The sequence below is a fragment of the Pseudomonas sp. MIACH genome (assembly GCF_001269925.1).
In the GTDB taxonomy this organism is placed as follows: domain Bacteria; phylum Pseudomonadota; class Gammaproteobacteria; order Pseudomonadales; family Pseudomonadaceae; genus Aquipseudomonas.
In genome coordinates, this window is the sequence record NZ_LHVO01000030.1 from 1 (window position 1) to 56,053 (window position 56,053).

Genomic DNA, 56,053 nt, shown 5'->3' on the forward strand with positions numbered 1-56,053 from the left:
TCGACACCTATTTCGAGGACGACATAATTGACAAAAGGCACTTTATGACGGTGTTACTAAAATGTCTCAAGACTTATAAAAGCGAAGCAGCGTTCAGAAATTGAAAAGATTAGCCGGTCGTTAAGGCGTTATCTAAAAACAAATCAACGCCCCCCAGATAAACCACACTCCCCTGTGGCGAGCATGCTCACCACAGGGTTTGCACTGGCCCTTAGATCCCAGCCAACGCCAAGTCCATAGCGAAGTAGGTGAAGATCAAGTCCGCCCCCGCACGCTTGATCGACCCCAACGTCTCACGCACGACCCGATCCTCATCGATCGCGCCCGCCTGGGCGCCGAACTTGATCATCGCGTATTCGCCGCTGACCTGGTACGCCGCCACCGGCAGGCGCGAGGCTTCGCGGATGTCGCGGATGATGTCGAGGTAGGCACCGGCCGGTTTGACCATCAGTGCGTCCGCGCCTTCCTGTTCGTCCAGCAGCGATTCGCGCACGGCTTCGCGGCGGTTCATCGGGTTCATCTGGTAGCTTTTGCGGTCGCCCTTGAGCGCGCTGCCGCCGGCTTCGCGGAATGGGCCGTAGAGGGCCGAGGCGAATTTGGTCGAGTAGGCCATGATCGGGATATGGGTGAAGCCGGCTTCATCCAACGCGCGGCGGATGGCCTGGACCTGGCCGTCCATGGCGGCCGAGGGGGCGATCACGTCGGCACCGGCGCGGGCGGCGGCAACAGCCTGCTTGCCGAGGTTGACCAGGGTCGCATCGTTGTCGACATGGGCACCGTGCATTACGCCGCAATGGCCGTGGTCGGTGTATTCGCAGAAGCACGTGTCGGACATCACGATCATGTCCGGCACCGCGTCCTTGATGATCGAGGACATCCGCGAAACCAGGCCGTGTTCTTTCCAGGTGTCGCTGCCGTTGGCGTCCAGGTGGTGGGACACGCCGAAAGTCATCACCGACTTGATACCGGCACGGGCATAGCGCTCGATCTCAGCAGCCAGCTTCTTTTCCGGGATGCGTTGCACGCCGGGCATGCTGGTGATCGGCACGAAGTCATCGATTTCTTCTTCGACGAAAATCGGCAGCACCAGGTCGTTGAGGGTGAACTCGGTTTCCTGGAACAAGCCACGCAGCTCCGGGGAGCGGCGCAGGCGACGGGGGCGGGCTTGGGGGAACTGGCTGGTCATGGCTGTCCTGAAAAAATGGCTGAAAATCTTTGGGGCGAAAGCTTATGCCCCAAGGCCCCGGCAGTACAAACGCCAAGGGGCCAACAGTGTATTGCGGGGGCCGTAATAATGTATTGATCTAGAGCTGTAGACGCCCTTCGATGCACACCGCGACGGCGCCGCCGACCCAGATTTCATCGCCCTGGCGCTCGACGCGAATACGCCCCGCACGCCCCATGGCCGTGCCCTGGCTGACCACGTAGCAATCAGGCGCGAGCCCTTCGCTGAGCAGCCATTGCGCGACGCCGGCATTCAGGCTGCCGGTGGCCGGGTCTTCCTGGGCCCCGTCGCCTGCGACAAAGGCACGCACCTCAAATTGCGCGTCCACGTCGTCGCGAGCAGGGTTGCAAGGTGCAATTACGCCGACGGCCAGTCCCAGCAGTTGCGAATAGTCCGGCTGCAAAGCCAGGACTTGATCACGCTCAGCCAGCATCACCGCAAGCCAGCCCGCACCATTGTCGACCCACTGGCTGCGCACAATGCTGTCGGGCGCCAACCCCAACCCCAGTCGTACGCGCTCCAGCAAGGGCGCATCCACGGCACCTGAGCGCAGCAACGGCGGTGCAATAAATGCCAGCTCAGCGTCTTGGCGCCGGATACGCACCAGGCCGATTTCACACTCCTGGATGATCTCCTCGCCTTTGGGCACCCCACCCGCTTGCAGCCATGCATGGCAACTGCCCAGCGTCGGGTGCCCGGCGAACGGCAACTCCCGCAAGGTGGTAAAAATTCTCACCCGGTAGTCAGCCCGAGCATCCCGCGGTGTCAGCAAAAACGTGGTTTCACTGAGGTTTGTCCACTTGGCAAGGTCGGCCATCTGCTGGTCGCTGAGGCTATCAGCCCCCAGGACGACGGCCAGCGGATTGCCCTTGAGCGCCACGCTGCTGAATACATCCAGTTGTTTGAAATCGAAAGTCGGCATGCGTCAGCTCGGAATACTCAGGCCACGGATCACCGCCGGCCGGGCGACAAAGCCATCCAGCGCGCGCAGTACATTAGGGAAGTCGGCAATGCCGACCAGATCGCCCGATTCATAGAAACCGATCAGGTTGCGAATCCATGGGAAGGTGGCAATGTCTGCGATGCTGTAGTCATCCCCCATGATCCAGGTGCGACCAAGCAGGCGCTTTTCCAGCACCTCCAGCAAGCGCCGGGATTCGGCGGCGTAACGGTCACGGGGACGTTTATCTTCGTAGGCCTTGCCGGCAAATTTGTTGAAGAACCCCAGCTGGCCAAACATAGGGCCGATGCCGCCCATCTGGAACATCAGCCATTGAATCGTTTCATAACGTGTCGCCGGATCCTCAGAGAGCAACTGGCTGGTTTTTTCTGCCAGGTAGATCAGGATCGCGCCCGACTCGAACAAGGCCAGCGGCTGGCCGGCCGGGCCGTCGGGGTCGATGATCGCGGGGATTTTGTTGTTGGGGTTCAGGGACAGGAACTCGGGGGAAAACTGGTCCTGGGTCTCGAAACTGACCTTGTGCGCCTCATAAGGCAGGCCCAGTTCTTCGAGCATGATCGAGACTTTTACCCCGTTGGGCGTGGGCAGCGAGTACAGTTGCAGGCGCTCAGGGTGCTGGGCGGGCCATTTACTGTTGATCGGGAAGGCGGCGATTGAGTTCATCGAGATGATCCCTGAGGCAGAAAGCCCCCATGATAGTCATCTGAGCGGTGTCCTGCATGGGTCATCAATGCGCAACATCAGCCGGCTATTATCCCGCGTGGGCGAACCAATACGCCCGAGGGCACTCTTAAGTGCGCTTGAACGGTGAATGGAGGCACCTCGCTATACCGACACGGAACACCGCAGGACGCCCCTGGCGTCACTGGGGCCAGGCTTGTCCGCCTTAACGTGACGCACGAAGACTCGAACCTATAATGAAGATCAAGCCTCTGCGCCTTGTGCAACGCTTCAAACGCTATTCGTACACCCTGCTGCCACTGCTGCTGGTGAGTGGCGCCTTGGTCGCCGCCCTCGACGCCCGTGAAAGCCGCGCCCAGCCGGTGGACGGCGTGCAAACCCTGGTGTTCCTGCGCCACGCCGAAAAACCTGCCGGCGGCCTCGGGCAGCTCAATTGCCAGGGGTTGAACCGTGCGATGAACCTGGCCACCCTGCTGCCGGAAAAATTCGGCAAGGCCAACTTCGTCTTCGCCGCCAACCCGACCCGCAATGTCGAGGAAGGTGAGCTGGACAACTCCTACAGCTATATTCGCCCATTGATGACCATCAGCCCCAGCGCCATCAAGTTGGGCCTGCCGGTGAACATCAAGTTCTCGGCGAATGACACCAGCGACCTGGCCGACGAACTGGTGGAAGACAAGTACCACAATGCCACCATCTACACCGCCTGGTCCCACGGCTACCTGCCGGAGCTGATCAACAAGGTCGCGAGCGAAGCCTCCGGCGAAAAACACACGATTACCGACGACTGGTCCGGCAGTGACTACGACACGCTGTACGTACTGACCCTGACCTGGCACAACGGCAAAGCCTCCCTGCTCAGCCGCAACTACAAGCAGGGCCTGAACGACGGTGAGGAAACCTGCCCGCAACCCACACAGGTGAGTGCCGAAAGCTGAGGGCGTATGATGCTGCGCTATTGACTCATCTGCGGACTCGCCCTCATGCCCAACCTCGCCTCCACCCAGCCCAACCGGGGCTGGTCGTTCTGGTGGAAACCAGCACTCTTCCTATTGGTGGCCTGCGTCGGCCTCTACTACGTGAAGTGGTCGCCCTACTACCTCAAGGCGTTTGTTGCGGCTGACAACCACAGCATCGGCGCCTCGATCCTCAACGATCAACAAAGCTCACCGCTGGCAGCGGCACTGGCCTACGCCCAGGTGTATTTCCTGGCGATCTGGAAGGCTGCCGTACTGGCGGTGATTCTCGGCTCGCTGCTGCAAGTGCTGATCCCCCGCGACTGGTTGCTGCGCCTGTTTGGCCGTGCCGGCCTGGGCTCGACCTTGCGCGGCGGGCTGCTCGCCTTGCCTGGGATGATGTGCAGTTGCTGCGCGGCCCCCGTCGCGGCGGGCATGCGTCGCCAGCAGGTATCGGTGGGCGCGGCGCTGGCCTTCTGGATTGCCAACCCGGTGCTGAACCCGGCGACGCTGGTGTTCATGGGCTTTGTACTCGGCTGGGGCTTTACCGCGTTGAGGCTGGTGGCGGGCATTGTGCTGGTGGTGGGTGTGTCACTGGTGGCGCAGCGCATCGCGCGGCCTGACCAGGTGCCGGAAGTCGCGCTGGACGCGGTGACCGAGGCCAGCCAGGTCGAAGCGCAACCGTTCCTCAGTCGGTGGCTGCGGACCCTGTGGCAGCTGTTCTGGAGCACCATACCGATCTATATCCTGGCGGTACTGGTACTCGGCGCCGCGCGGGTCTGGCTGTTCCCCCATGTGGACGGCGCCATGGCCAACAGCCTGGTATGGCTGGTGCCCCTGGCGATTGTCGGCACGCTGTTTGTGATTCCTACAGCGGCGGAGATCCCTATCGTACAAACCATGATGGCCCTGGGCATGGGCACCGGCCCGGCCGTGGCCTTGCTGATGACCCTGCCCAGCGTGAGCCTGCCGTCGCTGTTGATGCTGCGTAAGGACTTCGATGCGCGGGTCCTGGTGACGGTGGCCGGGCTGACCATGCTGGTGGGCGTGGTGTGCGGGTTGATCGGCGCGCTTATCCTCTAAGGGCGCGCTCGCGCAGATAGGCCGTGACGGCGCCCTGCTCTCCCGCAAACTCGATCCGTGCGCCTTTGCTTTCACGCTGAAAGGCGTACATCGGGTCGTAATATTCGCGCAACAACCCTTCAATCCAGGCGCGATGCAGGTCCACGGCGCCGCTGCGCAACTGTTCCGCCAGGGCATCCTGCATGATCGCCTGCAACCGCTGGAAGCGCTCGCCGCCCAGGCGCTTGTGGATATTGGCCAGGCTCTGGGTCAGGCGCTCGGCAAACAACGCCTGGCCTTGTTCGCCAAACACCGAGATAAATTCTGCGCACAGGTCCACCACGTAATCACGCAGGATGCGCTCGACGCGGCCTTCGACGCTGTCTTCCAGCCACACCATCGGAAAGGCCTGCATGCCCTTGTGCAATGGCAGCGGCAGTGCGCAGCTGCCGATCATGCGGCTTTCATCCTCGACCACAAACTGCTCGATACCGCCCGCGCGTTTTTTCAGCAGGTCCACCGCCAGGCGGTTTTCGAAGTCGATGTTGGAAGGTTGCACGGTGGCGCGCTTGCCGAAGCTGGAACCGCGATGGTTGGCATGGCCTTCCAGGTCCAGGGCGTTGCGCAACTGGCCCAGCACTTCGGTCTTGCCGGTGCCGGTCATGCCACCCAGCAGCACGAAATCACACTGGGCTGCCGCCTGATCAAGGGTCTCCAGCAGGAAGGTCCGCATGGCCTTGTAGCCACCGCCGACCCGGGGGTACTCGATTCCGGCTTCGGTTTTCAACCATTGCTGCACGATCTGCGAGCGCAGCCCGCCACGGAAGCAATACAAGAAACCGTCAGGATTGGCCTGGGCAAACCGCGCCCATTGTTCGATACGTTCAGCCTTGATCGCCCCCGACACCAGTTCATGCCCCAGCACAATGGCGGCTTGCTGGCCCTGCTGCTTGTAGCAGGTGCCGACACGTTGACGCTCGTCATCGGTCATCAACGGCAGGTTGATCACGCCGGGGAACGCGCCCTTGGCGAATTCGACCGGCGCGCGGGTGTCCATCATCGGCCGGTCGTTGAGGAAAATGTCGCGGTAGTCGGTGATGTCAGTTGCCATCAAAACACCTCTACCGCGTGGGTCTGTCGCTCAACCAGCTCGCCGATTGGCTCAAGGTCCAGGCCCAACTCGGCGGCCACCGCGTGGAATTCGGCGTCGCCTTCCGGGGTCACGGCGATCAGCAGGCCGCCGCTGGTCTGCGGATCGCACAGTACACGCTTGTGCAATTCCTGCAGGCGCCCGAGTTTGCGCGAATAACTGTCGAAGTTGCGCAAGGTGCCACCCGGCATGCAGCCCTGGTCCAGGTAGTCTTCGATCCCCGGCAGGCGTGGGACTTTGTCGTATTCGATGCGTGCGGTCACCCCGCTGCCGTCCGCCATTTCCACCAGGTGGCCCAACAGACCGAAACCGGTGACATCCGTCATTGCCGTCACACCGGCCAACTTGCCGAAACGGCTGCCGGGCTTGTTGAGGGTGCACATCCAGTCACGGGCCAGGCCGATATCCGCCTCGCGAAGCTTGCCCTTCTTTTCCGCAGTGGTGAGGATGCCGATGCCCAACGGTTTGGTCAGGTACAGCCGGCAGCCCACGGTGGCGGTATCGTTGCGCTTCATATGGCGTTTTTGCACGATGCCGGTCACGGCCAGGCCGAAGATCGGCTCGGGGGCGTCGATGGAGTGCCCGCCCGCCAGGGGAATGCCGGCTTCGTCGCACACCGAGCGGCCGCCACGGATCACTTCGCGGGCGATCTCCGGCGCCAGCACGTTCACCGGCCAGCCAAGAATGGCGATGGCCATCAGCGGATCGCCGCCCATGGCGTAGATGTCGCTGATGGCATTGGTGGCGGCAATACGGCCGAAGTCGAAGGGATCATCGACAATCGGCATGAAAAAGTCGGTGGTGGAGACCACGCCGCGCTCGTCGTCGATGGCGTACACCGCCGCGTCGTCCCGCGAGGCGTTGCCCACCCACAGGTTGGGGTCGAGGTTCTGTGCGCCGCTGCCGGCAAGGATCACTTCCAGCACCTGGGGCGAGATCTTGCAGCCACACCCCGCGCCATGGCTGTACTGGGTAAGGCGAATCGGCTCGTTCATGGTGGACCTCAAGCTATCAAGTGGGCGGATTCTAGCAGACAGCAAAAGGCCGGCTGGGCTCTTGTGAGCACAGCCGGCCTTTGGGGTTGCAGCGTTACTGCCGGGCAGCGAGCAGACGCTTGTGACGGTTGCGCCGAGCGATGTTCAGGCACTCGATGGCCGCCGAGAAGGCCATGGCCGCGTACACATAGCCTTTAGGCACATGGGCGCCGAAGCCTTCGGCGATCAGCGTCATGCCGATCATGATCAGGAAGCCCAGGGCCAGCATTACCACGGTCGGGTTGTCGTTGATGAACTTGGCCAACGGCTCGGCCGCCACCAGCATCACGATCACCGAGGTCACCACGGCGATGATCATGATCGGCAAGTGCTCGGTCATGCCCACGGCGGTAATGATGCTGTCGATGGAGAACACCAGGTCGAGCAACAGGATCTGCCCAATGGCGGCAGCAAAGCCGATCGCCACGACATTGCCGGCGCTGGTTTTCTCTTCAGGCTCCGGGTCCATGCTGTGATGGATCTCGGTGGTGGCCTTCCAGACCAGGAACAGGCCACCGGCGATCAGGATCATGTCCTTCCACGAGAACGCCTGGCCGAGCACTTCGAACACCGGCGTGGTCAATTGCACGATAAACGCGATGGTGCTCAACAGGCCCAGACGCAACACCAACGCCATGCTGATACCGATGCGTCGCGCCTTGGCCCGATGTTTCTCCGGCAATTTGTTGGTGAGGATCGAGATAAAGATCAGGTTATCGATGCCCAGCACGATTTCCATCACGATCAAGGTGGCCAGAGCGATCCAGGCGGTGGGGCTGGCGGCCAGTTGTAAAAGGTAATCCATAGGTCAGTCCTGACGTTGTGCTGGGGAGATTAGGTTTCTTTGGTGTTCGATTCAGACTCGTTTTCTTCCTGATCGTCCTTTTTTTGTGGACTGATCAGGCCGTTTGTCGCTTCACTCAATGCCTGCTCGGCAGCCTTCTGGGTGTCATCGATGGCTTGCTTGGCCGACTCGGTGGCCTTGCCCATGACCTGTTGCGCGCTTTTTTCGACCTGATCGCAACCGCTGATCATCACCAATGAAAGCGCAAGCAACGATGCCGCGCCCAGGGAATTGAGCTTCATGATGTCTTCCTCGTTAGAACCATTGGGTCCAAATAGTGGCCCCGCGATAGCGAGGCATTCTATGCAGGCAAACAGTTCAGGAAAATTCGTATTTTTCTCGCGTATACTTCGGTTTTTACGAAGTGACGATCATCATGCTCAATTACCGACAGTTGCATTACTTCTGGGTAGTGGCCAAGACCGGCAGCATCGTGCGCGCCTGCGAGCAACTGAACCTCACGCCCCAGACCATCAGCGGGCAGATCAGCCTGCTGGAGCAAACCTACGGGATTGCGCTGTTTCAGCGGGTAGGCCGCCAGCTTGAACTCACCGAAGCCGGGCGCCAGGCCCTGCCCTATGCCGAACAGATGTTCCAGACCGGCAATGAACTGGAGGCGATGCTGCGCGCGCAGCCCGATGAGCAACAGATCCTGTTTCGGGTCGGGGTGGCGGATGTGGTGCCCAAGTCCATCGTGTACCGGCTGATCGCGCCGACGATGGAGTTGAGCGAGCCCCTGCGCATTACCTGTCGCGAAGACAAACTGGAGCGTTTATTGGCCGACCTGGCGATTCAGCGCCTGGACCTGGTGATCTCCGACAGCCCCATGCCCTCGCACCTGGACATCAAGGGCTACAGCCAGAAACTGGGGGAATGTGGCATCAGTTTTTTCGCCACCCAGGCATTGGCTGACAGGTACGCCGGTGATTTCCCACAGTGCCTGCACGGCGCGCCGCTGTTGATCCCCGGCGCGGAAACCGTGGTGCGTAGCCGCCTGCAACGTTGGTTTGCCGAGCAGCAGATCCAACCGAAGATCATCGGCGAGTTCGATGACAGCGCCTTGATGCAGGCATTTGGCCAATCCGGCAGCGGGATTTTCATCGCGCCCAGCGTGATCGCCGACGAGGTGGTGCGCCAGTACGGCGTGGCGTTGATTGGCCAGACCGATGCCGTCACCGAGTCGTTCTACGCGATCTCGGTGGAGCGCAAGGTCAAGCACCCCGGCATCGTGGCGATTACCGAAGGTGCACGGCGAGAATTGTTTACCGCCCTGCCCTGACGGCTCAGGCGTTGGAAGCGACCGCTGGCTTGGCGGTCATCAGCCACAGCGCCAGCAGGATCGACACCAGGATAAACCCGGACGCGGCGAAGCCCAGGCTGCCCAGGCCGAGGGTGTCGATCACATGCCCGCCGACCATCGCCCCCAGGCCGATCCCCAGGTTGGCCCCGGCGATATTCAACGACGCCGCAAACGCCGGCGCATGGGGCGCGGCCTTCATCAACCGCACATGGCTGACCAGGAACATCGCCGCCTGGGTCACGCCCCACACCGCCATCGCCGCCGCCAGGCCGACCGTGGAGTGAATCGCCGGCACCAGCGCGACCATGCCGGCGATCATGAAACCGCAAAACACCATCGAGGCGATCAGCGGGTGACGGTCCACCGCCCGCCCGCCCAGGGAGTTGCCGATCAGCCCGACCGCGCCGAAGCCCATCAAACACCAGCCCACCAGTGTGCCGTCGAAACCCGCCAGGCGCTCAAGGATGTCCGCCAGGTAGGTGTACGCCGTGAACATGCCGCTGAACACCAGGATCGACAGCAGGATATGGCCCTGCATCAGCGGGTTGCGCAGGATCTTGAACTGCGAACGCAACGACACCTGGTCGTTCTTCGGCTGGGTCACCGGCAGGTAGATGAACAGCAGCAAGGCCTTGGCCAGCGCGACCACGGCGAGGATCGCAAACGCGGAGCGCCAGCCGAACATATCGGAAATCAGCGTGCCCACTGGAATACCGAACACCGTGGCGCAGACGATGCCGAAGCCGATCTTCTCGATGGCGCGCCCGGCGTATTCGGGACCGACGATATCCACCGCCGTTTCACTGGCCAGGGCCCAGAACACCGGCAGGCCCAGGGCCGGGATCAAACGCGCCAACGCCATCACCCAGATATTCGGCGCCAATGCGGCCACGGTATTGGCCACGCCGAACAGGATCAGGATGCTGATAAACAGACGCTTGCGTGGGAAACGGGCGCAGTACGCGGTCAGAAACGGGCCAAAGGCCGCTACGGTAAACGCAAACAAAGTTACCAGCAGGCCGGCCTGGGACACGCTGACGTTGAGGTCCCGGGCGATGGACGGCAACAGGCCGACGATAACGAATTCTGTGGTCAGCACGGTAAAGCCGGCGGCCGACAGCAGCAGGATGGGAAACAGCATGAAAACTCCAGAAACGACGACATCAACGACAGCCCGAAGGGCCCGCTGACGGATAGGAAAGGTGAGAGGGATGAATCTTAACAGAGTATGTCCGGATTTTGCGAAGCCCCGGTGACCCAATGCCGCAGCGGCCGGGACGGGCCCAGCAGCATGCTAGACTTCGCGACCTGCTTCCTACAGCCCTTTCCGCCTGCATTGCTGCGCCCTTAAAAAAACTAGAGACATCCTTTATATGACTGCTGCCCCTTCTCTTTTCCAACGACTGGCTCGCATCAGCCTGGTCACGCAAATCGTCATCGGCTTGATCGCCGGCATCCTGCTGGCCTTGCTGTTACCCGAGGCGGCCAAGGCCACCGGGTTTATCGGCAAGGTATTTGTTGCCGCACTCAAGGCCGTGGCGCCGATCCTGGTGTTTGTGCTGGTGATGGCGTCGATCGCCAACCATAAACACGGCCAGGAAACCCATATCAAGCCGATCCTGTTCCTGTACCTGCTGGGCACTTTTGCAGCTGCCGTGGTGGCGGTGATTGCCAGCATGTGGTTTCCCTCATCGCTGGTGCTCGCCACCCATGACGCCACCGTGAGCGCCCCCGGCGGCATCGGCGAAGTCTTGCAAAGCCTGCTGTTGAGCGTGGTGGACAATCCCGTCAGCGCACTGATGAACGCCAACTTCATCGGCATCCTGGCCTGGGCAATCGGCATGGGCATTGCCATTCGCCATGCCGGTGAAACCACCCGCACGGTGCTCGACGACCTGTCCAACGGTGTGACCCTGATCGTGCGCGTGGTCATCCGCTTCGCCCCGCTGGGTATCTTCGGCCTGGTGGCTTCGACACTCGCCACCTCAGGCTTCGGCGCCCTCCTCGGCTACGCCCACCTGCTGGTGGTGCTGATCGGCTGCATGCTGTTCGTGGCACTGGTGGTCAACCCGGCCATCGTGTTCTGGAAACTGCGCCGCAACCCCTACCCGCTGGTGCTGATGTGCCTGCGCGAGAGCGGCATCACCGCGTTTTTCACCCGCAGCTCCGCAGCGAATATCCCGGTGAACCTGGCCTTGAGCAAACGCCTGGGCCTGCATGAAGACACCTACTCAGTGTCGATTCCACTGGGTGCCACGATCAACATGGCCGGTGCCGCGATCACCATCACCGTGTTGACCCTGGCGGCCGTGCACACCCTCGGCATCGCCGTGGACCTGCCGACCGCCGTGCTGCTCAGCGTGGTCGCGGCGATCTGTGCCTGTGGCGCCTCGGGTGTGGCCGGCGGCTCACTGCTGCTGATTCCGCTGGCGTGCAGCCTGTTCGGCATTCCCAGCGAAATCGCCATGCAGGTGGTGGCCGTAGGCTTCATCATCGGCGTGTTGCAGGATTCGGCGGAAACCGCGCTCAACTCGTCCACCGACGTGCTGTTTACAGCGGCCGCGTGCCTGGGCAAGGAAGAACAGACGGCTTAAACGCCAGGCGTAAAAAAGCCCGGGGCGGTTCATTCCTGAACCACCCCGGGCTTTTTTTGGCTGCTTAGAAAGCGCCCATGTAGTCACGCTTGCCCACTTCCACGCCGTTGTGACGCAGCAAAGCGTATGCAGTGGTGACGTGGAAGAAGAACTGCGGCAGGCCGTAGGTCAGCAGGTAGGACTGGCCGCTGAAGCGTTTTTCTTTCGGCGTGCCTGGGCGGGTGATGATCTCGATGCCTTCCTTGCCGTCGACTTGCTCGGGCTTGATGGTGTCGACAAACGCCAGGACCTTGGCAATCAGTGCTTGCAGGTCGGCAAAGGTGACTTCGGTGTCGTCGTATTTCGGCACTTCGATCTCGGCCAGGCGTGCGGAAACGCCCTTGGCGAAGTCGACGGCGATCTGCACCTGGCGCACCAGCTGGAACATGTCCGGGAACAGACGCGCTTGCAGCAAGGCGTTGGGGTCGATGTTCTTGGCGGTGGCGTGGGCTTCGGCTTTGTTCAGCACATCGCTCAGGGCGGTGAGCATTTGCTTGAAGACCGGGATGGAGGCGGCGTACAGGGAAATAGTCATGGCAGTCTCATGGGTAATGGCAGGGTTGGAACCAGCGGCGATTATAGACACGCCAGGCGCTTGTCTTTTATTTTTTCCGGCTTAGGCTAGTGCGTTCACTGCATAGGGAAAGCGCGATGACCGCCGAGCACGACACCGACACCCCTGAGCCGCGCCTGAACAGCACGGAAATTCGCGTCCTGGGTTGCCTGATCGAAAAACAGGCCACCAACCCGGAAACCTACCCCCTGACCCTCAACGCCCTGGTCCTGGCCTGCAACCAGAAGACCAGCCGCGAGCCGGTGATGAACCTGAGCCAGGGCCAGGTTGGCCAGAGTCTGCGTGCACTGGAAGGCCAAGGCTTCACGCGCCTGGTGATGGGCAGCCGCGCCGACCGCTGGGAGCATCGCGTGGACAAGGCACTGGAGCTGGTGCCGGCCCAGGTGATCCTGACCGGGCTGCTGTTTTTGCGTGGCCCGCAGACGGTCAACGAACTGCTGACCCGCAGCGGGCGCATGCATGACTTCGAAGATGCCGAGCAGGTGGTGCACCAGTTGGAACGCCTGATCGCCCGCGGGCTGGCGCTGCTGGTGCCGCGCCAGGCGGGACAGCGGGAAGATCGCTATACCCATGCGCTGGGGGATCCGGCGGATATCGAGGCGATTATCGCCGCGCGGGGAAGCCCGGTGGAGCGCTCTGCCGGCGCAGTCTCGCTGGATCGTATCGAAGAGCTTGAAGCACGAATTGCAGTTCTGGAAGAGCGATTGGCGCAGCTGGAACAGGCCTGACACGGTCAACCATGTGGGAGGGGGCTTGCTCCCGATAGCGCTGGGTCAGTCAACACTTTCATTGCCTGATACACCGCTATCGGGAGCAAGTCGAATCGTCGCACCGCCCCTCCCACATTTAGAGCTGCAGTGGCCTTCAGTTGCGGGCGAAGGCTACTGCCGCCTGGAACTGCTCATCAGTAGGCCGCACGCCGGTGTACAGAACGAATTGCTCCAACGCCTGGATCGCAATCACCTCCAGCCCGGTAATCACCCGCTTGCCTTTAGCCCGACCGCGCACGATCAACGGTGTTTCGGCGGGGATCGCTACCACATCGAAGACAGTGTCCGCTGCATCCACGGCGTCCGCCTCGAACGCCAGGGCATCCGCCTCGGCCCCGCCGGTCATGCCGATGGGCGTCACGTTGATCAGCATCTGTGGGCGCAAATCACCCAGTTCAGCCTGCCATTCGTACCCAAGGTTCTGCGCCAATGCCCGGCCCGCCGCCTCGTTACGCGCCACGATCACGCCATTGGCATAGCCGCCATCACGCAAGGCGCTGGCCACCGCCTTGGCCATGCCGCCGCTGCCAAGCAGGGCGAAGGTCGAATCCTGCGGCACGGCGTGCTTCTTGAGCAGTTGTTCGATAGCGATGTAGTCGGTGTTGTAGGCCTTCAGACGTCCGTTGGTGTTGACGATGGTGTTCAAGGAATCGATGGCTTGAACCGATTCGTCGAGCTCGTCCACTAAGGCGATAGCAGCCTCCTTGAAGGGCATGGACACCCCGCAACCACGCACACCCAATGCGCGGATACCGCCGATCGCGCCGGGCAAATCCTGACTGCTGAACGCCTTATAGTAGAAGTTCAGCCCCAACTGTTCGTACAGGTGGTTATGAAAACGCAAGCCAAAATTCCCAGGGCGGGCCGACAGAGACATGCACAGTTGGGTGTCCTTGTTGGGGTGCATCTGCATGGATAACTCCTTTGAGTAAGCAAATCGGTACAGACCTTACACAACCTTTACCTAGCGGCTGTGCTGTTTTTCAGAAATACGTTGTCTTAAAAGTATCCCCGCGACATTACTTGAGTCTATTGATTGCAGACCACAAGCGCAGGGGCTAATCGAGGAATGACCATGATTCGTACAATCCCCAAGATCGCCTTGCTGGTAGGTGCACTCGCTATGGCAGGCCAAGCCTCCGCCCACGGTGGTGGATGGGGTGGCCCAGCCGTCTTGGGTGCCTTGGTCGGCGCCGCCGTAGTGGGCTCCGTGGTTGCCAGCCAACCCCGTGAGGTCTATGTGCAGCAGCCGGTCTACGTGCAACCGCAGCCGGTGTATGCCGCGCCACCGCCTGTGTACTACGCACCACCGCCACCGGTGTATGTGCAACAGGAGGTTTATTACCGCCCGGCGCCGGTCTATTACGGTCCACCGCGCGGCTACTATGGCCCTCCCCACGGCTACTACCGCCGCGGCTGGTAAGTCTCAACCGTCACACATGAAACAGGCCTCGCCCACTCGCGGGGCCTTTTTTTGTGGGTAACGTCCGAATTTATCCTGCCAACGTCGCTCTGAGGATAATGGCCAAGCCGCAATCCGACACTATCAGGGTCGAAAGTCTACTTGCCCGAACGGGGCTCACGCTGTCATGTTTGTGTGACGACACCCTGCCACTATCCATCCTGTCCAGCCAATAACAACAAGGACGACTGACCATGCCCACACAAAACCCTCACCGCACCGCTGGCCTCTGTACGTCCAGCAAGGTCTACAGCGCCCTCACCGAGCTCAAGCACCTGGAAGGCCACCGCACCGCCAAATTCCTCGCGCTGCTGGCGGAAAACCTGGTGCGCAAAGGCCTGCTTAACGAGCAGGAAGTCGTGAGCATGCTCGATCAGGTAGTCGACTGACGTCTTTTGTTGATGTCGACTATCGAGCCAGGTGATTTTTCCTGAGCGCCTGCGCCCCGTAAGGTGACTTCCATAGCGATTGGAGGTTCTTATGCCCACTGTTCAAATCATGTCCGTCATCGGCAGCGCAGTCCCCGCCCCGCTTCGCGAACTGGGTTTGCTGGCCTGCTGGTACCTGGTCCGCGACGGCGAAGCCATCAGCGGCCCGCTCACGTCCCTGTCAGCCGCCGAAAAACAACTCCAGCAAGCCTCGAACTTCCGCCTGCACGCCTGAGACTCAGGGCAATGGCAGCTTGACCCGCGGCTTGCTTTCAACAAACAGCGCCCAACTGGACATGAACAACGCTGCCACCAGCGGTCCGATCACAAACCCGTTGAGGCCAAACACCGACAGGCCGCCCAGCGTCGAGATCAGAATCAGGTAGTCCGGCATCTTGGTGTCCTTGCCCACCAGGATCGGGCGCAGCACGTTGTCCACCAGGCCGATCACAAACACGCCGAACAAGCCCAGCACCACGCCCTGCCAGATTGATCCGCTCAACAGGAAGTACGCGGCCACCGGGCCCCACACAATGCCCGCGCCCACGGCTGGCAACAGTGACAGGAACGCCATCAGCACCGCCCAGAGCAACGCACTGGGAATGTCCAGGAACCAGAAGATCAGACCACCCAGCGCCCCCTGGGTCACGGCCACCAGCACGTTGCCCTTGACCGTGGCGCGCACCACCCGATTGAACTTGAGCTGCAAGCGACGCTTCTGCGGCTCGGCCAAGGGCACCGCCGTGCGTACCTTGCGCACCAGTTCCGGACCGTCGCGCAGCAGGAAGAACAGCAGGTACAACATGATGAAAAAACTCACCAGGAAATCAAACGTGCCCTGCCCGAAGCTGAACGCCTGGGTGGCGAAGAACTGGCTGCCCTGCATCGCGCTCTTGACGATATTCTCGCGCAGCCCTTCCAGGTTGCCCATGCCGAAACGGTCCAGCAGGTGCTGGAAGTACGGCGGCAGGAAGTTCTTGAACTGCTCGATATAGCCCGCCACATCCAACTGGCCGCTCTCGACATTTTTATAGAGGGTGGCGCCCTCTTGCACCAATAACGCGCTGGTGATGATCACCGGCAGAATCGCGATCACCAGGCACACCATCAGGGTGGTCAGGGACGTCAGGTTGCGATTCCAACCGAAGCGCTGCTGCAGGCGGCGCTGCATCGGCGCAAAGATAATACCGAGGATCACCGCCCAGAACACCGCGCCGTAAAACGGCAGCAATATCCAGATGAAGGCGACGGTCACCAGGGCCAGCAGTAGCAGCAGGGTTTTGAATTGCAGGTTGGTTTGATTCATGTCCGATCCATGTCAAAAAAGCAGGCCGCGCGTGTGCGTCCAGCTGCTTAGTCCACCGCAACACCTGGGAGTGCCATCTTTGTTGCAGTAAGCGTAGACCCAGATCAATAAAGCCCCGCACACGTTCGGCTACGCTCGCGGCCTTTTGCGACCTGATCCCCATGCCCCTCGTCCTTGCCCCCGAACTGCTCGCCCCCGCCGGCACCCTGAAAAACATGCGCTACGCCTTCGCCTACGGCGCCGATGCGGTCTACGCCGGCCAACCGCGCTACAGCCTGCGCGTGCGCAACAACGAGTTCGACCACGCCAACCTGGCACTCGGCATCCAGGAAGCCCACGCGCTGGGCAAGCGGTTCTACGTGGTGGTGAACATCGCGCCACACAACGCCAAGCTCAAGACCTTCCTCAAGGACCTCGGCCCGGTGATCGCCATGGGCCCGGATGCGCTGATCATGTCCGATCCTGGGTTGATCATGCTGGTGCGCCGGAATTTCCCATGGATGCCGATCCACTTGTCGGTTCAAGCCAACACGGTGAATTGGGCCAGCGCCGAGTTCTGGCAGCAGCAAGGCATCACCCGGATCATTTTGTCGCGGGAGCTTTCCCTGGAAGAGATTGAAGAAATCCGCCAGCAGGTGCCCGCCATGGAACTGGAAGTGTTTGTCCACGGCGCCTTGTGCATGGCGTATTCCGGGCGCTGCCTGCTCTCGGGCTACATGAACAAGCGCGACGCCAACCAGGGCACCTGCACCAACGCCTGTCGCTGGAAATACCAGGCCACCCCGGCAGAGGAAAACGCCACGGGCGATATCGTCCAGGTGTATCAACCGCAACCCACACTGGGGATCGGCGCGCCCACCGACCAGGTGTTCCTGCTGCAGGAAGCCAACCGCCCCGATGAGCAGATGCCCGCCTTCGAGGACGAGCACGGCACCTACATCATGAACGCCAAGGACCTGCGCGCCGTGCAGCATGTGGAGCGTCTGAGCCACATGGGTGTGCATTCGCTGAAGATCGAAGGCCGCACCAAATCGCATTTCTACTGCGCGCGCACCACCCAGGTGTACCGCCAGGCAATCGATGATGCCGTAGCCGGCCGTGCGTTTGACCGCACCCTGATGACCAACCTGGAATCCCTGGCCCAACGCGGCTACACCGAAGGTTTCCTGCGCCGCCATGTTCACGACGAATACCAGAACTACCAGAACGGCAGCTCAGTGTCCGAGCGTCAGCAGTTTGTCGGCGAGTTGACCGGCGAGCGCCGTGGCGAGCTGGCCGAGGTCAAGGTGAAGAACCGCTTTACCGTCGGCAATCATCTGGAATTGATGACCCCCGCCGGCAACTTTCACTTTGACCTGTCCAGCCTGCACAACGCCAAGGGTGGAGCCATCGAAGTAGCGCCGGGGGATGGGCACACGGTGTATGTGCCCCTGCCAGCGCAGGTGGATCTGCGCTTTGGGTTGTTGATGCGCGATCTCTAGATCCTGAACTGCCCCACCAACTGCCCCAACCGCTGGCCCAGGTCCGCCAGACTGCGCGAGGTCTGGGCGCCCAACTGGGTTTCATCGGCCACGCTGTCCACTGCCACGGCAATCTGATGCACGCTGCGGTTGATCTCTTCGGCCACGGCGGTCTGTTCTTCGGCGGCGCTGGCAATCTGCGCGTTCATCGAGTTGATGGTGCCGATCAACTGGGCCATGGTGTCCAGGGACGCCCCCGCTTCGTTGGCCTTGGCCGAGGTGCCATCGCCAGCATCGCTGGAGCGGCGCATCGCATCCACGGCCGCTTCAGTGCCTTTTTGCAGGCGGTCGATCATGCCCTGGATTTCCTGGGTGCTGGTTTGCGTGCGGCTGGCCAGGGCGCGCACCTCGTCGGCAACAACCGCAAAGCCACGACCGGCCTCCCCTGCCCGCGCCGCCTCGATCGCCGCGTTGAGCGCCAGCAGGTTGGTCTGTTCGGCGATGGAACGGATCACGCTCAGCACACTGACAATCGACGACACGTCCTGCTGCAGGCTGTCGAGGGATACGCCGCTGCTGCGGATGTCATTCACCAGTGCGTGGATCTGCGCGATGCTGCCGTCCACCACGCGTTTGGCGGCCTGGCCTTCGGCGTCGGTCTGTTGCGCGGCCACCGAGGCGCCCTGGGCACTGCGCGCCACTTCTTGAGCGGCCGAGGACATCTGGTTGATCGCGGTGGCCACTTGGTCGGTCTCGTGACGCTGGCGTTCCATGGCCTGCTCCGAGCGCTGGGCCTGGTCGGACACCTGGCTCACCAGGCCGGTGAGTTGGGTGGTCATTTCGGTGATCTGGCGCACCAGGCCATGGATCTTGTCGACAAAGCGGTTGAACGCGCCCGCCAGGTCGCCGAGTTCATCCTGGCTGGTGATGGCCAGGCGGCGAGTCAAATCGCCTTCGCCGGCAGCGATGTCGTCGAGGTTGGCTTTCATCAAATGCAATGGGCGCAGGATGGTGTTGGCCAGCACCATGCCGACGGCGGCGATCACCAGCAACACCACCACGGCCACGCCGAGGATGCTCAGCAGCACGCCTTCCATGCGTTTTTCGACCTTGGCCTCGACCACCGCGACTTGTGCTTCGATGCCATCCAGGTTCACCGAAGTACCGATGACCATGTCCCACTTGGGCAGGTATTCGGTGTAGCCCATCTTGGGCACCAGCTCGGTCTGGCCGGGCTGGGTCGAGCTGTATTGCAGGTAGTGGGTGCCGTCCTTGCCGACCTTGACCAGGTCGCGGTTGACGTAGACCCCGTTGGGGTCACGGTTGTCCTTGAAGCTCTTGCCCACGCCGTCGGGGCTGTTGCCCTTGAACAGGCGGATGGTCTCGGAGTCGTAGCCGAAGAAGTAACCGTCCTTGCCGTAACTGGTGTTGGACAGCAGCTTGACCACCTCGGCCCGCGCCGCCGTATCGCCGGGGGCGGCGGCGTCGTAGAGCGGCTTGATGGTGGTCATGGCCACTTCCACATAACTTTGCAGGGTGGCCTTGGCGTCGTTGAGCAGGCGCTGGCGGGTTTCATCGACCTCGTTGCGCGCTTGCCCTTGGAGGATCCACACAGTGGTCAGGCTGATCACCACGGCAAACAGCAAGACCGGCACAACGGCGAGGGACAGGACTTTGGCCTTCAGGCTCAGACGCATGGCTTTTCTCTCTTATTAGGCGACTTGAGAGGTTATCGGCCAGCAACGGTGAACCTGTAGATCAGAGCGTCATCGCCGCAAACCAGCCAAACGCCAGCAACGGGATGTTGTAGTGCAGGAACGTCGGCACCACGGTGTCCCAGATATGGTGATGCTGGCCGTCGATATTCAGGCCGGAGGTCGGGCCGAGGGTGGAGTCCGAAGCGGGCGAACCGGCATCGCCCAACGCCCCGGCAGTACCGACGATGCACACAATGGCCAGCGGGCTGAAGCCCAGTTGCACACACAGCGGCACAAAAATCGCGGCGAGGATCGGCACGGTGGAAAACGACGAACCGATGCCCATGGTCACCAGCAGCCCCACCAGCAACATCAACAACGCCCCCACCCCACGGCTATGACCGATGAACGCCGCCGAGGCCTCCACCAGCGAGCGCACATCGCCAGTGGCCTTGAGCACTTCGGCAAAGCCCGACGAAGCAATCATGATGAAGCCGATCATCGCCATCATCTTCATGCCTTCGGTGAACAGGTCGTCGGTGTCGCGCCAGCGCACAATGCCCGACACCGAGAAAATCAGGAACCCGGCCAGGGCACCGATGATCATCGAATCCAGCCACAACTGGATGATGAACGCCGAGGCAATCGCCAGGCCGGCCACCAGCAGGGTCAGCGGGTTGTACTGCACCGCCACTTGCTCGACCCGCTCGATTTTCTCCAGGTCATACACACGCTTCTTGCGGTAGCTGATAAACACCGCCACCAGCAGCCCGACTACCATGCCCAGCGCCGGCAGGCTCATGGCGTGGGTGACGTTGACCTGGCTGATGTCCACGCCGCTCTTGGCCACGTTGGCCAGCAGGATCTGGTTGAGGAAGATATTGCCGAAGCCCACCGGCAGGAACATGTACGGCGTGATCAGGCCGAAGGTCATCACGCAGGCGATAAGGCGCCGGTCCAACTGCAATTTGGTCAGCACATACAGCAGGGGCGGCACCAGCAACGGGATAAACGCGATATGGATCGGCAGGATGTTCTGCGACGCGATCGCGACCACCCACAGCAGGCCGATCAGCATCCATTTGACGTGGTTGCCGCCGGTGGCTTCCTGACGATCGACCAGCAGCAAGGCCTTGTCCGCCAGGGCGTGGGCCAGGCCGGACTTGGCAATCGCCACGGCGAAAGCGCCAAGCAAGGCGTAGGACAAGGCCACGGTCGCACCACCCCCCAAGCCACCGTTGAACGCCTTGAGCGTGGCCTCGATGCCCAGGCCACCGGTCAGGCCGCCCACCAGAGCGCCGACGATAATGGCGATGACCACATGCACGCGGGACAGGCTGAGCACCAGCATGGTGCCGACCGCGGCGATGACTGCGTTAATCATGGTTACCTCAAGCAGAAACATAAAAAACAGGCATGCCCGCGCCCAGGCGGCCATCGGGTGGCAGCCAGCGTGCAGGCTTGAAGGAGGTCTTATTAGAGGGCGCGCACTTTGCAGCAGGGCGGGCTCCATGTCAAAAAACGGCGCCGCTTTCGGGTTTAAATTGATCGTTTGAATAAAGAAAATTACAGATCGGCCGATAACCGAGCTCTATGTGTTTTCAGCCAAGGATGTACCGATGTCCCTCAGACAGCTCTCCATTCAATGGAAAATCACCCTGCTCGCCGGCCTTTGCCTGCTGGGAATCGTGACCCTGCTGGTGGGTTTGTCGTTGTACCGCATGGCGCAGAGTTCCGAGCAGGTCAAAGCCTCCAGCATGCAGATGCTCGATGAAGCGGCCCAGGCACGCATCGAGGCCCAAGGTGAGGTGCAGGCGCTGGGCATCCGCCAGCAGTTCATGGACGCCTATCAATATGGGCATGGGTTTTCCCGCCAGGTCCTGTTCCTGCGCGAGCAAGCCGAAAAACGCTTCCTCGACGCCTTCGACACCCGCGAAGACCTGACCCGCTAGGTCAAGGCCGCGCTGCAGGCCAACCCGGAGCTGCTGGGCCTGTCCCTGGTCTTCGAAGCCAATGCGCTGGACGGCAAGGATGAGTTGTTCGCCGGCCAGGCGGAGCTGGGCAGTAATGACAAGGGCCGCTTCGCCCTGTACTGGTCGCAGCCGACACCAGGCAAGTTGACCTCAATGGCACTGCCGGAAAGCGACATGTCCGACACCCGCATCGGCCCCAGCGGTGAACCGGCCAACGCCTGGTTCACCTGCCCGCGCAGCACGCTCAAACCGTGCGTGATCGAGCCGTACTTTTATGTGATCGACGGGCAAAACGTGCTGATGACCAGCATCGTGTTTCCGTTGACGGTCAATGGCAAAGTCATTGCCTCGCTGTCGGTGGACATCAACCTCAACAGCCTGCAGGCCGTGAGCCAGCAGGCCAGCCACAAGCTGTATGACGGCCAGACCCAGGTCAGCATCCTCAGCCCCACCGGTTTGCTTGCAGGCTACAGCGCGGACGCCAGCCAGTTGAGCAAACGCCTGGATCAGGTCGATACGCAAAGCGGCGCGCAATTGATCAGCGCATTGGCCAGCGGGACACAAATTCGCAGCCTGCGCACCGACCATCAGCTCAAGGTGCTGGCGCCGTTCGCGCCGATTCCCGACGGCAAGCCATGGGGCGTATTGCTGGATGTGCCGGAAAAAGTCCTGGTCGGGCCGGCTGAAGCACTGAAGACCCAGATGGACGCCGATAATACGCGCGGCACCCTGCTGGAACTGAGCCTGGGCCTGCTGGCCGCCGTGATCGGCCTGATTCTGGTGTGGCTGATGGCCCGCAGCGTGACCCGACCGATCCTCGGCGTGGCGCACATGCTCGAAGACATCGCCAGTGGCGAAGGCGACCTGACTCGACGCCTGGCCTATGACAAACAAGATGAGCTGGGCCAACTGGCCAGTTGGTTCAACCGTTTCCTCGACAAGCTGCAACCGATCATTGCCGAAGTAAAACGCTCCGTACAGGACGCCCGTGGCACCGCCGACCAGTCCGCCGCGATTGCGACTGAAACCAGCGCCGGCATGGAGCAGCAGTACCGCCAGGTCGACCAGGTGGCCACCGCCTCCCATGAAATGAGCGCCACCGCCCAGGACGTGGCCCGCAGCGCCGCGCAGGCCGCCCAGGCCGCACGCGATGCCGACCAGGCCACCCGCGACGGCCTGACGGTGATCGACCGCACCACCACCAATATCGGTCAACTGGCGGCCGATATGAGTACCGCCATGGCCCAGGTAGAAGGCCTGTCCGCCAACAGCGAGAAGATCGGTTCCGTGCTGGAGGTGATTCGCGGCATCGCCGAGCAGACCAACCTGCTGGCGCTCAACGCGGCGATCGAAGCCGCCCGCGCCGGTGAGGCCGGCCGTGGGTTTGCCGTGGTCGCCGACGAAGTGCGCAACCTGGCACGGCGTACCCAGGAGTCGGTGGAAGAAACCCGCCTGGTGATCGAGCAATTGCAGAACGGCACCGAAGAGGTTGTCGGTTCCATGGGCAACAGCTACCGCCAGGCCCAGGGCAGTGTCGAACAGGTCGGCGAGGCCGTCACCGCCCTGCGCCAGATCGGCGAGGCGGTCACGGTGATCAGCGACATGAACCTGCAAATCGCCAGCGCCGCCGAAGAGCAAAGCGCGGTGGCCGAAGAGATCAACAACAACGTGGCGACCATTCGCGATGTGACCGAGTCGCTGTCGGAACAGGCCAATGAGTCGGCGCGGGTGAGCCAGGCGTTGAACAGCCTGGCGAATCAGCAGCAGGGGTTGATGGACCAGTTCCGCGTCTGAGGGTCGCAGGCAGTCCAATGTGGGGGGGGCCACAGAAAGCCCCTTCCCACATGTTGATCTACGGTGTGTCAGCCATGGCGCTTGGGTAATTCGATCAGCGCCTTGAGCCCGCCCAGTTCGCTCTCCTGCAACTGCAACACCCCGCCCCACACCTCGGCAATATCGCGCACGATCCCCAACCCCAGGCCATGGCCGTCGATCTGTTCGTCCAGGCGTGCGCCCCGGCTGAAGACCTGGTCCCGTTGGGCCTCCGGTATGCCGGGGCCGTCATCTTCCACCGTCAGTAGGTAACTGTGCGGCGTCTCGGCGACCGTCAAGCGCACCTCGGCATCCGCCCATTTGCAGGCGTTGTCCAGCAGGTTGCCGAGCAGCTCCAGCAAATCCTCGCGGTCCCAGGGCAATTGCAGGCCCGGCGCGACGTGGTAGCGCAGGTCCAGGTGTTCGCCATGGATCATGTTGAGGGTGGCGAGCAGGCCAGGCAGTTCTTTTTCACAGTCGAACAAGGCACCCGGCAGGGTTTCGCCGGCCAACCGTGCGCGATTGAGTTCACGGTTGAGGCGTTGTTGCACCTGCTCCAATTGTTCGCGCAACAGTTTGCTCAGTTCGGGATGATCCTTGAGCGCCTCGCTCGACGCGGCGCTCAACAACACCGCCAGCGGGGTTTTCAGCGCATGCCCCAGGTTGCCGAGAGCGTTGCGCGAACGTTTGAGACTGTCTTCGGTGTGGGCCAGCAGGTGGTTGATCTGCGCCACCAGCGGCTCCAGCTCCAGCGGCACCTGGGTATCGAGTTGCGAGCGTTGGCCCTGTTGCAGCTGGGCGATCTGGTTACGTGCGTTTTCCAGCGGGCGCAAGGCGCGACGTACGGTGACTCGCTGCAAAAACAACACCAGCAGCAACGCCGCCAGCCCCAGCACCAGGCCGATCCGACGCATCAGGCGAAAGCTTTCCCGCACTGGGGTGTAGTCCTGCGCCACGCTGATGGAAATCGACTGGCCAAAGCGCTTGTAGTCCGAACGCAGTACCAGCAGTTGTTGGCCTTCGGGGCCCAATTGCAGGTTGCCCTTGAGCCCGGCCTCGGGCAGTCGGGGCAATTCCTGATCCCACAACGAGCGGGAGCGCCAGTGGGTGTCGGCAAAATCGATACGGAAATAATGCCCGGAAAACGGCCGCTGATAGGCCGGCGACAGGCGCTGTTCATCCAGCTGTACACCGTTGGGCCCGCGCACCAGGGCGACCAGCAGGTTCTCGGCGTCGTTGCGCAGCCCGGCTTCCAGGTAGCGTTGCAAACCGGCCTCGAACAACCACAGGCTGGTCTGCGCCAACACCACGCCGACGATCACCATCACGCTGATCAGGCCCAGGCTCAGGCGGCGCTGAATCGACTTCATGCAGGGCTGGCGCCAAACCGGTAACCCTGGCCGCGCCGGGTTTCGATCACGCTGCGACCCAGTTTGCGGCGCAGGTGGTTGACGTGCACTTCCAGCACGTTGGAGTCGCGCTCGGTCTCGCCGTCGTAGAGGTGCTCGGCCAGGTGGCTTTTCGAGAGGATCTGTTCAGGGTGCAGCATGAAGTAGCGCAACAGGCGAAATTCTGCGGCGGTCAATTGGATCTCGTCGCCGTCGCGCAGTACACATTGGCGCCCTTCGTCCAGGTGCAGGCCAGCGGCTTGCAGGGTGGGCTGGTTGGCCTGCCCGTGGGAGCGGCGCAACAGCGCCTGGATGCGCAGGTGCAGCTCTTCGGGGTGAAAGGGTTTGCTCAGGTAGTCGTCGGCGCCGGCCTTGAGCCCTTCGATGCGTTCGGCCCAGGAGTCGCGGGCGGTGAGGATCAGCACCGGCGTGGCCAACGCGGCGGCGCGCCATTGCGCCAGCACCTCAAGGCCGGGCAAACCGGGCAGGCCGAGGTCGAGGATGATCAGGTCGTAGGGTTCGCTGCGGCCCTGATACGCGGCATCACGGCCATCGGCCAGCCAGTCGACGGCATAGCCCTGGCGCTGCAGGCCGGCCAGCAGTTCATCGGCCAGGGGTACATTGTCTTCCACCAGGAGCAGGCGCATCAGTCTTCCTCATCTTTGATCAGTACACCGTTGGTGGCATCGAGTTTAATCTCGCGCACCACGCCCTCGGTGGTCACCAGTTCCACTTCATAGGCATATTGGCCGTGTTTTTTTTCAAGCTCGGCTTCCAGCAGGCGCGAGCCGGGATAGCGTGCCATGGCCTGCTGCAACAGTTGCTCCAGAGGCAGGATCACGCCCTGCTGGCGCAGCGCCAAGGCTTCATCCTGATTGAGGTCGCGGGCCTGCAAGCCTGAGCAGAACACCACCAGCACCAACGCCACTCGACTGCCGGCGCGTAAATTTGCCTTCATTACGTATCCTGATGATTCTTGAGAACCTGCCCGGTGAGCGCGTCCAATTCGACCTCCCATTCAATGCCGTCGGCATCTTGCAGTTCGACTTCATAGACATACTTGCCGTAAGCCTCGTCCAGGTCGGTGTCCAGCAGCGTTGAACCGGGGTGCAGGGCCTGGGCTGTGGCTTCGAGCTGGTCGAAAGCGACAATTGTAACAGTGGCGGGCACGATCAGTGGTTTGTCGGGGTCCACGGCTCCGGCCTGAGTCGCCGTGGCGGCGATGAAAGCGGCGGCGACCAGAGCAGTGAGGCGTTTCATGATGAGTCTCCGTTAAACGATGTTTTTCCTACGCCGGCTACGGTAGCGGCTGCAACTTAACTGAAACTGAATTGCCACCATGGCAATTTCCAGCAGGCGCGACGGGCTACGATGTTTATTCAGGATTCACGCGGTATCGTTAACGTTTTTCGCGAGCAAGCTTGCTCCTACACCTCGCTTCAACAGAGACCGGTATGACAGCCATCCATATCAAGTTCCCCGCCCTGACCCTCAAGGCCGGCAAACGCGCCTTTACGCGCATTCGCGAGCAGGGCCTTAAACCTGCGGATGTCGGCATCCTCCCCGGTGCGGCCGGCGGCCCCAAGGCGCTGGGGATCCAGGGCCTGGACCTGGCGCTGTTCGGCGACTGGCTTCCGCGCGCGCCACGGGAACGTGCGCTGATCGGCGCATCGATCGGTTCCTGGCGGTTTGCCAGCGCCTGCCTGCCCGACCCGGTGCAAGGCCTGCTGGACCTCGGCCGGCTGTACAACGAACAACGCTTTGCCAAAGGCGTGACCATGGCCGAAGTCAGCCGCAGCTGCCAGCGCATGCTCGACGACCTGCTGGCTGGCCGCGATGCGCGCGTGCTGGACAACCCCGACTACCGGCTGAACATCATGGTGGTCAAGAGCCACGGCCTGCTCGCCGATGACCATCGCGGGCGCCTGGGTTTGGGCCTGTCATCGGTGATTGCCGACAACCTGCGCGGGCGTGCGCGGCTGGCGCGGCATTTCGAGCGGCTGATCATCCACGATCCGCGCCAGGCACCGCCGGTGCACCCGCTGAAGGATTTCCCATCGCGCTTTCTTGAGTTGGACATGGGCAACCTGCGCCAGGCGCTGCTGGCGTCCGGTTCGATCCCCATGGTGATGCAAGGCGTGCGCGACCTGCCCGGCGCAGGCAGCGGCACCTACCGCGACGGCGGCCTGCTGGACTATCACCTCGACCTGCCCTACCACGGCGACGACATCGTGCTGTACCCGCACTTCACCGACCGGGTCATCCCCGGCTGGTTCGACAAGGGCCTGCCATGGCGGCGCAGCAACCAGCAAGGCTTGCAGGATGTGTTGCTGCTGGCGCCGTCCAAGGACTACCTGGCCCGCCTGCCCCACGGCAAACTGCCGGACCGCAGCGACTTCAAGCGCTTCATGGGCGACGACCCGAGTCGCAACAAGTACTGGCAAACCGCGATGAGCGAGAGCCGGCGGCTGGGGGATGAGTTTCTGCAACTGGCCGATAACGCCGGCCTGGGCGAGCGCTTGCAGGCGCTTTGACCGAGCGGTATGCGCGGTACCGGATCAAGCTGTTAAACTCGCCGCCTGCCAGATACCTGACCGAGCTGAAAAATACTGTGGAAATCTTCAAAGAGTTTACCTTCGAGTCCGCCCACCGCCTGCCCCACGTACCGGAAGGCCACAAGTGCGGGCGCCTGCATGGGCATTCGTTCAAGGTGGCGATCCACCTGAGCGGCGACCTGGATCCGCATACCGGCTGGATTCGCGACTTCTCGGAGATCAAGGCGATTTTCAAGCCGCTCTACGAACGCCTCGACCACAACTACCTCAATGACATCCCAGGCCTGGAAAACCCCACCAGCGAAGTGCTGGCCAAGTGGATCTGGAATGAACTCAAACCGCTGTTGCCGGAGCTCAGTGCGATTCGCATCCATGAGACCTGCACCAGCGGCTGTATCTATCGCGGCGAGTAAGCCGGCGATGTGAAAAAACCACCCTTGCGGTGGTTTTTTTGTGCCCTGCGTTGTTGCAACCCTTGGTCTTACGCTGAGCCTCGGGGCGAGGCGGTTGTGTGGCACGAGGCTCGCTGACAACGCTGTTCGACGGGTCCAATTTGTACCACCGCTGCACCGCTTTCGTGCCCGACGGGGCACAGCGAACACCCTCGCCTGCGTTTACCCTCTAATAGCGTGCGCCCGTCACTGCTGCAGATTTGGCACGCACGGTGCAACGAGGCTGCGTCACTCATTCAGGGAGCACGCACATGACGCCGCCAGAATCAGGCAACGACTACCCCCTAAGCGAAGTCCCCATGCACGCGCGCAAAGGCCTGGCGTCAACCGCCATGGTGCTGCTGGGCTTCACCTTTTTTACCGCGACCATGTTTGCCGGCGGCAAGCTGGGGGTGGCGTTCAGCTTCACCGACATGCTCGGCGTGGTGGCCTTGGGTAACCTGCTGTTGGGTATCTACGCCGCAGGCCTGGGTTACATCGCGTTCAAGAGCGGGTTGAACTCGGTGTTGATGGGCCGCTTCTGCTTTGGCGAGGTGGGCAGCAAGCTCAGTGACTTGATCCTCGGTTTCACCCAGATCGGCTGGTACGCCTGGGGCACCGCCACGGCCGCCGTGGTGCTCGGCAAGTATTTCGAGCTGAGCCAGGGCAGCGTGCTGGGGTTGATGGTGCTGTTCGGCCTGGTGTTTTGCGCCACGGCCTACGTGGGCTATCGCGGGCTGGAGATTCTTTCCTACATCGCGGTGCCGGCGATGGGGCTGTTGCTGTTTCTGTCGATGTGGGTCGCCACGGTGAAAGTCGGCGGGCTGGAGGGGCTGCTGGCGGTGGTGCCGACCGGCGAGCTGGATGTGTCCACCGCGATCACCCTGGTATTCGGCACGTTTGTCAGCGGCGCCACCCAGGCCACCAACTGGACGCGGTTTTCCCGCTCGGCCAGGGTCGCGGTGCTGGCCAGCCTGATCGGGTTCTTTATCGGCAATGGTTTGATGGTGCTGATCGGGGCTTACGGCGCCATCGTCTACCAGCAGCCGGACGTGGTGGAAGTATTGCTGCTGCAAGGCTTTGCCATGGCGGCGATGGCCATGCTGCTGCTCAATATCTGGAGCACCCAGGACAACACCATCTACAACTTCGCCGTGGCCGGCTGCAACCTGATGCGCACCCAACGCCGCAAGACCGTGACCCTCGCCGGCGCCTTGATCGGCACGCTGCTGGCGCTGCTCGGCATGTACGACATGCTGGTGCCCTACCTGATCCTGTTGGGCACGGTGATTCCGCCGATTGGTGGGGTGATCATGGCGGATTTCTTCTACCGTTATCGCGGCCAATACCCACGCCTGGCGCAGGCGCGCCTGCCCGCGTTCAACTGGCCTGGGCTGGCGGCCTATGCCGTGGGCACCGTGCTGGCATTCCACTCGCCGTGGGTCGCACCGTTGGTGGGCATCGCCGCTGCGTCGCTGAGCTACATCGCGATCAGCGCCGTACTGCGTATGCGTGCGCCCCTGGCTGACGCCCAGGCATAAGCCTGGACGCCTGGTTTCACGAGAATGGTACCCTGATGAGCGCTGGACATCGGCATTGCCCCGATGATCCGGCGGCTGTCTGCCTGATTGTTTTTAGCCAAGAGGAACTTGCCCATGCACATCATCAACGCCCGCCTGCGCAACCGTGAAGGCCTGCATGATCTGCACCTGGAACACGGCCGGATCGCCAGCATCACCCCACAAACAACAGCACCGTTGATGGCGGCCGATGACCTGGATGCGGCCGGCAACCTGGTGATACCGCCCTTCGTCGAACCGCATATTCACCTTGATGCCACCCTCACCGCCGGCGAACCGCGCTGGAACATGAGCGGCACCCTGTTCGAAGGCATCGAGTGCTGGGGCGAACGCAAGGCCACCATCACCGAGGAAGACACCAGGACCCGCGCCAAAAAAACCATCCAGGCCCTCGCCGCCCACGGCATCCAGCATGTACGCACTCATGTCGATGTCACCGACCCCGACCTCACGGCGCTCAAGGCCATGCTGCAAGTGCGCGAAGAAAGCACGCACCTGATCGACCTGCAAATCGTCGCCTTTCCCCAGGAAGGCATCGAGTCGTACCGCAACGGCCGCGAGCTGATGGAAGAAGCCATTCGCCTGGGCGCCGATGTGATCGGCGGCATTCCCCACTTTGAATACACCCGCGACCAAGGCGTGAGCTCAGTCAAGTTCCTGATGGACCTGGCCGAACGCACCGACTGCCTGGTGGATGTGCACTGCGACGAAACCGACGACCCGCATTCACGCTTCCTCGAAGTACTCGCCGAAGAAGCCCGCAGCCGCGACATGGGCGCCCGCGTCACCGCCAGCCACACCACGGCAATGGGCTCCTACGACAATGCCTACTGCGCCAAACTCTTCCGCCTGCTGGGGCACTCCGGGATCAGCTTCGTCTCCTGCCCAACCGAAAGCATCCACCTGCAAGGCCGCTTCGACAGCTTCCCGAAACGCCGCGGCGTCACCCGGGTCAACGAACTGCTCGAAGCCGGTATGAACGTGTGCTTCGGCCAGGATTCCATCGTCGATCCCTGGTACCCGCTGGGCAACGGCAACATCCTGCGCGTGCTGGAGGCCGGTTTGCACATCTGCCATATGCTCGGCTATCGCAACCTGCAAAGCGCCCTCGACCTGGTGACCGACAACAGCGCCAAGGCCATGGCCCTGGGTGACCGTTACGGCCTGGAAGCCGGGCGCCCGGCCAACCTGTTGATCCTCTCGGCAGACAGCGACTACGAGGTGATTCGCAGCCAAGGGTTGCCGCTGTACTCGATTCGCCATGGCAAGGTGTTGATGAAGCGCCAGCCGGCGCAGGTGGAGTTTATGTAAGAAGGAATGTGAAACGGCTGACACCCACTCAGGACATCAGCCGTTCAAAAGACCCCATGCCTGAGGCCGGGCGGTCCCAAACAGGCTGACGCCCAGCAGTGTATCGGCCTGAGTATGCAAGCGAACCGGCGCAGTGCCACCCGGCATCACCACCGCAATGTCATCGCCCTCAACCCAACCGGCTCGCCACGCCGCACACGCCACGGCACTGGCGCTGGTCCCGGAGGACGCCGTGGGGCCCTCTCCCCGTTCGAACACACGGGCAACAACCCGATTGCGCGATTGCCTGGCGACCCATTGCAAATTGACCCCGGTCGGACATGGCTCGCCGCGTCCTGCCGGGGGCGCGAAGGCTATCGCCTGTAACGGTTCGAACAGCGCAGGTTGCTGCATCTGCAACGTGTCCGGCAAGGCTGCCACCTGTTCGACCAAGGTCACACAGTGAGGGTTGCCCACCCGCACAAACTGACTGTGCCCCCACTGCGGGTTAATCGCCGCCAACGCCTTCACATGGCTCAGTTCAATGCCGTCCAGGGACACCGGCTCCACTCCCTGCGCCCCCACGGCCGACGGCCCGAATCCGGGCATCCCCAAGGCCAGCCAGAATCCAGAGATGTGCTCATGAATGGCGGGCTCGATCCGAGTCGCCATCGGCGATACCGCGCCAGGCTTGTCATGGTGCACGCGCAACTCACAGGCCCCGGCCATCAAGCCCTGATCAGTAAGCGCCTGGGCGAAGATCGTCAACCCATTGCCACTGCGCTCAGCCAGCGAGCCGTCGGTGTTCACGATCAGCAGGTCAAACGGCGGCTCGGCCTGGAACGGGCCAACCAGCAAGCCATCACAGCGGTGGGCCTTGCCATCGACCGGGCGCGGCGTTGATCCCCAAGCGCATTCGGAGCTTATGGCCGAGGCCGTCCAAACTTCCCGAGTCGCCGCGGCCTGCGCCGCGCCATGAGGCACCTCGATACCCTGTCCTCGTAAAAAAGCCGGGGTGACCACCCCGTAAATATTGCCCCGTGCGTCATAGAACAGGGTCATGGCGCCGCCCGCCTTGCAATCTTCATCGGCTCGTCCCCGCAGTTGCCTACCTGATGGACCCGCAGCGTATTACACAACGCAAGGTTTGTGGGAAGCGGCCTGGAAGGTGGTAATCCACCGCGAGAATCCGGGGTTCACCAGTTCTCACGGGGTTTACGCACCTTCCAGAACGCCTTGTGCAACGACGATCTGTGGGTGGTTACCAGCGTTCATAGCGTTCCAGGCTCGCGAAAATAAACTCATCCCTGCCTATCTCGGGGAACCTGGCTCGCCCGCCAAGGCCTGATGTGCAAGGATGTCGGGCCGGACATCGTGCGTTGAACGCAAAACCAAGGATTTTTCATGACTGCCATCCCCACCCCAGCCCCCGTCATTCCCGGGCGACTGGAGCAAATGTCGACCCGGATCGCATTTTTCATCGCTGGCTTCGGCATTGCTGCCTGGGCGCCGTTGGTGCCGTACGCCAAAGCGCGCGCAGAACTGAGTGAGGGCACCCTGGGTCTGTTGCTGTTGTGCCTGGGGGTGGGGTCTATCATCGCCATGCCGGCAGCGGGTGCGCTGGCGTCTCGCTTTGGTTGCCGCCGGGTGCTGACCGCCGGCACGATCATGATCTGCCTGGCCTTGCCGATGCTGGCCACGGTCAGCTCGATTCCGTTGCTGATCGCCGGCTTGTTCCTGTTTGGCGCGGGCCTTGGCACGGTGGACTCCACCGTGAACCTGCAAGCGGTGATTGTTGAGCGCGCCAGTGGCAAGACCATGATGTCGGGCTTTCATGGTTTGTTCAGCCTGGGAGGAATCGTCGGCGCCGCAGGGGTTGCCGGGCTGTTGGGCTTGGGTCTGTCGCCGCTGCAAGCGACCCTGGTGGTGATCGTCATCATGGCGGTGGCGCTGCTCAAGGCCGGGCCACATTTATTGCCCTACGGCAGTGAAAGTTCGGGCCCGGCCTTTGCGATCCCCCACGGCGTCGTGCTGTTTATCGGCTGCCTGTGCTTCATCGTGTTTTTGGCAGAAGGCGCCGTGCTGGACTGGAGCGCCGTGTTCCTCAGTGCCGAACGCGGTCTGGACGAAGCCTACGCCGGCCTGGGTTATGCAGCCTTCGCCCTGACGATGACCGCCGGACGCCTGACCGGCGATGCCATCGTGCGGCGCCTGGGCGCGACCCGCGTGATTGTGATCGGTGGTGCGCTGGCCACTGCCGGCATGTTGCTGGCAACGTTGTTGCCGACCTGGGAAACCGCGTTGCTGGGGTACGCGTTGGTCGGCGCCGGTTGTTCGAATATCGTGCCGGTGCTGTACACCGCCGTTGGCAAGCAAACGGTGATGCCGGAACATATCGCCGTGCCCGCCATCACGACCTTGGGATATGCCGGGATTCTTGCCGGCCCTGCGATGATCGGTTTTATTGCCCATGGCAGCAGCCTGAGCAGCGCCTTTGTGCTGATCGCAGTGTTGCTCGCAGGCGTGTCGCTGAGCGGAAAAATCCTCAAGGTATGAATCCGGGTATCAGCGCGATTTGCGCGCCAATTCCTCTTCCTGCCAACGTTCAAGGCTTTGTTTGCTGAGCCATCCCTCCTTTTGAGGCGGACCAAACAGTCGCGCGCCGTTCGCACGTATCAGTGAAGGCAGCAAACCCAGCCGCCCAAGAATGTTCTTGGCCGTGAAGACCCAGAGCTTGCTGTACTTGGGCCGCTGCATGCCATTGGAACGATCCAGCACGGGCGTACCCTGTGGATCAAACGCATACGGATCCGTCATGATGGCCTCGAGCGCGGCGATTTCAACGTACTGGTACTGTTCAAAGAGAAATGTCCGGTCCTGCGACTTGTCTCTCAACTGTTCGAACTGGCCCTGCAGGGCCTTCACCACATGGGCATTACCCTGGGCATGGAACGGGTCCTCGCTGAACACGCTCGGCGAGCTGTTCCCCTGCATCGTTAGGGCGGCCGCCCTGAGACTGTCACGTGTGATATCGCCGTCGCGGCTCAAAATCGCATCACTCAATCGCGGACGCTTGAGAATTTCGCCGACCACCTGAATCGTTCGGTCCAACTCCTCGCTTTTGCCCAAACCCTCAACGGCAGCACGCTGCAATGACAACCACGTCAAACGCCCCTCGCTCAGGAAGGGGTGCAGCCTGCCAAAGTCTTTTTCCAGGGCCTGCGCCAACTGGCTGTCGCTGGACGATACGCCGGGTTGGCAAACGCTCACACGCGTAACAGGCCGATTCTGCAGCACTCGCTGGCGCAGTACCGACGATGTTCGGCGCGGCGGCAAGGACACCCGCGACACCCCGTCGGCGCGTGCAGAACGAGCCTCATCCGAGGTTTCAGAGAGAATGAGCGGCGCTGGCGCGGTAGGCTGTAAAACCGGCACGTCCAGTGCCAAGGGCCGACCATGAAGTAGTACACCCTCGGTTGACATGGGTTTCCTCCAACTCTTTTCCGATCCATACCTGCCCGGTGATTGCCCCGTGGCGGGTGAAATCATCGAATGGATTCCACAGGCAGGCACCTCCTGTGTGGTTGGGCAGGCACGACAGTTCCGGATAATCGACGAATACCCATGACCGTATGTAAAAAAGCGACCAGCAGGTCTGGTGAGCCGCGCCCTTACCGACGCCACCAAGTCATCAGGCTGTTGATCAGACTGGAGTGCTTAAGAGGTCTGGCGTCGTCACTTGCCACCTGTCCGGTCGCAAGCATGCCGCGGAAAAAGTCTTCCTCGACCGGCGCCTGGAATTTGCGCTGGCCGGCGAAGGTCCTCATGCGCCTGGCTTCAACAGCATGCACATCCGACGGGGCCAGGAGCTCTTGCGCCACGATGTCGCCCCTGGATACAGTCGGATCGCCATCATGGGTTTTACGAAAGAGCTCATGGCCGCTGGGCCGGCATGGGTGAAACGCGGTTGATGTCATGTGCAGGCCCTCCACGCGGAATCTGAAAAACGATCGATTTGATCAAGTCCGGTTCATATGAACTATGTGGTCAATCGGCGTAAACAGTTCCTGACACAGTTAAGCCAAGCGCCATCATTTGATGACGGCGCATGGACTTCGATTAACGGGAAAGCTGGTAAAGCGCTTGCCAACTGATTCGGCGGTCATTATCACGGCCGGCGACATTGTCCATTTTCTTCAACACGTCAGTGCGTTTGAGAATTTCCAGCGCCAGATGGGTCAGGTGATCCTGGGCAGCGTTGCCCGTCAGGGGCTGGGACGCCCTCCTCTGCAGATCACGAAAACTCAGCTCCGGCGCCCGCGGATCATATTTCAGCTGGTTGAAATGCGTAAGCATTTCAGCGGCCAACTGCTTGTCGCTGTCGTACTTGAAATAGTTATCCCCCTTGATCACGTCTCTCACATTTTTCACGTTGATCAGGCCATCCAGGGAACCCGTAGAAGGATTACGGTCAAGAGCGCTCATCAGGTCCGGGCGGCGCAACAACTCTTTGGCCAAGCGAATGTTCGCGTTCGTAGCGGGATCGCGGGACCAGCCTTTTTCCGCCATAGCGCGGATGCTGTCAACGCTGACAAACCCAGGGTTGCGGGGGTCTCTGAAGGCGTCGAAGTTGCGGTGCAACTCCTTCGCCAGTTCTTCGTTGTTTTTCCGCGAGTAATACGGATCAGGCCCGCACGGTGGGGTCGGATACGGTTTACACACGGTGGGATCGGGGCGTGGTGGTGGATTGCCGCAGCCAGGATTTGGCCTCGGCGGCGGATTGCCGCAGCCAGGATTCGGCCTCGGCGGTGGATTGCTGCAGCCAGGATTCGGCCTCGGCGGCGGGTTGCCGCAGGGTGGGCGATGCCCGGGGAACCAAGGGCCCATCCAGTGTTTGACCGCTGCCATCAAGCCCTGTGTAGCGGGCGCACTGGGATGACGCAGCACGTGATCAGCGCCACGCTGACCGGCTGCCGACGATGAATAACCGCCGAACACCGGCCCGCCCTGGCTTTCCTGAGACAGGAAGCTGACGTTTGCAGGCGATTGGCCGTTGAGGGCAGTCATCGACTGAGCAGATTTGACCTCAGGCGTGGAAGTGGCCAGCGAAAGGCCAGAGGTGGATGAGGCAGAGACCTGTGTATCGAAACTTGATACCGACATCGTTTTCTCCATACGGTGGGCGCGATCTTCAGCTTGCCGCTCCAACGCAACGTCGAAGCCCATCAGCTTTCCCATGTGTGGCACGTTGTCGGAAACGGTTCCTGAGCCAGCAGCAATCTGTGATGTGAGGATGTAAGAATCAGGAAACCGGCAGGTTCCGCAGGCCTTGCAGCGCAGATGGCCTGGTCACTGCAGCGCCTGTTTAAGGCGGCTCAATTTCTCTCGGCTGCCGCACACGCTCATCTGGCACCATTTGCGCAGTTTGTTCTTGGAGATGTCCAAAAATATCCAATCACAGTCCGTGGCGGTACAGCACTTCAACTCGCGAAGATCACCGGACACCAGCAACTGCGTAGCCTTGATCGCCAGGCGTCCGATCAGCATTGCGGTCAATTCCTCGGCGTTGGAGCAGGTTCTCCACGCCCAGGCCGGTATCCCGTCAACCGTGCGCAGCACCCGCCAGGCGGCGCCTTGCTGGAAATTCAGGTTGATCTGCTGCAAGGCCGCATCGGCCGCAACCTGGCGCAAGGACAGCGGGTAAAACACGCCATACAGGCATTCGCGGAACGCAATGATGGCGTCCAGATCCGGTTGGTAGGAAATAGGCGATTCAAACACCATGGCCTTGTAGTCATCGAACTCCTGGGCAGAGATCAACGACGCATGCAGCGCCCATTCAAAGAAGAACTGAAAACTGGTGAGCCGTTCTTCCATCACCCTGAGTGGAGAACCAGGGCGACGGCCATTGGTGGTATTGATGAAGTCCAACACCTGGGCCCCGCCAATCAGGCGAATCGACTTTGCAGTGCCGGTAAAATGCGTCATGCCTGCTCCTGAAAAAACATGGTGGGGCTGCGATGGCGCAGATTACCTTGTTTTCTTGACGTGCAGAAACCGCCGCCTCAGTGCCAAGACCAGCGGCTAGGCACGCTCGTCGTCGCGAGCCACCCAATCGAGAATAGTCGCGACAGACTGTTCGACAGACAGCACCTGGGTGTCCACGTGCACTTCCGGAAAGATCGGCACGTCGTAGTTCGAATCAATACCGGTGAAGTGTTTGATCAGCCCCAGCCGGGCTTTTTTGTACAAGCCTTTAGGGTCACGCTTTTCGGCGGTTTCCAGCGGTGCATCCACATGCACTTCGACAAAATATTCATTGCCGATAATCGAACGCGCGTAATGCCGACTGGCCGAGGACGGTGAGATCAACGCCACAATCACCATCAGGCCCGCGTCCAGCATCAACCGCGCCACTTCCGCGACACGCCGGATATTCTCATCGCGGTCGCGGTCGGTAAAACCCAGGTCCCGGCATAGCCCACCGCGCACTGAGTCACCGTCAATAATGCAGGTCTGGCGCCCTTGTGCCTGCAGGGCCATGTCGAGGGCATCGGCGATGGTCGACTTGCCGGACGCGGAGATGCCGGTCATCCAGATCACCCTGGGCTTGTGCTGCATGGGTAAGTGTTCGGCGCGTGGATGACTGAACGCAAACGCGTGCAGGTTCTGGTCTGGACGGTCTGGACAATAACTCATGGCTGCTCAGCCTCCGTCACCGAAACAGGCGGTTTACCCAACATGAACACCATCACGCATTGCCCGAACAGCAGCAGCGCAACCACCCAATAGATGCTCGAAAACGACCCGGTCAGGTCCTTGGAAAAGCCGCCGAGGAAGTTGCCGCACACACCGCCCAAGCCGATCAGCACATTGGCGATACCAAATGCCTGGGTCAGGCGACTGACCGGCACGATTTGCCCTATGTAACTGGGAACCAGGCCAAAGACCGGATAAAACGCCAGCGCAAACAAAAACGCCGCCACATAGAACAATGGAATGCTGTTGAAACTGAACACCACGGTCGCAGCCAGGCCCGCGCTTAAAAAGCACATGGCCAACGACGCCCGTACCCCGACCTTGTCGGCAATCCATCCCACCAGAAACCCCGAGGCCATGCCCACCGCGCCGATGGTGGTCCAGATAAATCCGGTGTCCTGTACCGATACGCCCAGCTCATCGCGAAGGTAAGGCGCCAGGTAAGTCTGGAACGGCAACAACGCCATGCCATTCAGAAACGCGATGGCCCAGATCAGGTACAGCGGCCGGCTCAGCCACGCGGTGGGGCGCTCAAAAGACGCCGACCGCTGCGGCGATGAACCGCCCTCCTTGGCCGCCCCCCGCTGGCGTAACAAGCACCAGGCCACCCCGCACAGGGCCACCGAGATCAGGCCAGCCGTCAGCCAGATCGAGCGCCAGCCGCCATGCACGGTCAGGAACGACACCAGCAAGCCGTTGATAAACACGCCATAGCTGGTGCCACTGGAAATCAGTCCCATGACCCTGGAACGATGACCGGGGCTGAAGCCCTTGGTGACGATTTCTGCCAGCGGGATATACACCGAGGCCGAACAGCCCCCGAGCAGAATCAACAGCCCCCCGGACAACCAGATGCTGTCGCTGACACTCAGGCCCAGCAATGCCAGGGAGGTGATCAGCGTCGACACCAGGCTGATTTTCCAGCCCTCGACAAACCGGCTGATGACACTGGTGACCGATGAAAACAACAGGAAGCCGATCTGCGCGCCGCCGGTGATCAAGCCCACCGTGGTGTAGTCGAAACCGATGTCGCGGCGCATGTCCACCACCAGGTTGGCGAACAGGTAAACGCCAAACCCGTAGGTGCTGGCCACGAATCCGGTCAATACCACCGCCAGCACGACGCTGTCCAACGGGCGGGCGCTACTGTGTACCAGTGTGCTCATCAGGTACTCCTTAAACGGCGCGCGCCGTGTGGATGACAAAATCACAATCCATCATGTCGTAGTCACGCTGGAAATCACCGTAACTCTCATGGGCGCAAAACCCGGACTTGAGCACCTCCCCCTTCAACTCGCCCGGCAACAGCGGATAGACCTGCAACCGGTACTGCTCGGCGTTATCAAACGAGTAGATGAACTCACACACGTGTTCATCAACCTGCCCCAAGCCGACGGAGGCGTGCGTACCGCAGTAATAGTAATGACCGCTGGATTTGAACTTGCCTGCGCGAATGGCAAAGAAGTTACGTTGATCCACAACCAGCAAGCCGCCCGGATTGAGCAATGCCCTGAATTTCTCCAGCACCTGCAACCGCTCATGGGCTGCAAACACATGGCACAGCGAACTGCCCAGGCACACCACCGCATCGAAGCGCCCCAGTTCGTCGGGGTCGAGAGACTGCCAATCCCTGTAGTGCGATTCGATCGCCAACCCGCGTTGGCGAAAGTTCTCGCGGGCCTTGGTCAGCATCGTACTGCTGCCGTCCGTGGCGACGACATCGAACCCCGCCTGCTTAAGCTGTACCGCATGAAAACCACTGCCCGTGGAGACGTCGATGACCGACTTCACGCCGTGCTGCTTCAGCAGGTTTTCAAAGAAACCGTTCTCCCCCGCTTTTCTTTTGTCCCAATCGATCAAATCATCCCAGCGCTCGACGAATTTTTTCGAGTATTGCGTCGCGTAACTGGCGACTTCGTTGTGCTTGTGCCCCGACATCTGATTCATCACACACCTACCAGGTTGAATGTTTGAAAGACAGGTATTTGCTCGACAGCTCACGGGCAAACTCGGCGGACTGTTCGATGGACATGGTTTTCTTCGAGTACCCCAGCATCGCCTGCATCACGGCCATGCATTGCGGGTTGAAGGTGACCGAACCATCGCAATGAATTTCGTCGATGCCATCCTGGCTCTGGCAGATGGTGTTGATGCGCACGGCTTCGTCTTGGGGGCACTCATCACTGAACTGCACCTTGATCTGACCCTGCTGCAGCCACACCGGATACCCGCCCGGCAACCCCAGCGGCCCGGGCGCGTGCACCAGCACCGGCGTCGGCGAAAACAGCCCTTCGATCACGGTGACCGCCGAGCACGCCGTGAGGAACTGCCCATCGATACCGCCCAGGCGGCGGTACTCGGATTTAACCGTGGAAAAAATCGCTTCAGCCGGCAGGTGGTTCACGGCCAGGCGGTCACGAACCTCATACAACAAGCGGTAACTGGCACGCGGGGGCAAGCCGCCGCGTGGCACGTAGTGGCTGAAATAGTGCTGGGCATACAGGCGCACCTGCACATCGGCAGGCGCACACTCCAGCAGCCGCGCGATGGAAAAGCGCACAGCCGGGATCAGGTTGGCCACATTACCCACGCCAATATCCGGCGCCAGACCGACCCTGGCCAGGATCGGGTTGACCGCATCGGGAAAGGCCGCATTGACCGTCCGGGTCACGATGCCGGAGGCTTTTACCGCCTGCATCAAGTCATGCATCAGCGTCAGGTGCATGGGCAGCCAGGGCCCGAACTGCGCCTGGTCGAGTTGTTCGAAGGAGAGCTTGGGCAACCCGGTGATCACCCGCCACGACTGCAACGACGCACAATTGACCACCATGTCCGGGGCCTCTTCACGCAGCACCCGCGTCACCCGGTCGATATCGGTGAGGTCGGCAATCACCGGCTTGATCGCGATGTCGTGCCCCAACTGCGCACACGACAGTGCCACCAGGTTGCACAGCCGCAAGGTCGCGTCTTCATTGCGCCCCAGCACCACGAATTCAAAGGCATTTTTCGGCCCGAGGATCTTCAGGATCTGCAGGCACAGGTTGCCCGCGCCCACCAGCAACAGTTTCTTCTTAGGGGCTGACGGCTTCATCGTGGGTAAGCTCCGTTGTCCACCGGAATGACCCGGCCGGTGATATGCCGCATGGCATCGCTGATCAGCAGCAGAATGACCTCGGCAACGCCGCTGGGCAGGATCGGGTCCTTGAGGATTTCCTGGCGCGCGTACTCGGCGCGGCGGTACTCGGGGATGGTGTCGTAGATGGCGGTGTCATGGATCAGCGCCGGCGAGACCGCGTTAACCCGCACGAACGGTGCGAAATTCCAGGCGTTGGCTTTGGTCAGGCCGATCACCGCCGCCTTGGTGGCGCCGTACAAGGCATCGCAGCTGCCTACCTCGCCGGCCACGGAGGCGATATTGACGATGCTGCGCGGCGCTTCGTGCTGCATTTCGCGTTCGGCGAAGTCTTTGGAGAGATAGACCAATGCCTTGAGGTTGACATTAAGTATCTCGTCCACTTCAGCATCGGAATAGGCGTAGACACTTTTGCCGTGGTAAATACCGGCGTTATTGATTAATGCATCAATCGTTGCGTGGCGATCATACAGCGCAGGTATAAATCCCTTGATCACCGCCTGTTGGGAAAAGTCCGCGACATGTGTTTCCAATACATCCGACGGGTAAGTGCGCTGCAAGGCACGCAGGCCGTCGGCATCCTTATCGGCACCAATAACGAAGTAACCGGCCTGGATAGCTTTTTCTACGGTCGCTCGACCAATTCCATTAGCTGCACCGGTGACAATCAACTTTTTCATACCACAATCCTTATTGGCAAAATGCATTCATGCGGGCGTAGAACGGTCGATGGTATTCATACAAGGCTTTTAATTTTGGCGACTGGTCAAACGCGTCCATGTCGATGGGCTGTTTATCCGCCGATACAATGCGCTCGCTGTTCTGCGCCGCCACATGCCAACTTCTCCAGGTTTTCCACTGTGGGGGACATTCGCGCTTCCAGGTCATGGCGTGGGGCAGGAATTCAATCTGCAAGTAATCACACAACTTGCGCACGACCCGCTCCGGTTCGGCGGCGAGATCGTCTGCATTAATCACATAAGGCACTTGCCCGGTGAGTTTGGTCACCACACAAAAGATCTCGTACAAGGCTTTATGCCCGATAGCCTGCACGGGCATATCGGGGTGTATCCGATGATGGGAAATAATGCTGCCGGCGGGTTCACGAATAATAAAAACATTGTGCTGTTGCGCCAGGAATTCCCGGTCGACTTTCAAGTCATCCAGGCAGTGGTAACACATGTCTTTATGAAACACATTGGCCCCTTCCCGGGCCTTGATCAGTTGCGCTTTTATGCCCTGATACGTGGTGGGCAAGCTGTGGTCCCACTCATCCGAGGGAATCGCCGAATCCGCAGAAAACGCCATATGCGCAAAGGGCTCGTGGAAAACCTCGAAATCCCCGCGCTCGATAAACACCCGTTCCAACACCGTGGAACGGGAGCGCGGGTGCGCCCATAACCCGACCATCTTGTTCATGCCAGCACCCCATATTCAGCGGCCAGGATGGCGTTGAGCGAGCGTGCGAAAGGCTTCGTCACCGGGCACAGGCGCACGCAGTAATCGGTCAGGCGCCGCTGTGCACTGTTGGCTTCGTTGCAGGCGTTGATAAACGCTTCATGATTGCCAAAGTCGTAGGGTTCGATGCTGTCGATGAAATAGGCTTCACAGAAGTACGGAATGCACAGCAGTTTGGCGAACGTCTCAGGCGGCGCGTGCACCGGTTCACTGGCGGGTGCCACTGGTTTACCGTGGCTTTCACGCTCGATCAGAAACTCCACCACATCCGGCGTCAGCGTGTAGCACGTCGCCGTCAGCCCGGTCTTTTCCAGATGCCAGCAGTGCTTGTGGCCACGGTCGTCAACGTCGACCTTGATACTCGACAACAAGGTTTTGACCGGTACTTTCGAGGCTGCCACCAAGGCCTGGATCTGCTGGTAAACCAGCAGCTCGGCCCAGCGCAGTTCCTCCGGGCCCAGCGTCAGGCCACGCTCTGCGGCCTGCAACGCGAACTCGGGTTGGCAGGCAAAACGCCCGATCATAAAGGTGATCACGTACTTGCAATGATCGGTGTCGATGCCGTTGCCGCGAGCCGTGGCCATGCCCCGCTCGATCGCCTGGATACCGGCCTGGAACTGCGAGACGGTGAAGCAGAACGTGATATTGACCGAGACGCCCTGGGCCACCAGTTGTTCGATGGTCGCGAACCCTTCCAGACTGCCCGGCACTTTCACCATCACATTCGCTGCCAGGCGCTGCAGCTCCAAGCCTCGGGCGGTCATGCGTTCGGTGCAGCGCACATCCGAGGGGTCGACCTGGGCGCATATCCAGCCGTCAACCTGAGCCGATTGAACCCACAGCGGCTTGAGCGTCTCAGCGCCCTGCGCAATCACTTCGTTATACAGCTGCTTGCGCAACTCCCCTGCCGACAGGCTGGCCAGATTAAACCGCGACGTCCAATACTCCCGCTTGTCGAGGATCGCCGCCGTCACCAGCCGAGGGTTGGTGGTCACACTGCTCAGCCCCCAGGGCTGGGAGATATCCTGCGGCATCAACTGCTCGATATGGGCGGCCGCGGCCGGATACTTATCCAACAAATGTTTTTTGTAAGGCGCGTACACCACCGGCGACGAATCCCACCACACTTCAGAACATTGATCATTGCGTTTAAGCCGTTCTATATAACCCAGTGTGCCCACAACACTTGCTCCTTGAATGACTTGATCAATAAGGGTCGGTAACTCACGCATATCGGCAAACGGTAATGCACCGGCTTCGGCCAATAATCGATGTCGAGGCATCGGGCCAAATCCCAGGACTTTTATATTGGCCGCCACAGCGGCTTGCACCCCGGTGACACTGTCTTCAATAACCAGCGCCTCACACGGCGCAACGTTATAAGTTGCACACGCCGTTAAGAACACCAGAGGGTCCGGCTTCCAACGTCCAACTTCATAACAACTGAATATTCGCCCTTGAAAATAAGGCAACAGTCCCACCAGGCGCAGACACTCCTCGATCTTATTGCGCGGCGCACTGGAGGCTACGCAATAAGGCATCTGCAGTACGCTCAATACCTCAACGATGCCATCGGTCGCGGTTAACTCAAGGGTCAATGCTTCCATGGCCCGCACGCGGAAGTCGTGTTCAAACGTCGGCCCCAGACAAATATCTAATAACTGCTCAGCCTCACGCAAACAATCGGCAATCTTTCGCCCACGAAAGTGCTCAATAAAATACGCACTGTCCAGTGTCTTAGCGTGAGGTACATGCGCATTAAGCATGGAGATCAATACAGTCAGGGTAATCTCTTCGCTTTGGACAAGTACGCCATCGCAATCGAAGATAACTAACTTAGGCAAGGTCGTTGCCGCCTGTTCTGGTAGTTCCCCTATAACTGCCGATAAACACATAGGCATCTCTTATAGGTGACTCCGCATGACTTCCGAACTACCAGCGGAGCGGGTTGATATGTGCTTATAAGACACGGGGCAAAAAACCCTGCCAAACGCTTTTTAGCGGTTTTTTAGTATCTTATGGTTATTTTTTATTCTTCTGTTATTCCATTTTTCACCATGGTTGTAGTCGCTAATTTCACACCGATGAACTTCCTTCGGGCGCCGTCAGTCAGCTACTTGAACTCACGAATTTAAGGGCGGGTGGGCAATGCGTATCTCGTTGGAGCAACAAGTAGCACTGGTCACGGGCGCCAGTTCGGGTATCGGCGCCGGTGCCGCCAAGGCTCTGGCGCAAGCCGGCGCGGCCGTGGTGCTGAATTACAACAGCCAGGCCGCACCGGCCGAGGCCCTGGCACAGCAGATCAACGCCGAGGGTGGCCGGGCGATTGCGATCGGTGCTGATGTGTCGAAAGAGGCCGATGTAGAACGCCTGTTCGCCCAGACGCTCGATGCCTTCGGCCACTTGGATATCCTGGTGGCCAACTCCGGTATGCAGAAGGACGCCGCCATCGTCGACATGACCCTCGACGACTGGAACAGCGTGATCGGCGTCAACCTTACCGGCCAGTTCCTCTGTGCCCGTGCCGCAGTGCGCCTGTTCAAGCGCCAGGGCATCCGTGAAGGCGTATCCCGTGCCGCCGGCAAAATCATCCACATGAGCTCGGTGCACCAGTTGATCCCATGGGCCGGGCATGTGAACTACGCGGCGTCCAAGGGTGGCGTGGACATGCTGATGCGCACCCTCGCCCAGGAAGTCAGCGAGCAGCGCATCCGCATCAACGGCATTGCGCCGGGGGCGATTCGTACGGCGATCAACCGTGCGGCCACCGAAGGCGCGGCTGAACAGGAGCTGCTCAAGTTGATCCCCTATGGCCGGGTCGGCGACGTGGAAGACGTGGCCAACGCGGTGGTGTGGCTGGCCAGTGACGCCTCCGACTACGTGGTCGGCAGCACCCTGTTCATTGATGGCGGCATGAGCCTTTACCCGGAGTTTCGTGACAATGGTTGATTTGAAAAACGAACCACAAAGCGCCATCGATGCCCACGGCATCATCGGCGATATGCGCAGCGCGGCGCTGGTGAACGATAAAGGCAGCATCGACTTCTTCTGCTGGCCGGAATTCGACAGTCCATCGATCTTCTGCTCACTGCTGGATACCCCCGACGCCGGTATTTTCCAGCTCACCCCGGACCTGCCCAACGCCCGCCGCGAACAAATCTATCTGCCCGACACCAATGTGCTGCAGACCCGCTGGCTCAGCGATGAGGCCGTGGTGGAAATCACCGACCTGTTGACCATCAGCGAGGAAATCGATGACCTGCCCCTGCTGATTCGCCGCGTACGCGTGGTCAGCGGCCAGGCAACCATTCACCTGCGCTGCGCCGTGCGCCATGACTATGCACGCACGCCCACCCACGCCGCCGTCGATAACGGCACCGTGTGCTTCAGTGCCGACGGCCAGCCCGGCGTGCGCTTATCCAGCAGCCATCCACTGCAACTGGAAAATAACGCCGCCGTGGCCAGCTTTACCTTGCGTCAGGAAGAAGGCGCCGAATTTGTCCTCGGCGGCCAGGACGATGAGCGTGTCAACCACAGCTGCACCGACCTGGCGCTGGCCCACACCCTGAAGTTCTGGCGCGGCTGGATTGCGCAGTCGAACTACCGCGGGCGCTGGCGCGAAATGGTCAACCGCTCGGCCCTGGCCCTCAAACTGCTGACCTCGCGCAAACACGGCGCGATCATCGCTGCCGCCACCTTCGGCCTGCCGGAAACCCCCGCAGGCGAACGCAACTGGGACTATCGCTACACCTGGATCCGCGACGCCTCGTTTACCGTCTACGCCTTTATGCGCCTGGGTTTTGTCGAAGAGGCCAACGCCTATATGCGCTGGCTCAAGGGTCGGGTCAGCGACTGCTGCGGCCAGCCGACCAAGATCCATATCCTCTACGGCATCGACGGTCGCCAGGAACTGCCCGAAACCGAGCTGGACCACCTCAGCGGTCACGGCGGCGCCAAGCCGGTGCGCGTCGGCAATGGCGCGGTTGACCAGATCCAGCTGGATATTTATGGCGAGTTGATGGACGCGGTGTACCTGGTCAACAAGTACGGCGAGGCCATCTCCCACGAGGGCTGGAAACACACGGTGGAAGTCACCGATCAGGTCTGCGAAATCTGGAACCGCAAAGACGTGGGCATCTGGGAAATGCGCGGCGAGCAGCATCACTTCCTGCATTCGCGGCTGATGTGCTGGGTGGCCCTGGACCGTGCGATCCGCCTGGCTTCCAAGCGCTCGTTGCCGGCGCCGTTTGCCCGTTGGGACCAGACGCGCCAGGCGATCTACGCCGATATCTGGAGCAACTTCTGGAACGAAGAACGCGGGCATTTTGTGCAGCATATCGGCAGCACCGCACTGGACGGTTCGATGCTGCTGATGCCGCTGGTACGCTTTGTCGCGGCCACCGATCCGCGCTGGCTGAGCACCTTGGAGGCGATCCAGCAAAGCCTGGTGCGTGACGGCATGGTCTACCGCTACCGCAACGACGACAACGCGATCGACGGCCTGCAAGGCACCGAAGGCGCCTTTGCCGCCTGCTCGTTCTGGTACGTCGAATGCCTCGCCCGCGCCGGGCAAGTCGAGAAAGCCCACCTGGAATTCGAACAACTGTTGCGCTACGCCAACCCACTGGGTCTGTACGCCGAAGAGTTCGACAGCCAGGCCCGCCACCTGGGCAATACGCCCCAGGCGTTGAGCCATCTGGCGTTGATCAGCGCGGCGACATTCCTGGACCGCAAGCTCAGTGGGGAGAAGACTACCTGGCAGCCCTGAGATCAAGTCGATTGCCCTGGACACGTCAGCGCCCTGTCATCAAAAGCAGGGCATGCCGTCACGTCTTTCGACTAGAGTTCCAACACCTGACAGGAGCCCATCATGACCACCGCCGCCCCCCTGCTCTACGTGCGCACCTCCATGCTCGACGTGGCTTATGAAGCCCATGGCCCCGCCGACGGCGAAGCGGTGATCCTGCTGCATGGTTTCCCTTACGACCCTCGCGGCTATGATGAAGTCGCGCCGGTGCTGGCGGAACGCGGCTACCGGGTGCTGGTGCCGTACCTGCGCGGTTATGGCCCTACGCGGTTTATCAACGCGCAGGTGATGCGCTCCGGCCAACAGGCGGCGCTGGGCAAGGATCTGCTGGATTTCATGGATGCACTGTCGATCCCGCGTGCCACGTTGGCGGGGTATGACTGGGGTGGGCGGGCCGCGTGTATCGTCGCGGCGCTGTGGCCTGAACGGGTGCGAGGGCTGGTCACCGGCGATGGCTATAACATCCAGGACATTGCCAAGTCGCTCTCGCCACGGGCGCCGGCGACGGAGCATCGGTTGTGGTACCAGTTCTACTTTCACACCCAGCGCGGTGTGGACGGGCTGACGGCCAATCGCCGCGAACTCTGTGAGTTGCTGTGGTCGCTGTGGTCGCCGTCCTGGGCCGAGGGGCCTGGGCTGTATGGGCAGACGGCGCCGTCATTCGATAACCCGGATTTTGTCGAGGTGGTGATTCACTCCTATCGCCACCGTTTCATGTATGCGCCTGGCGATCCGGCGCTGGAAGCCATCGAGCAGGCCCTGGCGCGGCAACCGGCGATTGGGGTGCCGAGCATTTCGCTGTGCGGTGCCGACGACGGTGTCGGCCCACCGCCGCAAGAGGATGACGACGTGGAGCATTTCAGCGCTTTTTACCGGCGGGAGGTGTTACCTGGCGTGGGCCACAATATTCCCCAGGAAGCGCCTCGGGCCACCCTCGACGCCCTGTTTGAATTGCTCGCCTAGGCCACCGGCGAGAAGCGCTCGCGGTAGGCCTGGGGCGTCACCGACAAGGCCCGCATAAAGCTGCGGCGCAAGGTTTCTTCACAGCCAAACCCACACTGCACGGCGATGCGTTTGATCGACGCCGTGCTGTCGGCCAACTGCCGGCGCGCGGTTTCGACGCGGATCAGTTCGACGGCGCGCGCGGGCGTCTGGCCGGTTTCGGCGCGGTAGTGACGCACAAAGCTGCGTTCGCTCATGCCGGCCTGGGCAGCCAGGGTCGGGATACTCAGGTCGAGGGTCAGGTGCTCGGCCATCCAGGCGTGCAGTTCGGTAAAACGGCTGCCGGCCTTTTGCAGGGACAGGGTCACGCTGAATTGCGACTGGCCACCGGGCCGCTTCAGGAACACCACCAGGTGCCGCGCCACTTCCAGGGCCACGGCGCGGCCCAGGTCTTCTTCGACCAGGGCCAGGCACAGGTCGATGCCGGCGGTCACACCGGCAGAAGTCCACACCGCACCTTGCTGGATAAAGATCGGGTTGGCCTCCACGGTCAACGCCGGGAACTTGCGCGCCAGTTCTTCGCAACGCGTCCAGTGGGTGGCGACGCGGCAGCCATCGAGCAAGCCACTGGCCGCGAGCAAAAACGCGCCGGTGCACACCGAAGCCATGCGCCGGGTGTGCCGGGCTTTCTCGCGCACCCAATCGACCAACGCCGGGTCTTCGGCGGCGCCGTACACGCCCCAGCCACCTGCGATCACCAGGGTGTCGCAGGGCTGGTCGACCGCGGGCAACGGCTCAGCCAACAGCGCCAGGCCGGCAGAGGTCATCACCGGTCCGGCCTGGTCGGCGATCACCGTGACCGCGTAAGGCAGCGGTGCGCCACGCTGGCGTGCCAGGTCATTGGCCGACGCAAACACCTGCAACGGCCCGGTGACGTCGAGCACCTGGGCATTATCGAAAGCGAGCACGTGAACGATTCTGGGCATATTGGCGTGATTCGTGGGTTCAATGGCGTATTCGCCAAAGCCTAGGCCTCTAGAGTGAAGCCGTCTACCCCTTGATCGGAGCTTCATTCATGACCTTGCAGATCGGCTTTCTGTTGTTTCCCGGCATTCAGCAACTGGACCTGACCGGCCCCTACGACGTATTGGGTTCGCTGCCGGATGTGAAGTTGCACCTTGTGTGGAAGGACCTGGCGCCGGTCACTTCCAGCACGGGCCTGGTGTTCACGCCGACCATGACCTATGCCGACTGCCCGAAGCTGGATGTGATCTGCGTGCCCGGCGGTTCCGGCGTGGGCGCATTGATGGAAGACCCGCAGACCCTGGACTTCCTCAAGGCCCACGCGCAGACCGCACGCTACGTGACCTCGGTGTGCACCGGCTCGCTGGTGCTCGGCGCGGCAGGGTTGCTGCGCGGGCGCAAGGCGACGACACACTGGGCCTACCACGACATGCTCGCCCCGCTCGGCGCCATCCCGGTACAGGCGCGTGTGGTGCGTGACGGCAACCTGTTCACCGGCGGCGGCATTACCGCCGGTATCGACTTTGCCCTGGTGCTGGCGGCGGAGTTGTACAGCGAAGCGGCGGCGCAACTGGTGCAGTTGCAGATTGAATATGCGCCGGCGCCGCCGTTCGATTCGGGTAGCCCGGACACGGCGCCTGCGCAGGTGCTGGAGGAAGCCAAAAAACGCACGACTGAGTCGCGCAAAACGCGGGGTGAGATAGTGGCGCGCGCGGCGGCACGATTGGGCTGACCCTGTACCTGTGGCGAGCAAGCTTGCTCGCCACATAATCCATGCCTTTTCGGGGTCAGGCGGGGCGAGACATTACCGCCAAGCGCACCGCCAGCACTGTCAGCACCGTCGCCAAGCCCCATTTCTGTAGCCAGGCGCCTGTTGGGCGCCTGGCGAAGAAGCGGCTCAGCGCCCCGCCAAACATGCCCAACAGCAGGTGAAACACGCCCGCGATGAGGGTAAGCACGCCGCCCAACAGCATCAACTGCATGCCGATGGCGCCCGCCTGCGGCCTTACGAACTGCGGCAAAAACACCACAAAAAACAGCAACGCCTTGGGGTTGAGCAGGCTGTTAAACATGGCCTGCAGAAACACCCGGCCAAGGGGTACGCGGTGCAGGTCGGTCGCGTCCGGCAAGGTTTTTTTCTGCAGTGTTTTGAACACCAGCCACAGCAGGTAGACCACACCCGCATAGCGGATCACGTCAAAGGATGGCGGCCAACTGGCGACCAACGCCGTCACCCCGGTGGCGGTCAATGCGGTCAGCAACACGTCAGCCACACCGATGCCCAGGGCCGAGGCCACTCCCCCGCGCCAGCCGTGGGTGACGCCATGGCTGATCACAAAGGCCATGTTCGGCCCCGGGGATAACAGCAACAACAGCACAGCACCTGAAAAAACTGCCAGGGTCGCAAAGTCGATCATGCTCAAACCGTCCACCGGGAAAAGCCTGCAGATTAGTGCTTGGGCCCGGGGCGAACAAAAAATTGTGCTGGATACATTGTTCATCGGCAATTGCGAATGGCCACGACCAGCGTCTAGAATGCGAAACATTATCAATTAAGACGGCTGCGCCAGGATGCCCATGTCGAGCGATCACCCACTGGACCATGCCGCCATCGGCCAGCTTTATCACACCCATCACTCCTGGCTGCGCGGCTGGTTGAGCCGACGCACTGGTTGCCGTGAACGTGCCGCCGACCTCGCGCAGGAAACCTTTGTGCGCCTGCTCAACGCACGCAAACAGCAGGCCGTGCTGCAGCCGCGCGCGTACCTGAGCAGCATCGCCCGCAGCTTGATGATCGACCAGTATCGGCGCCGCGAACTGGAGCGCGCCTACCTCGAAAGCCTTGCGCATTTTCCCCAGGCCGACGTGCCGTCGGAAGAAACCCGCCTGCTGATTCTCGACAGCCTGGAACGTATCGACCGCCTGCTCGACCAGCTCAAGCCGCGGGTGCGTGAAGCGTTCCTGCTGGCGCAACTGGACGGCCTGACCTGCGCGCAGATCGCCCTGCGCCTCGGGGTGTCCAAGGCCACGGTGGAGCGTGACCTGTCCAAGGCGCTGCATGCCTGCTATCGGTTGCGCTATGCCGACCTCTGACCCGCGCCTGCTCGACCAGGCCATCCAGTGGATGATCAAGCTGCGCTTCAACGTCGCCGACGACGCCAGCACCGCTGCGTTCGAGCGCTGGCTGCACACCAGCGCCGAACACCAGCAGGTCTGGCAGCGGGTGGCGGCGATGAATGATGAGTTCAGCCACCTGCCCGCGCAGGTCGGCCGCCACGCCCTGCACGGTGCACGTCGACGTATCAGCCGTCGCGAAGGGTTGAAGCTGCTCGGCCTGGTGGCTGGTGCGGCCGGCCTGACCTGGTTTGGCCGCGACTACACCCCGCTGCCCGCCTTGATGGCCGACTACCGCACTGCCACCGGCGAACGGCGTTGGGTGGCATTGAACGACGGCAGCCGCATCCAACTGAACAGCGCCAGCGCGTTCGACACGGCGTTTACTCAGGAGCGGCGCCTGGTGCAGTTGCGCCAGGGTGAAATACTGGTCAATCCCGGTGCCGACAACCGGCCCTTCTGGGTACAGACCCGTGACGGTTACCTGCGCGCCCTCGGCACGCGCTTCCTGGTGCACGAAGAGATCCAAGGCACCATGCTCGCCGTGCAGCAGGGCACGGTGGCGGTGTTTGCCGACAACCACGTCGCCGGCGCGCGCCAAGTGATCAACCCCGGCGAACGGGTATTGTTCGACCGCAGTGGCATTCGTTCTCTCGCCGCCAATGGCCTGGACCCTTGGGCCTGGAGCGAAGGCGTGATCAGCGCCCGGGACATGCGCCTGGATGCTTTCCTCGCCGAACTGGGCCGCTACCGCAACGGCCTGCTGCGCTGCAGCGAAGCGGTGGCCGGATTGCGGGTGTCGGGCACTTATCAGTTGGACGACACCGATGAGGTGCTGGGCCTGGTAGCCCACTCACTCAAGCTCGATGTCACTTACCGCAGCCGCTACTGGGTGACCGTCACCGCCCGCGTTTAACATTCGAAAATAAATGAGGTGAATTCTCATTGCCGCTCGACCTGTAAGGAAAGGCCGATCAACAGGCCGGTTCTGTTCACTTCCTTCAGGAGCATCCCGCGGTCATGCAAGCGTTCCCCTTCCCACGTTCACCCCTCAAGCACGCGGTGCACGCCGCCTTGCTCGGCGCCTGCCTGAGCTGCGCAACCGCGCCGCCGTTCGCATGGGCCGAAACGCCGGCCAGCGACACCCAGGCCCGCGACTGGAACATCGCCGCCGGTTCCCTGGCCACGGCCCTGGACCAGTTCGCCCGCCAGGCCGGCATCAGCCTGTCGTATGACGCCACCAGCGTCGCCGGCAAGACCAGCCAGGGCCTGAGTGGTCGCCTGGACCGCGAGCAGGCGCTCGGCCAGTTGCTGCGTGGCCAGGGCCTGCAAGCCCAGCGCCAGGGCAACAGTACCTGGCTGCTGTTGCCGCAAGTGGCCGACGGCGGCGCGCTGAACCTGGGCGCCACCACGGTCACCGGTGAGCGGTTGGGCGCCACCACCGATGGCACCGGGGCCTACACCACGGGTGCGGTGACGATCGGCAAGGGCGAACACAGCCTGCGGGAAACGCCGCAATCGGTGAGTGTGATGACCCGCCAATTGATGGATGACCAGAACCTCACCACCATCGATGACGTGATGGAACGCACGCCCGGGATCACCACCTACGAATCGCCCATGGGCGGCAAATATTTTTATTCCCGTGGTTTCAAGATGCTCGGCCAGTACCAGTACGATGGCGTGCCCCTGGACATGGGCAAGGACTACGTGCAGGCCGACAGCTTCAGCGCGAACATGGCGATCTACGACCGCGTGGAAGTGCTCAAGGGCGCGGCCGGCATGCTCAAGGGCGCCGGCACCGCCAGCGGCGCGGTGAACTTCGTGCGCAAGCGGCCCCAGGCCAAGCCCACCACCAGCCTGTCGCTGTCCGCCGGCACCTGGGACAACTACCGCGCCGACGTCGACACCGGCGGCCCGCTGAATGACAGCGGTACGGTGCGCGGCCGCGCGGCGATCAGCCAACAGAATCGCGGTTCCTACATGGACATTTCCAAGCGCCAGGACCAGGCGTTCTATGGCGCCCTGGATGTCGATCTCAACGCCGACACCACCCTGGGCTTCGGCGCCAGCTATGAAGACGTCGACGCCACACCGTGCTGGGGCGGCCTGCCGCGCTATGCCGACGGCAAAAGCGCCCACCTCAGCCGCTCCACCTGCCTGGGCCAATCCTGGAACGACTGGCAAAGCCGGCGCACCACCTTCTTCACCGACCTCACCCATCACTTCAACGATGACTGGAAACTCAAGGTTGCGGCCGTGCACAGCCGCAACCTGCAAGACACCAAATACGCCGCCAGCGAAGGCACCATTGCCTACGGCAACCCGACGCCTACGGCCAACTCCTATGCGGCGCTGATGGACTACGACCACAAGGACTTCGGCCTCGACGCCTATGTGGACGGCAAGTTCGAAGCCTTCGGGCTGGAACACGAACTGATCCTCGGTGCCAATGGCAGCCGCGGTACCCAGGACGATGTGTACGCGATCCAAAACCTGCCCAGGCGCCAAGGCATCTACCAACCCGACCACCATTTCCCGGAGCCCGCCAACAGCACTTTCTGGCCGAACATGTATCGCGGCGGCACGGTGAAGGAGACCGCGACCCAGTACGGCGCCTACACCACCTTGCGCCTGCGCCTGGCCGAGCCGTTGATGTTTATCGTAGGCAGCCGCGTGAGCTGGTACGAGAACCGTCGCCAGTCCAACAACCTGGCCTGGGGCGAGTGGGCCTTGCAGGATGCCCGCACCCGGGAAACCGGTGAAGTGACGCCGTTTGCCGCACTGATCTACGACCTTAATGAGCACCTGTCGGTTTACGCCAGCTACGCGGATATCTTCCAGCCGCAAAGTTCCTATGCCACGCTCGATGGCGCCGCGCTCAAGCCGAAGATCGGTGACAACTACGAGCTGGGTATCAAGGGCGAATGGTTCGACGGGCGCCTCAACAGCTCCCTGGCGCTGTTCCGCGCCGTCGAGAAAAACGCGGCCGAATCCGATTACATCGCCCAGTGCCCGACCTCCGCCGACGGCTATTGCTACACCGACAGCGGCAAGGTGCGCGCCCAGGGCGTGGAGGCGGAAATCAGCGGTGAAGTGCTCGAGCGCCTGCAGGTATCCGGCGGCTACACCTACACCCAGACCAAGTCCCTGAAGAACATCGATACCGCCCTGGAGGGCGGTACGTCCAACACCTACGTACCTCGACACATGCTGCGCATGTGGGGCGACTACCAGCTCGACGGCGCCCTGTCGAAATGGAGCGTGGGCACCGGCGTCAACGCTCAGAGCAGCAATTACCGCGTGCAGACCATCAAGCTCGAACAGGCCGGTTACGCAACCTGGAGTGCCCGTGTGGCGTACCGTATCGACGACACTTGGACCGTCGCACTCAACGGCAACAATCTGTTCGATAAAAGTTACTACAACACGGTGGGTACAGCCTCCTGGGGTAACTTTTATGGCGAGCCACGAAATTTTACGGTGAGTTTGAAAGGCAACTTCTGATCTGGCGAAAGTCCCGCAGGCAGGGCACTTCGTGCGCCCTGCCACCCCCTCTTTGTCCCCCCTTCCTACCGCCTTTGAAAAAAGGTTTTTCCTTTATGCAGGAAAAATCCTGCATTTGTTTCTACACTCAAAAACACACCCAATCACCGCGTACCCGGACAAGGAATGTCAATAAAATGCCGAACAAAACACTGATAAACCTGTCTGCCCTGCTACCTCCGCACCATCGTCAATTCATTGACAAATTGATTAAGGGAACACTCCTGTAGTCACTACCCCCGCAAATTCCCTTCAAATGGATAGCTGCATTTGAATTGATAGTTGCGTATTACCCAGAGTAGCCGTAGTTGGAAGTGCCCTCTAAAGCAGTTCGCTGCTTTATTGAACAAACATCCAAACAATAGCTCTGGCGTGCAATGAGGGATGTTTTATGCGAGAGAAGTCGTCCGTCGACAGCCTGTTTTTAACGCGCGCCGGTTTTGTTGAGTTCTTTGTTGTTTTCGTCAAGTTCATACATGGCCTGAGTGCCATTTTGCCCCCGCTGATCCTGGTGATGTTCATCGACCCGATGGACCCTGAACTGCGCGGGCACTTCCTCGGCCTGCTGGTATTTTTCGCGGTCCTGACGATCATTCTGTTCCAGGCCCTGGGCATCTATTCCGAAGAATTGTTCAGCAACCGTCTGCGCCTGAAAACCAAGATCAAGGCGTGGTCGGCGGCATTTTGCATCCTGCTGTTCATGTACCAGATCCTGCAATTTTTCCCGCAGTTGACCCCACGCAACCTGGTGGCGTGGTACATCGCCAGCCTCTGTCTGTTCTGCCTGGAACGCATGATGATGCTGCGCCTGTACCGCAGCCTGATGCGCAAGGGCAAATACCTGCAGCGCACTGTGATCCTGGGCTTTACCGACACCGCTGTGCACGTCGCCGATCACCTGCAACGCAACGGTGATATCCGCTCTGGCCTGATCGGCTTTATCGACGATCGTACCGAGCGGATTCCCAAGGAATTGAGCAACCTGCCCTTGCTGGGCAACACCCGCGACCTGGAAAAGCTCATCCGCGCCGAGCAGGTCAACCAAGTGATGATCTGCCTGCCATGGGCCGCCGAGCAGCGCATCCATGGGCTGGTCAACCGCCTGCGGCAGATGTCGGTAAACGTCATGCTGGTGCCCGACATGGCCGCCCTGCGCTACGGCCATAGCCGCATCAGTGACGTGGGCGGCATCCTGATGTTCAACACCTCGCAATTACCACTGCGCGGCTGGTCGCCGGTGATCAAACGCTGTGAGGATGTGCTGCTGGCCAGTCTGGCGCTGGTGGCGTTGTCGCCGGTGATGGTGGCGACGGCGATTGCGATCAAGCTCGATTCCAAAGGGCCGGTACTGTTTCGCCAGAACCGCTTTGGCTACAACGACAACGAGATCCGCGTGTTCAAGTTCCGCTCGATGTACACCGACCAGAGCGACTTCACCGCCGAACGCCAGACCACCCGCGCCGATCCGCGCATCACTCGGGTGGGCCGCATCATCCGCAAGACCAGCATCGACGAGCTGCCGCAGTTGTTCAACGTGCTGCTGGGCAACATGTCGATGGTCGGCCCGCGCCCCCATGCCACGGCGACCAAGGCCGCCGGCGTTCCCTTCGAAGTGGCCGTGAGCGAATACAGCTCGCGCCACCGTGTGAAGCCGGGCATCACCGGCTGGGCGCAAATCAACGGTTACCGGGGTGAGAC

53 protein-coding genes and 3 pseudogenes (1 of these 56 cut by a window edge) are annotated in these 56,053 nt (G+C 61.4%); 23 read left to right on the forward strand and 33 right to left on the reverse strand.

The features are described 5' to 3' along the window. Positions 1-211: 211 nt before the first annotated feature. The 3 genes from hemB to AD670_RS12155 all read right to left on the reverse strand — a co-directional run bounded on the left by hemB (position 212) and on the right by AD670_RS12155 (position 2,849). A complete protein-coding gene (hemB, locus tag AD670_RS12145; protein WP_053132149.1) occupies positions 212-1,186 on the reverse strand; it encodes a porphobilinogen synthase in 975 nt (324 codons plus the stop codon). Between the two features lie 118 nt (positions 1,187-1,304). Continuing rightward, on the reverse strand, positions 1,305-2,147 hold the full coding sequence (locus tag AD670_RS12150) for a PhzF family phenazine biosynthesis protein (protein WP_053132152.1): 843 nt from the start codon (positions 2,145-2,147) through the stop codon (positions 1,305-1,307). Positions 2,148-2,150: 3 nt separating this feature from the next. Continuing rightward, positions 2,151-2,849 carry a glutathione S-transferase N-terminal domain-containing protein gene (locus AD670_RS12155; RefSeq protein ID WP_053132155.1) on the reverse strand — a complete coding sequence of 233 codons (699 nt, stop codon included), beginning with the start codon at positions 2,847-2,849 and terminating at the stop codon, positions 2,151-2,153. A gap of 254 nt (positions 2,850-3,103) precedes the next feature. On the opposite strand from AD670_RS12155, the gene AD670_RS12160 reads away from it, so the two are divergent. Both AD670_RS12160 and AD670_RS12165 read left to right on the forward strand, forming a co-directional pair. Beyond that, entirely contained in the window at positions 3,104-3,805 is a 702-nt protein-coding gene (locus AD670_RS12160; RefSeq protein WP_053132158.1) for a hypothetical protein, read from the forward strand. Positions 3,806-3,850: 45 nt separating this feature from the next. Then, positions 3,851-4,906: a permease gene (locus AD670_RS12165; protein ID WP_053132161.1), complete on the forward strand. Its 1,056-nt coding sequence runs from the start codon at positions 3,851-3,853 to the stop codon at positions 4,904-4,906. Here AD670_RS12165 and mnmH read toward each other — a convergent pair. The 4 genes from mnmH to AD670_RS12185 form a co-directional block, all read right to left on the reverse strand. Then, positions 4,896-5,996, reverse strand: coding sequence for a tRNA 2-selenouridine(34) synthase MnmH (gene mnmH / locus AD670_RS12170; protein WP_053132164.1), 1,101 nt, complete (start codon positions 5,994-5,996; stop codon positions 4,896-4,898). The two genes, AD670_RS12165 and mnmH, sit on opposite strands and share 11 nt — an antisense overlap. After that, positions 5,996-7,030 carry a selenide, water dikinase SelD gene (selD, locus tag AD670_RS12175; RefSeq protein ID WP_053132166.1) on the reverse strand — a complete coding sequence of 345 codons (1,035 nt, stop codon included), beginning with the start codon at positions 7,028-7,030 and terminating at the stop codon, positions 5,996-5,998. The genes mnmH and selD overlap by 1 nt, the downstream gene beginning before the upstream one ends. Before the next feature lie 94 nt (positions 7,031-7,124). Next, positions 7,125-7,874, reverse strand: coding sequence for a TerC family protein (locus AD670_RS12180; RefSeq protein ID WP_053132168.1), 750 nt, complete (start codon positions 7,872-7,874; stop codon positions 7,125-7,127). A gap of 29 nt (positions 7,875-7,903) precedes the next feature. Further along, positions 7,904-8,155, reverse strand: coding sequence for a hypothetical protein (locus tag AD670_RS12185; protein WP_053132170.1), 252 nt, complete (start codon positions 8,153-8,155; stop codon positions 7,904-7,906). 134 nt (positions 8,156-8,289) lie between these two features. On the opposite strand from AD670_RS12185, the gene nhaR reads away from it, so the two are divergent. After that, positions 8,290-9,192 (forward strand): transcriptional activator NhaR, encoded by a 903-nt coding sequence (gene nhaR / locus AD670_RS12190; RefSeq protein ID WP_053132172.1) that lies wholly within the window; start codon positions 8,290-8,292, stop codon positions 9,190-9,192. Positions 9,193-9,196: 4 nt separating this feature from the next. Here nhaR and AD670_RS12195 read toward each other — a convergent pair whose 3' ends face one another. After that, on the reverse strand, positions 9,197-10,354 hold the full coding sequence (locus AD670_RS12195; RefSeq protein ID WP_053132174.1) for an MFS transporter: 1,158 nt from the start codon (positions 10,352-10,354) through the stop codon (positions 9,197-9,199). Positions 10,355-10,586: 232 nt separating this feature from the next. On the opposite strand from AD670_RS12195, the gene sstT reads away from it, so the two are divergent. After that, positions 10,587-11,807 (forward strand): serine/threonine transporter SstT, encoded by a 1,221-nt coding sequence (sstT, locus tag AD670_RS12200; protein ID WP_053132177.1) that lies wholly within the window; start codon positions 10,587-10,589, stop codon positions 11,805-11,807. Positions 11,808-11,871: 64 nt separating this feature from the next. Here the strand turns inward: sstT and AD670_RS12205 are convergent, their stop codons facing one another. Further along, on the reverse strand, positions 11,872-12,381 hold the full coding sequence (locus AD670_RS12205; RefSeq protein WP_053132179.1) for a DUF1993 family protein: 510 nt from the start codon (positions 12,379-12,381) through the stop codon (positions 11,872-11,874). A 116-nt stretch (positions 12,382-12,497) separates the two neighbouring features. On the opposite strand from AD670_RS12205, the gene AD670_RS12210 reads away from it, so the two are divergent. Beyond that, positions 12,498-13,148: a YceH family protein gene (locus AD670_RS12210; RefSeq protein WP_053132182.1), complete on the forward strand. Its 651-nt coding sequence runs from the start codon at positions 12,498-12,500 to the stop codon at positions 13,146-13,148. A gap of 136 nt (positions 13,149-13,284) precedes the next feature. On the opposite strand, the gene AD670_RS12215 is transcribed toward AD670_RS12210, so the two are convergent. Beyond that, positions 13,285-14,103, reverse strand: a complete 819-nt coding sequence (locus tag AD670_RS12215) for a shikimate 5-dehydrogenase (RefSeq protein WP_053132186.1) — start codon at positions 14,101-14,103, stop codon at positions 13,285-13,287. Between the two features lie 156 nt (positions 14,104-14,259). Here AD670_RS12215 and AD670_RS12220 point away from each other — a divergent pair, with 156 nt between their 5' ends. The 3 genes from AD670_RS12220 to AD670_RS12230 all read left to right on the forward strand — a co-directional run bounded on the left by AD670_RS12220 (position 14,260) and on the right by AD670_RS12230 (position 15,315). Then, positions 14,260-14,613 (forward strand): hypothetical protein, encoded by a 354-nt coding sequence (locus AD670_RS12220; protein WP_027603153.1) that lies wholly within the window; start codon positions 14,260-14,262, stop codon positions 14,611-14,613. Between the two features lie 233 nt (positions 14,614-14,846). Continuing rightward, positions 14,847-15,041: a hypothetical protein gene (locus tag AD670_RS12225; protein WP_032886687.1), complete on the forward strand. Its 195-nt coding sequence runs from the start codon at positions 14,847-14,849 to the stop codon at positions 15,039-15,041. Positions 15,042-15,132: 91 nt separating this feature from the next. After that, a complete protein-coding gene (locus AD670_RS12230) occupies positions 15,133-15,315 on the forward strand; it encodes a hypothetical protein (RefSeq protein WP_053132189.1) in 183 nt (60 codons plus the stop codon). 3 nt (positions 15,316-15,318) lie between these two features. Here the strand turns inward: AD670_RS12230 and AD670_RS12235 are convergent, their stop codons facing one another. Continuing rightward, positions 15,319-16,386: an AI-2E family transporter gene (locus AD670_RS12235; RefSeq protein ID WP_053132191.1), complete on the reverse strand. Its 1,068-nt coding sequence runs from the start codon at positions 16,384-16,386 to the stop codon at positions 15,319-15,321. 161 nt (positions 16,387-16,547) lie between these two features. Between AD670_RS12235 and yegQ the strand changes: the two genes are divergently transcribed. Continuing rightward, the gene (gene yegQ / locus AD670_RS12240; protein ID WP_053132194.1) at positions 16,548-17,867 is read left to right on the forward strand and encodes a tRNA 5-hydroxyuridine modification protein YegQ; all 1,320 of its coding nucleotides are present in this window, start codon (positions 16,548-16,550) and stop codon (positions 17,865-17,867) included. On the opposite strand, the gene AD670_RS32250 is transcribed toward yegQ, so the two are convergent. The 3 genes and pseudogenes from AD670_RS32250 to AD670_RS12250 all read right to left on the reverse strand — a co-directional run bounded on the left by AD670_RS32250 (position 17,864) and on the right by AD670_RS12250 (position 20,924). Further along, a complete protein-coding gene (locus AD670_RS32250) occupies positions 17,864-18,685 on the reverse strand; it encodes a methyl-accepting chemotaxis protein (RefSeq protein ID WP_370636135.1) in 822 nt (273 codons plus the stop codon). The two genes, yegQ and AD670_RS32250, sit on opposite strands and share 4 nt — an antisense overlap. Before the next feature lie 36 nt (positions 18,686-18,721). Next, positions 18,722-19,543 (reverse strand): annotated as a pseudogene (locus tag AD670_RS32255) (cache domain-containing protein); the annotation flags it as partial. Between the two features lie 61 nt (positions 19,544-19,604). Then, positions 19,605-20,924 (reverse strand): Na+/H+ antiporter family protein, encoded by a 1,320-nt coding sequence (locus tag AD670_RS12250; protein WP_172681468.1) that lies wholly within the window; start codon positions 20,922-20,924, stop codon positions 19,605-19,607. A 238-nt stretch (positions 20,925-21,162) separates the two neighbouring features. Between AD670_RS12250 and AD670_RS12255 the strand changes: the two are divergent. Beyond that, positions 21,163-23,310 (forward strand): annotated as a pseudogene (locus AD670_RS12255) (methyl-accepting chemotaxis protein). Between the two features lie 68 nt (positions 23,311-23,378). Here AD670_RS12255 and AD670_RS12260 read toward each other — a convergent pair. From AD670_RS12260 to AD670_RS12275, 4 genes are read right to left on the reverse strand one after another with little or no spacing between them, the layout of a single operon-like run. Continuing rightward, positions 23,379-24,698: a sensor histidine kinase gene (locus AD670_RS12260; protein WP_053132199.1), complete on the reverse strand. Its 1,320-nt coding sequence runs from the start codon at positions 24,696-24,698 to the stop codon at positions 23,379-23,381. Next, positions 24,695-25,363 carry a response regulator transcription factor gene (locus AD670_RS12265; RefSeq protein ID WP_027603141.1) on the reverse strand — a complete coding sequence of 223 codons (669 nt, stop codon included), beginning with the start codon at positions 25,361-25,363 and terminating at the stop codon, positions 24,695-24,697. The genes AD670_RS12260 and AD670_RS12265 overlap by 4 nt, the downstream gene beginning before the upstream one ends. Further along, entirely contained in the window at positions 25,363-25,674 is a 312-nt protein-coding gene (locus tag AD670_RS12270) for a PepSY domain-containing protein (protein ID WP_053132200.1), read from the reverse strand. The genes AD670_RS12265 and AD670_RS12270 overlap by 1 nt, the downstream gene beginning before the upstream one ends. After that, positions 25,674-25,976: a PepSY domain-containing protein gene (locus AD670_RS12275; RefSeq protein WP_053132202.1), complete on the reverse strand. Its 303-nt coding sequence runs from the start codon at positions 25,974-25,976 to the stop codon at positions 25,674-25,676. The genes AD670_RS12270 and AD670_RS12275 overlap by 1 nt, the downstream gene beginning before the upstream one ends. A gap of 194 nt (positions 25,977-26,170) precedes the next feature. Between AD670_RS12275 and AD670_RS12280 the strand changes: the two genes are divergently transcribed. The 4 genes from AD670_RS12280 (at position 26,171) to codA (ending at position 30,593) form a co-directional block, all read left to right on the forward strand. Next, positions 26,171-27,250, forward strand: a complete 1,080-nt coding sequence (locus AD670_RS12280) for a patatin-like phospholipase family protein (RefSeq protein WP_053132205.1) — start codon at positions 26,171-26,173, stop codon at positions 27,248-27,250. Positions 27,251-27,327: 77 nt separating this feature from the next. Next, positions 27,328-27,684 carry a 6-carboxytetrahydropterin synthase QueD gene (gene queD, locus AD670_RS12285; protein WP_003190259.1) on the forward strand — a complete coding sequence of 119 codons (357 nt, stop codon included), beginning with the start codon at positions 27,328-27,330 and terminating at the stop codon, positions 27,682-27,684. Between the two features lie 290 nt (positions 27,685-27,974). After that, positions 27,975-29,243, forward strand: a complete 1,269-nt coding sequence (gene codB / locus AD670_RS12290; protein WP_053132209.1) for a cytosine permease — start codon at positions 27,975-27,977, stop codon at positions 29,241-29,243. Between the two features lie 114 nt (positions 29,244-29,357). Further along, on the forward strand, positions 29,358-30,593 hold the full coding sequence (codA, locus tag AD670_RS12295; RefSeq protein WP_053132212.1) for a cytosine deaminase: 1,236 nt from the start codon (positions 29,358-29,360) through the stop codon (positions 30,591-30,593). A gap of 36 nt (positions 30,594-30,629) precedes the next feature. Here the strand turns inward: codA and AD670_RS12300 are convergent, their stop codons facing one another. Continuing rightward, entirely contained in the window at positions 30,630-31,634 is a 1,005-nt protein-coding gene (locus tag AD670_RS12300; protein WP_053132215.1) for a DeoR family transcriptional regulator, read from the reverse strand. Between the two features lie 342 nt (positions 31,635-31,976). On the opposite strand from AD670_RS12300, the gene AD670_RS12305 reads away from it, so the two are divergent. Beyond that, on the forward strand, positions 31,977-33,128 hold the full coding sequence (locus tag AD670_RS12305; protein ID WP_053132218.1) for an MFS transporter: 1,152 nt from the start codon (positions 31,977-31,979) through the stop codon (positions 33,126-33,128). A gap of 9 nt (positions 33,129-33,137) precedes the next feature. Here the strand turns inward: AD670_RS12305 and AD670_RS31945 are convergent, their stop codons facing one another. The 12 genes and pseudogenes from AD670_RS31945 to AD670_RS32265 form a co-directional block, all read right to left on the reverse strand. Beyond that, the gene (locus tag AD670_RS31945; protein ID WP_256243897.1) at positions 33,138-34,055 is read right to left on the reverse strand and encodes a type III secretion protein; all 918 of its coding nucleotides are present in this window, start codon (positions 34,053-34,055) and stop codon (positions 33,138-33,140) included. A gap of 188 nt (positions 34,056-34,243) precedes the next feature. Further along, positions 34,244-34,549, reverse strand: coding sequence for a type III secretion protein (locus AD670_RS31950; protein WP_256243898.1), 306 nt, complete (start codon positions 34,547-34,549; stop codon positions 34,244-34,246). A 142-nt stretch (positions 34,550-34,691) separates the two neighbouring features. Continuing rightward, on the reverse strand, positions 34,692-35,810 hold the full coding sequence (locus AD670_RS31655) for a type III secretion effector protein (RefSeq protein WP_172681467.1): 1,119 nt from the start codon (positions 35,808-35,810) through the stop codon (positions 34,692-34,694). Positions 35,811-35,921: 111 nt separating this feature from the next. Then, positions 35,922-36,560: a CGNR zinc finger domain-containing protein gene (locus AD670_RS12325; protein WP_053132221.1), complete on the reverse strand. Its 639-nt coding sequence runs from the start codon at positions 36,558-36,560 to the stop codon at positions 35,922-35,924. A gap of 96 nt (positions 36,561-36,656) precedes the next feature. After that, positions 36,657-37,271, reverse strand: coding sequence for an adenylyl-sulfate kinase (cysC, locus tag AD670_RS12330; RefSeq protein ID WP_053132226.1), 615 nt, complete (start codon positions 37,269-37,271; stop codon positions 36,657-36,659). Then, entirely contained in the window at positions 37,268-38,497 is a 1,230-nt protein-coding gene (locus AD670_RS12335; RefSeq protein WP_053132229.1) for a nitrate/nitrite transporter, read from the reverse strand. Before AD670_RS12335 ends, cysC begins: the two co-directional genes overlap by 4 nt. A 10-nt stretch (positions 38,498-38,507) precedes the next feature. Next, positions 38,508-39,278 (reverse strand): bifunctional 2-polyprenyl-6-hydroxyphenol methylase/3-demethylubiquinol 3-O-methyltransferase UbiG, encoded by a 771-nt coding sequence (locus AD670_RS12340; RefSeq protein WP_053132231.1) that lies wholly within the window; start codon positions 39,276-39,278, stop codon positions 38,508-38,510. Between the two features lie 7 nt (positions 39,279-39,285). Then, positions 39,286-40,422, reverse strand: a complete 1,137-nt coding sequence (locus AD670_RS12345; protein WP_053132234.1) for a hypothetical protein — start codon at positions 40,420-40,422, stop codon at positions 39,286-39,288. Continuing rightward, complete coding sequence (locus AD670_RS12350) at positions 40,419-41,144, reverse strand: SDR family NAD(P)-dependent oxidoreductase (RefSeq protein WP_053132237.1); 726 nt, start codon at positions 41,142-41,144, stop codon at positions 40,419-40,421. Before AD670_RS12350 ends, AD670_RS12345 begins: the two co-directional genes overlap by 4 nt. 10 nt (positions 41,145-41,154) lie before the next feature. After that, positions 41,155-41,883, reverse strand: coding sequence for a hypothetical protein (locus AD670_RS12355; RefSeq protein WP_053132241.1), 729 nt, complete (start codon positions 41,881-41,883; stop codon positions 41,155-41,157). Next, positions 41,880-43,103, reverse strand: coding sequence for a transaldolase family protein (locus tag AD670_RS32260; protein WP_053132244.1), 1,224 nt, complete (start codon positions 43,101-43,103; stop codon positions 41,880-41,882). The genes AD670_RS12355 and AD670_RS32260 overlap by 4 nt, the downstream gene beginning before the upstream one ends. A 123-nt stretch (positions 43,104-43,226) precedes the next feature. Then, a pseudogene (locus AD670_RS32265) lies at positions 43,227-43,823 on the reverse strand (HAD family hydrolase); the annotation flags it as partial. 247 nt (positions 43,824-44,070) lie between these two features. Here AD670_RS32265 and AD670_RS12365 point away from each other — a divergent pair. The 3 genes from AD670_RS12365 (at position 44,071) to AD670_RS12375 (ending at position 47,692) form a co-directional block, all read left to right on the forward strand. Continuing rightward, a complete protein-coding gene (locus AD670_RS12365) occupies positions 44,071-44,871 on the forward strand; it encodes a glucose 1-dehydrogenase (RefSeq protein ID WP_053132247.1) in 801 nt (266 codons plus the stop codon). Continuing rightward, positions 44,864-46,690 (forward strand): glycoside hydrolase family 15 protein, encoded by a 1,827-nt coding sequence (locus AD670_RS12370; RefSeq protein WP_053132251.1) that lies wholly within the window; start codon positions 44,864-44,866, stop codon positions 46,688-46,690. Before AD670_RS12365 ends, AD670_RS12370 begins: the two co-directional genes overlap by 8 nt. A 102-nt stretch (positions 46,691-46,792) precedes the next feature. Continuing rightward, positions 46,793-47,692, forward strand: a complete 900-nt coding sequence (locus AD670_RS12375; protein ID WP_053132254.1) for an alpha/beta fold hydrolase — start codon at positions 46,793-46,795, stop codon at positions 47,690-47,692. On the opposite strand, the gene AD670_RS12380 is transcribed toward AD670_RS12375, so the two are convergent. Next, positions 47,689-48,657, reverse strand: coding sequence for a GlxA family transcriptional regulator (locus AD670_RS12380; protein WP_053132256.1), 969 nt, complete (start codon positions 48,655-48,657; stop codon positions 47,689-47,691). The genes AD670_RS12375 and AD670_RS12380 overlap by 4 nt on opposite strands. A gap of 89 nt (positions 48,658-48,746) precedes the next feature. Between AD670_RS12380 and inhA the strand changes: the two genes are divergently transcribed. Then, the gene (inhA, locus tag AD670_RS12385) at positions 48,747-49,427 is read left to right on the forward strand and encodes an isonitrile hydratase (protein WP_053132258.1); all 681 of its coding nucleotides are present in this window, start codon (positions 48,747-48,749) and stop codon (positions 49,425-49,427) included. A gap of 55 nt (positions 49,428-49,482) precedes the next feature. Here inhA and AD670_RS12390 read toward each other — a convergent pair whose 3' ends face one another. Continuing rightward, the gene (locus AD670_RS12390; RefSeq protein ID WP_053132323.1) at positions 49,483-50,112 is read right to left on the reverse strand and encodes a LysE family translocator; all 630 of its coding nucleotides are present in this window, start codon (positions 50,110-50,112) and stop codon (positions 49,483-49,485) included. A gap of 160 nt (positions 50,113-50,272) precedes the next feature. Between AD670_RS12390 and AD670_RS12395 the strand changes: the two genes are divergently transcribed. From AD670_RS12395 to AD670_RS12410, 4 genes are all read left to right on the forward strand, one after another. After that, positions 50,273-50,788: a sigma-70 family RNA polymerase sigma factor gene (locus AD670_RS12395; RefSeq protein ID WP_053132260.1), complete on the forward strand. Its 516-nt coding sequence runs from the start codon at positions 50,273-50,275 to the stop codon at positions 50,786-50,788. After that, positions 50,775-51,725 carry a FecR domain-containing protein gene (locus tag AD670_RS12400; RefSeq protein WP_053132263.1) on the forward strand — a complete coding sequence of 317 codons (951 nt, stop codon included), beginning with the start codon at positions 50,775-50,777 and terminating at the stop codon, positions 51,723-51,725. The genes AD670_RS12395 and AD670_RS12400 overlap by 14 nt, the downstream gene beginning before the upstream one ends. Before the next feature lie 104 nt (positions 51,726-51,829). Beyond that, positions 51,830-54,316: a TonB-dependent receptor gene (locus tag AD670_RS12405; RefSeq protein ID WP_053132264.1), complete on the forward strand. Its 2,487-nt coding sequence runs from the start codon at positions 51,830-51,832 to the stop codon at positions 54,314-54,316. A 430-nt stretch (positions 54,317-54,746) separates the two neighbouring features. Then, positions 54,747-56,053 carry the 5' portion of an undecaprenyl-phosphate glucose phosphotransferase gene (locus AD670_RS12410; RefSeq protein ID WP_053132266.1) on the forward strand. Its footprint extends 133 nt past the window's final position, so only the first 1,307 of its 1,440 coding nucleotides appear in the window; its start codon is at positions 54,747-54,749; its stop codon lies beyond the right edge, outside the window.

What these genes read in the sequence shown, in the direction of transcription:
- AD670_RS12370 (WP_053132251.1), top strand. Translation starts at nt 44,864, where the DNA reads ATGGTTGATTTGAAAAACGAACCACAAAGCGCCATCGATGCCCACGGC.
- AD670_RS12345 (WP_053132234.1), bottom strand. Translation starts at nt 40,422, where the DNA reads ATGAAGCCGTCAGCCCCTAAGAAGAAACTGTTGCTGGTGGGCGCGGGC.
- AD670_RS12160 (WP_053132158.1), top strand. Translation starts at nt 3,104, where the DNA reads ATGAAGATCAAGCCTCTGCGCCTTGTGCAACGCTTCAAACGCTATTCG.
- AD670_RS12275 (WP_053132202.1), bottom strand. Translation starts at nt 25,976, where the DNA reads ATGAAACGCCTCACTGCTCTGGTCGCCGCCGCTTTCATCGCCGCCACG.
- AD670_RS32250 (WP_370636135.1), bottom strand. Translation starts at nt 18,685, where the DNA reads ATGACCACCCAACTCACCGGCCTGGTGAGCCAGGTGTCCGACCAGGCC.
- AD670_RS12395 (WP_053132260.1), top strand. Translation starts at nt 50,273, where the DNA reads ATGTCGAGCGATCACCCACTGGACCATGCCGCCATCGGCCAGCTTTAT.
- AD670_RS12210 (WP_053132182.1), top strand. Translation starts at nt 12,498, where the DNA reads ATGACCGCCGAGCACGACACCGACACCCCTGAGCCGCGCCTGAACAGC.
- AD670_RS12220 (WP_027603153.1), top strand. Translation starts at nt 14,260, where the DNA reads ATGACCATGATTCGTACAATCCCCAAGATCGCCTTGCTGGTAGGTGCA.
- selD (WP_053132166.1), bottom strand. Translation starts at nt 7,030, where the DNA reads ATGAACGAGCCGATTCGCCTTACCCAGTACAGCCATGGCGCGGGGTGT.
- mnmH (WP_053132164.1), bottom strand. Translation starts at nt 5,996, where the DNA reads ATGGCAACTGACATCACCGACTACCGCGACATTTTCCTCAACGACCGG.
- AD670_RS12215 (WP_053132186.1), bottom strand. Translation starts at nt 14,103, where the DNA reads ATGCAGATGCACCCCAACAAGGACACCCAACTGTGCATGTCTCTGTCG.
- AD670_RS12280 (WP_053132205.1), top strand. Translation starts at nt 26,171, where the DNA reads ATGACAGCCATCCATATCAAGTTCCCCGCCCTGACCCTCAAGGCCGGC.
- hemB (WP_053132149.1), bottom strand. Translation starts at nt 1,186, where the DNA reads ATGACCAGCCAGTTCCCCCAAGCCCGCCCCCGTCGCCTGCGCCGCTCC.
- AD670_RS12300 (WP_053132215.1), bottom strand. Translation starts at nt 31,634, where the DNA reads ATGACCCTGTTCTATGACGCACGGGGCAATATTTACGGGGTGGTCACC.
- AD670_RS12235 (WP_053132191.1), bottom strand. Translation starts at nt 16,386, where the DNA reads ATGAATCAAACCAACCTGCAATTCAAAACCCTGCTGCTACTGCTGGCC.
- sstT (WP_053132177.1), top strand. Translation starts at nt 10,587, where the DNA reads ATGACTGCTGCCCCTTCTCTTTTCCAACGACTGGCTCGCATCAGCCTG.
- nhaR (WP_053132172.1), top strand. Translation starts at nt 8,290, where the DNA reads ATGCTCAATTACCGACAGTTGCATTACTTCTGGGTAGTGGCCAAGACC.
- AD670_RS12340 (WP_053132231.1), bottom strand. Translation starts at nt 39,278, where the DNA reads ATGAATCAGATGTCGGGGCACAAGCACAACGAAGTCGCCAGTTACGCG.
- AD670_RS12375 (WP_053132254.1), top strand. Translation starts at nt 46,793, where the DNA reads ATGACCACCGCCGCCCCCCTGCTCTACGTGCGCACCTCCATGCTCGAC.
- AD670_RS31945 (WP_256243897.1), bottom strand. Translation starts at nt 34,055, where the DNA reads ATGTCAACCGAGGGTGTACTACTTCATGGTCGGCCCTTGGCACTGGAC.
- AD670_RS12305 (WP_053132218.1), top strand. Translation starts at nt 31,977, where the DNA reads ATGACTGCCATCCCCACCCCAGCCCCCGTCATTCCCGGGCGACTGGAG.
- AD670_RS12390 (WP_053132323.1), bottom strand. Translation starts at nt 50,112, where the DNA reads ATGATCGACTTTGCGACCCTGGCAGTTTTTTCAGGTGCTGTGCTGTTG.
- AD670_RS12205 (WP_053132179.1), bottom strand. Translation starts at nt 12,381, where the DNA reads ATGACTATTTCCCTGTACGCCGCCTCCATCCCGGTCTTCAAGCAAATG.
- AD670_RS12185 (WP_053132170.1), bottom strand. Translation starts at nt 8,155, where the DNA reads ATGAAGCTCAATTCCCTGGGCGCGGCATCGTTGCTTGCGCTTTCATTG.
- AD670_RS12325 (WP_053132221.1), bottom strand. Translation starts at nt 36,560, where the DNA reads ATGACGCATTTTACCGGCACTGCAAAGTCGATTCGCCTGATTGGCGGG.
- codA (WP_053132212.1), top strand. Translation starts at nt 29,358, where the DNA reads ATGCACATCATCAACGCCCGCCTGCGCAACCGTGAAGGCCTGCATGAT.
- AD670_RS12365 (WP_053132247.1), top strand. Translation starts at nt 44,071, where the DNA reads ATGCGTATCTCGTTGGAGCAACAAGTAGCACTGGTCACGGGCGCCAGT.
- AD670_RS12165 (WP_053132161.1), top strand. Translation starts at nt 3,851, where the DNA reads ATGCCCAACCTCGCCTCCACCCAGCCCAACCGGGGCTGGTCGTTCTGG.
- AD670_RS31655 (WP_172681467.1), bottom strand. Translation starts at nt 35,810, where the DNA reads ATGGGAAAGCTGATGGGCTTCGACGTTGCGTTGGAGCGGCAAGCTGAA.
- AD670_RS31950 (WP_256243898.1), bottom strand. Translation starts at nt 34,549, where the DNA reads ATGACATCAACCGCGTTTCACCCATGCCGGCCCAGCGGCCATGAGCTC.
- AD670_RS12230 (WP_053132189.1), top strand. Translation starts at nt 15,133, where the DNA reads ATGCCCACTGTTCAAATCATGTCCGTCATCGGCAGCGCAGTCCCCGCC.
- AD670_RS12150 (WP_053132152.1), bottom strand. Translation starts at nt 2,147, where the DNA reads ATGCCGACTTTCGATTTCAAACAACTGGATGTATTCAGCAGCGTGGCG.
- AD670_RS12225 (WP_032886687.1), top strand. Translation starts at nt 14,847, where the DNA reads ATGCCCACACAAAACCCTCACCGCACCGCTGGCCTCTGTACGTCCAGC.
- AD670_RS12355 (WP_053132241.1), bottom strand. Translation starts at nt 41,883, where the DNA reads ATGAACAAGATGGTCGGGTTATGGGCGCACCCGCGCTCCCGTTCCACG.
- AD670_RS12405 (WP_053132264.1), top strand. Translation starts at nt 51,830, where the DNA reads ATGCAAGCGTTCCCCTTCCCACGTTCACCCCTCAAGCACGCGGTGCAC.
- AD670_RS12180 (WP_053132168.1), bottom strand. Translation starts at nt 7,874, where the DNA reads ATGGATTACCTTTTACAACTGGCCGCCAGCCCCACCGCCTGGATCGCT.
- AD670_RS12265 (WP_027603141.1), bottom strand. Translation starts at nt 25,363, where the DNA reads ATGCGCCTGCTCCTGGTGGAAGACAATGTACCCCTGGCCGATGAACTG.
- AD670_RS12400 (WP_053132263.1), top strand. Translation starts at nt 50,775, where the DNA reads ATGCCGACCTCTGACCCGCGCCTGCTCGACCAGGCCATCCAGTGGATG.
- AD670_RS12335 (WP_053132229.1), bottom strand. Translation starts at nt 38,497, where the DNA reads ATGAGCACACTGGTACACAGTAGCGCCCGCCCGTTGGACAGCGTCGTG.
- AD670_RS12155 (WP_053132155.1), bottom strand. Translation starts at nt 2,849, where the DNA reads ATGAACTCAATCGCCGCCTTCCCGATCAACAGTAAATGGCCCGCCCAG.
- AD670_RS12260 (WP_053132199.1), bottom strand. Translation starts at nt 24,698, where the DNA reads ATGAAGTCGATTCAGCGCCGCCTGAGCCTGGGCCTGATCAGCGTGATG.
- AD670_RS12380 (WP_053132256.1), bottom strand. Translation starts at nt 48,657, where the DNA reads ATGCCCAGAATCGTTCACGTGCTCGCTTTCGATAATGCCCAGGTGCTC.
- AD670_RS12195 (WP_053132174.1), bottom strand. Translation starts at nt 10,354, where the DNA reads ATGCTGTTTCCCATCCTGCTGCTGTCGGCCGCCGGCTTTACCGTGCTG.
- AD670_RS12350 (WP_053132237.1), bottom strand. Translation starts at nt 41,144, where the DNA reads ATGAAAAAGTTGATTGTCACCGGTGCAGCTAATGGAATTGGTCGAGCG.
- cysC (WP_053132226.1), bottom strand. Translation starts at nt 37,271, where the DNA reads ATGAGTTATTGTCCAGACCGTCCAGACCAGAACCTGCACGCGTTTGCG.
- inhA (WP_053132258.1), top strand. Translation starts at nt 48,747, where the DNA reads ATGACCTTGCAGATCGGCTTTCTGTTGTTTCCCGGCATTCAGCAACTG.
- codB (WP_053132209.1), top strand. Translation starts at nt 27,975, where the DNA reads ATGACGCCGCCAGAATCAGGCAACGACTACCCCCTAAGCGAAGTCCCC.
- AD670_RS12270 (WP_053132200.1), bottom strand. Translation starts at nt 25,674, where the DNA reads ATGAAGGCAAATTTACGCGCCGGCAGTCGAGTGGCGTTGGTGCTGGTG.
- yegQ (WP_053132194.1), top strand. Translation starts at nt 16,548, where the DNA reads ATGCCCCTCGTCCTTGCCCCCGAACTGCTCGCCCCCGCCGGCACCCTG.